Source organism: Parabacteroides acidifaciens, from assembly GCF_003363715.1.
GTDB lineage: Bacteria > Bacteroidota > Bacteroidia > Bacteroidales > Tannerellaceae > Parabacteroides > Parabacteroides acidifaciens.
Window position 1 is genome coordinate 1 of the sequence record NZ_QREV01000036.1, and the last position, 50158, is coordinate 50158.

At 47.2% G+C, this 50158-nt stretch carries 29 protein-coding genes; 18 read left to right on the forward strand and 11 right to left on the reverse strand.

Annotated elements, in window-relative coordinates; all coding sequences use genetic code 11:
* Window positions 1–462 precede the first annotated feature (462 nt).
* Entirely contained in the window at window positions 463–1686 is a 1224-nt protein-coding gene (locus tag DWU89_RS13940) for an ATP-binding protein (RefSeq protein ID WP_115500245.1), read from the reverse strand.
* 236 nt (window positions 1687–1922) lie between these two features.
* On the opposite strand from DWU89_RS13940, the gene DWU89_RS13945 reads away from it, so the two are divergent.
* The 8 genes from DWU89_RS13945 to DWU89_RS13980 all read left to right on the forward strand — a co-directional run bounded on the left by DWU89_RS13945 (window position 1923) and on the right by DWU89_RS13980 (window position 18867).
* Window positions 1923–3578 carry a helix-turn-helix domain-containing protein gene (locus tag DWU89_RS13945; RefSeq protein WP_115500270.1) on the forward strand — a complete coding sequence of 552 codons (1656 nt, stop codon included), beginning with the start codon at window positions 1923–1925 and terminating at the stop codon, window positions 3576–3578.
* Window positions 3579–3698: 120 nt separating this feature from the next.
* The gene (locus tag DWU89_RS13950; protein ID WP_115500246.1) at window positions 3699–6596 is read left to right on the forward strand and encodes a peptidase M26; all 2898 of its coding nucleotides are present in this window, start codon (window positions 3699–3701) and stop codon (window positions 6594–6596) included.
* Between the two features lie 12 nt (window positions 6597–6608).
* On the forward strand, window positions 6609–9617 hold the full coding sequence (locus DWU89_RS13955; RefSeq protein ID WP_115500247.1) for a M26 family metallopeptidase: 3009 nt from the start codon (window positions 6609–6611) through the stop codon (window positions 9615–9617).
* Between the two features lie 213 nt (window positions 9618–9830).
* Window positions 9831–12179 (forward strand): ABC transporter permease, encoded by a 2349-nt coding sequence (locus tag DWU89_RS13960; RefSeq protein ID WP_115500248.1) that lies wholly within the window; start codon window positions 9831–9833, stop codon window positions 12177–12179.
* A gap of 14 nt (window positions 12180–12193) precedes the next feature.
* Window positions 12194–14563 (forward strand): ABC transporter permease, encoded by a 2370-nt coding sequence (locus DWU89_RS13965; protein WP_115500249.1) that lies wholly within the window; start codon window positions 12194–12196, stop codon window positions 14561–14563.
* A 31-nt stretch (window positions 14564–14594) separates the two neighbouring features.
* A complete protein-coding gene (locus tag DWU89_RS13970) occupies window positions 14595–15275 on the forward strand; it encodes an ABC transporter ATP-binding protein (RefSeq protein WP_115500250.1) in 681 nt (226 codons plus the stop codon).
* 191 nt (window positions 15276–15466) lie between these two features.
* Entirely contained in the window at window positions 15467–17848 is a 2382-nt protein-coding gene (locus DWU89_RS13975) for an ABC transporter permease (RefSeq protein WP_115500251.1), read from the forward strand.
* A gap of 77 nt (window positions 17849–17925) precedes the next feature.
* Window positions 17926–18867, forward strand: coding sequence for a sugar phosphate isomerase/epimerase family protein (locus tag DWU89_RS13980; RefSeq protein WP_115500252.1), 942 nt, complete (start codon window positions 17926–17928; stop codon window positions 18865–18867).
* A 58-nt stretch (window positions 18868–18925) separates the two neighbouring features.
* Here the strand turns inward: DWU89_RS13980 and DWU89_RS13985 are convergent, their stop codons facing one another.
* Complete coding sequence (locus DWU89_RS13985) at window positions 18926–19354, reverse strand: HIT family protein (protein ID WP_115500253.1); 429 nt, start codon at window positions 19352–19354, stop codon at window positions 18926–18928.
* Window positions 19355–19646: 292 nt separating this feature from the next.
* On the opposite strand from DWU89_RS13985, the gene DWU89_RS13990 reads away from it, so the two are divergent.
* A complete protein-coding gene (locus DWU89_RS13990) occupies window positions 19647–19952 on the forward strand; it encodes a hypothetical protein (RefSeq protein WP_115500254.1) in 306 nt (101 codons plus the stop codon).
* Window positions 19953–20107: 155 nt separating this feature from the next.
* Entirely contained in the window at window positions 20108–21391 is a 1284-nt protein-coding gene (locus DWU89_RS13995; protein ID WP_115500255.1) for a hemolysin family protein, read from the forward strand.
* 63 nt (window positions 21392–21454) lie between these two features.
* Here the strand turns inward: DWU89_RS13995 and DWU89_RS14000 are convergent, their stop codons facing one another.
* On the reverse strand, window positions 21455–22141 hold the full coding sequence (locus DWU89_RS14000; protein ID WP_115500256.1) for a potassium channel family protein: 687 nt from the start codon (window positions 22139–22141) through the stop codon (window positions 21455–21457).
* Window positions 22142–22156: 15 nt separating this feature from the next.
* Window positions 22157–23977: a TrkH family potassium uptake protein gene (locus DWU89_RS14005; RefSeq protein WP_115500257.1), complete on the reverse strand. Its 1821-nt coding sequence runs from the start codon at window positions 23975–23977 to the stop codon at window positions 22157–22159.
* Between the two features lie 186 nt (window positions 23978–24163).
* On the opposite strand from DWU89_RS14005, the gene DWU89_RS14010 reads away from it, so the two are divergent.
* The 7 genes from DWU89_RS14010 (at window position 24164) to DWU89_RS14040 (ending at window position 31832) form a co-directional block, all read left to right on the forward strand.
* A complete protein-coding gene (locus tag DWU89_RS14010) occupies window positions 24164–24904 on the forward strand; it encodes an NUDIX hydrolase (RefSeq protein ID WP_187574939.1) in 741 nt (246 codons plus the stop codon).
* Window positions 24905–24913: 9 nt separating this feature from the next.
* Window positions 24914–26401 carry a xylulokinase gene (locus DWU89_RS14015; protein WP_115500258.1) on the forward strand — a complete coding sequence of 496 codons (1488 nt, stop codon included), beginning with the start codon at window positions 24914–24916 and terminating at the stop codon, window positions 26399–26401.
* Between the two features lie 52 nt (window positions 26402–26453).
* Window positions 26454–27782: a xylose isomerase gene (xylA, locus tag DWU89_RS14020; protein WP_115500259.1), complete on the forward strand. Its 1329-nt coding sequence runs from the start codon at window positions 26454–26456 to the stop codon at window positions 27780–27782.
* A gap of 76 nt (window positions 27783–27858) precedes the next feature.
* The gene (xylE, locus tag DWU89_RS14025; RefSeq protein ID WP_115500260.1) at window positions 27859–29400 is read left to right on the forward strand and encodes a D-xylose transporter XylE; all 1542 of its coding nucleotides are present in this window, start codon (window positions 27859–27861) and stop codon (window positions 29398–29400) included.
* A 41-nt stretch (window positions 29401–29441) separates the two neighbouring features.
* Window positions 29442–30227, forward strand: a complete 786-nt coding sequence (gene mtgA / locus DWU89_RS14030) for a monofunctional biosynthetic peptidoglycan transglycosylase (protein ID WP_115500261.1) — start codon at window positions 29442–29444, stop codon at window positions 30225–30227.
* 4 nt (window positions 30228–30231) lie between these two features.
* Window positions 30232–30897 carry a lipoyl(octanoyl) transferase LipB gene (gene lipB, locus DWU89_RS14035; protein ID WP_115500272.1) on the forward strand — a complete coding sequence of 222 codons (666 nt, stop codon included), beginning with the start codon at window positions 30232–30234 and terminating at the stop codon, window positions 30895–30897.
* On the forward strand, window positions 30897–31832 hold the full coding sequence (locus tag DWU89_RS14040; protein WP_115500262.1) for a tRNA-dihydrouridine synthase family protein: 936 nt from the start codon (window positions 30897–30899) through the stop codon (window positions 31830–31832). The genes lipB and DWU89_RS14040 overlap by 1 nt, the downstream gene beginning before the upstream one ends.
* Before the next feature lie 163 nt (window positions 31833–31995).
* On the opposite strand, the gene DWU89_RS14045 is transcribed toward DWU89_RS14040, so the two are convergent.
* The 6 genes from DWU89_RS14045 to DWU89_RS14070 form a co-directional block, all read right to left on the reverse strand.
* Complete coding sequence (locus DWU89_RS14045) at window positions 31996–32760, reverse strand: exodeoxyribonuclease III (RefSeq protein WP_115500263.1); 765 nt, start codon at window positions 32758–32760, stop codon at window positions 31996–31998.
* Between the two features lie 56 nt (window positions 32761–32816).
* Window positions 32817–36113: an SUMF1/EgtB/PvdO family nonheme iron enzyme gene (locus DWU89_RS14050; RefSeq protein ID WP_115500264.1), complete on the reverse strand. Its 3297-nt coding sequence runs from the start codon at window positions 36111–36113 to the stop codon at window positions 32817–32819.
* Window positions 36113–37279: a glycoside hydrolase family 88/105 protein gene (locus DWU89_RS14055; protein ID WP_370038835.1), complete on the reverse strand. Its 1167-nt coding sequence runs from the start codon at window positions 37277–37279 to the stop codon at window positions 36113–36115. The genes DWU89_RS14050 and DWU89_RS14055 overlap by 1 nt, the downstream gene beginning before the upstream one ends.
* A gap of 189 nt (window positions 37280–37468) precedes the next feature.
* Window positions 37469–39082, reverse strand: a complete 1614-nt coding sequence (locus DWU89_RS14060; RefSeq protein WP_115500266.1) for a RagB/SusD family nutrient uptake outer membrane protein — start codon at window positions 39080–39082, stop codon at window positions 37469–37471.
* A 22-nt stretch (window positions 39083–39104) separates the two neighbouring features.
* Window positions 39105–42188, reverse strand: a complete 3084-nt coding sequence (locus DWU89_RS14065; protein WP_115500273.1) for a SusC/RagA family TonB-linked outer membrane protein — start codon at window positions 42186–42188, stop codon at window positions 39105–39107.
* 151 nt (window positions 42189–42339) lie between these two features.
* Window positions 42340–46407: a hybrid sensor histidine kinase/response regulator transcription factor gene (locus tag DWU89_RS14070; RefSeq protein ID WP_115500267.1), complete on the reverse strand. Its 4068-nt coding sequence runs from the start codon at window positions 46405–46407 to the stop codon at window positions 42340–42342.
* Between the two features lie 168 nt (window positions 46408–46575).
* Here DWU89_RS14070 and DWU89_RS14075 point away from each other — a divergent pair, with 168 nt between their 5' ends.
* Window positions 46576–48693 (forward strand): glycoside hydrolase family 2 protein, encoded by a 2118-nt coding sequence (locus DWU89_RS14075; RefSeq protein ID WP_115500268.1) that lies wholly within the window; start codon window positions 46576–46578, stop codon window positions 48691–48693.
* Window positions 48694–48814: 121 nt separating this feature from the next.
* Here the strand turns inward: DWU89_RS14075 and DWU89_RS14080 are convergent, their stop codons facing one another.
* Entirely contained in the window at window positions 48815–49276 is a 462-nt protein-coding gene (locus tag DWU89_RS14080; protein WP_122343661.1) for a lipocalin-like domain-containing protein, read from the reverse strand.
* Window positions 49277–50158 lie beyond the last annotated feature (882 nt).

Here is a 50158-nt window from a genome sequence, read left to right on the forward strand (position 1 = left end):
AACCAAACAAATGTTAATCCACTTTTTTGACCTCAAAAAGGTACTTTTTCACCTTTTTAGAGCGTTTCCAACATTTATGACCGTCCTCTTTGCCATTATGACCGTGCTAATGTGTAGTGCACTCGGCACCTCGCGAAGATTAGGACGGTCGTAATGGCGATTTGAACGGTCGTAATGGGAAAGAGGACCGTTTTCATGGCAAAAAAGCCCCTGAATTTCCTTGGGATATTTGGAACGTCGTCCGTTTTGTTTTCAAATAATCGATTCTCCAGGAGTTAAGGTTTATCACTTTGCCGGCGTTTCCGTCTTTCGGTAATCAAATTGTACGCTTTTTGGGATAACCTCAGCACCTCATTCCGTTCGGTGTCAGCCGGAATGGTTAAAACCGTGAAAAGAGTCAATCCAAAATAGATCGAAATTTCAGACGAAATAGAAAAATAGCCCGGGAAGGGGGTTATTGTATTATCCCCACGTTGTATCTGTTAAGAAATCGGCGATATGTTTATGCCTTACGCCTTCGATGTTGTCCTGCCACGTTTCGTCCATGCTTACCACGAATTTCGGGTAATGGTCGTTGATCGAGAGCAGGGGAGCGAACTCCCTGTCGACGGTTGTTTCGGATGCTAACAGGTAGGTGACCTGGATGTAGATTTTTTCTTCTTTGCGTATTGCGACGAAATCGATTTCCTTATCGTCCTGTTTGCCGATGAAGACATCGTAGCCTCGCCTGACCAGTTCCCAATAAACGATATTTTCCAATGCTCCGGCTATCAGGCGGTCTTTGTAACCCATGACAGCATAGATGAGTGAGAGGTCGCTTACGAAATATTTTTCGTTGGTCTGCAGCTGCTCTTTCCCTTTGATGTCGTAGCGGGGGACGCGCCGGATGACGAAAGCCCCTTGCAGGGCATCCAGATAGTTGTACAGGGTATTGATGTCTACCTTGCGTTGCTGGCTTTTAAAGTAATCGGCAATGTTTTTGGCATTCAGCCGGTTGCCGATATTGTCGAACACGAATTTTACGACCCGGTCCAGCAACTCCACGTTGCGGATGCCATGGCGTTGTACCGTATCACGCAGGATAACGGATGAATAGATATCGTAAACCAGTTTGTAAATGTCTTCATATTCATAGTCGGCAGTATGGACTGCCGGGAATCCTCCCATACGTAGATATTTCCGGAATTCTTCCCGGAGTGTTGTTTGATCTGCCGGCTGGGGAATCTCGTGAAAGACCAGGTATTCGCGGAATGAGAGCGGCATGATATGGAAACTGATATAACGTCCCGCCAGGTAGGTGGCAAGTTCCGACGAGAGCATCCTCGAATTGGAGCCGGTCACATAGATATCCACATCCCAGTCTGCCATGAATGAATTGACCGCCTTTTCCCAGCCTTCCACTTCCTGTATTTCATCCAGGAGGATATATATCTTTCCGTCAGCTCTTTTTCTAACCTCTTTTATGTGATTGTATAAGGATTTGGCATCTGTGATGTCCATCCATTCGAAACTTTCGAAGTTCATATAGACGATCTGCTCTTTCCGAACACCTTTCCTCAGCAGTTCTTCCCTGATCAGTTGCAACACGACCGATTTTCCGCAACGGCGGATACCGGCTATCACCTTGATGAACGGGCGGTCCATGAAGGGGAGTATCTGGTTCATATATAGTTCTCTTTCGATCATTGTTCGGGGTTTTTATAGTTATACCCACAAAGATAGTGCTTTTTCTGAGAGTTTTTAGGGGTATAACCCTAAAAACTCTCTCTATAATAGAAGTTCTTGCCTGTTCCTTTTTTTTCAACCCAGAGGTCGCATGAAACTGATGTGTTTTTTCGTACTCTTTATGTTTTCTTGTTATATATGCCTTGGTATTTCGTAAAATGCGTATATTTGTTTGAATGATTTTAAACAAAGATGTGATGAGAAAAAAACTTTTCCTGTTTGTTTTCTTGCTTTGTGTATGTCTGTGCCGGGCTGATACTGCCACCGGAAGGAATAAATATATTTTTTTGATGCGTACCGCCATGTCAAGCAATGATATAGCCGATTGGAATGCGACAGTTGATGATGCGATCCTACGGTGTGATACCCCGGCAATTTGCCAATCGCGGTTGAACCGGATGCAGTGTCTTTTCAACTTCTATTCCGCTGATTCGGCGATTGCCGAGGCGCGGGAGTGCCTTCCTTTTATATTGGAGGCAAAGCAATACAGTTTTTATTTTTCCGCTTACAGTACTTATATATCCGGACTGTTTAAGCTAAGACGGTTTGACGAAGCCAAAGAAGAGGCTGTCGTTATGTACGAGACGGCTCAACGGATCAATCAGCCGGTAGGTATGGTTATGGCTTTGCAGGTGCAGGGAAGCATGTATTATAAATTAGGTCTATACGGACAGGCGCTCATGGTCCTTGAAAAGGGACTTGCGATATGTCCTTCTTACGAGAACGGCAAGAACCAAGTCCTCTATGTATCGGCTGTGCTATATGAATGGTTATTTATGACGGTTTTGAAAATGGATGATGTGGAGGGGATAATCCGCTATGCCGGAGATTATGCCACCCTTGTGAAGTGGAGGGAAGAACATGAGAAACCGGATCCTACCGGCCATTATCCCGTTACGGCCCGCGCCTTTTTGGCTTTGTCTCTTTTGAAGGACGGACAGGTGCAAGAGGCAAAACGTCTGTTGGATGAGGCTGCTTCTTTTATCTATCCCCAGATTCCGGCAAACGCTTATGAGCATTTTTACGAAGCCCGTTGTGCCTTGCGGCAAGCGGAAGGAGATTATCGGGGGGCGATTGAGGATATGGATATTTTGTTGGCGGCACATAAAGGCGACCTTTCTTTTTATATGGACGACCTGTTGAGGAAAGCTGAACTGTTGGCCTATTCCGACGAACCCCAGTCTTGTGCACCGTTCTACCAAACCTATATACAGATGAAAGACTCGGTAAACAGTTTGAATATCAACGCAAGGATAGATCAACTACATACGCTTTTCGAGGTAGACCGGCTGAACAGGGAGAAGCGAAATGCCCGGATCTGGATGATTTGCGCCTTTACCGGTTGTTTATTACTGGTTTTACTGCTATCCGGCTATATCGTCTATTCCCGGCGATTGAAAGCGAAAAACCGGATACTTTACCGTCGTATCCAGGAAAAGCTTCAACGGGAAAACAAAGCGGTCGAAACGATCCGGCAGATTCCGGAGGGTGATCTCTCCCGGGAATTACGCTTATTCATAAGCCTGAACGAATTGCTGGAAAATGAAAAACTTTTCACCTCTCCGTCCCTCAATAGGGATGAACTGGCGAAACGCTTGGGAACCAACCGTACCTATTTGATGGAGGCCGTACGTGCTTATGGCGGCAACATGACGGTCGGGGAGTTTCTCAATGATTTCCGCTTGAAACATGCCGCCGGCTTACTTACCCAACCCTCCGGCCTTTCAATCGACCGGATCTGTTATGATTCGGGATTTGCCTCCCGTTCGGTTTTTTATCGTCTTTTCAGGCAAAGCTATGGCATGTCGCCTACCGAATACAGAAAACTTTCGGAAGAAAATAAGGAAGGTTAAATATTTAAACATCAGTCTTTTGCTTTATACGGACAAAAGTTTTGCGCCACACGGACACCTGTTAAGGTAAATATTTACACATTTAGGACAAACTTAGTAAATCCTAATATTTGTATGTGTATGAAGACAAACTGCTTTTATCTGTTACTCTTTCTTTTTGTCCTGTCCGGTTGCTCGGATCGTGATGTTATAACACCCGAAACACCTCCGACTTCCAGGGACGTTTATGAGGGTCCGCAAGACCAGGTCACTTTCTCGAATGAGACGGAGGATTTCTCGTACGGCGAACTCACTTTTTATTTCAAGACACCCGACGGTAGCATCATCCATAGGAATGCCAAGCACCAGCGGTTTTCCGGTGTATCCCATTTTTCAATGGAAAGAGGTTTGAAAGAGGGTAAATATCTACTGCTGTATCTCGAATATACAGTAAAATCGGAATGCCCGGATATTAACGGGTTAAAACGGAAATTTGGCTTATGTTGTAAATTGAATGTGACGAAAGAAGGTATCCAGTTGGAAAGCACATACGCCGGCAATGCTAAATTATTCGGCAGTGGAACCCAGGACGATCCGTATCTGATCAGCAGCCCTGAGGATCTGACTAAAATCAGATATGCTATCCAGAATGGCGTGATTACTTCGTCTTCCTGCTTCTCTCAGGTACACGATATTTATATGGATGACTATAACAAACAGTGTGGTTGGGAAGGCAATTGGTACCAGATAGGACAGAGCAGTACTCATCCGTTTACCGGCTATTATTTCGGAAATGGATATAAAATCCTGAATCTAACCATGTCTGACCAGAATAAAGTCGGTGCCAGCTTGTTCGGATACATAGACAAGGCAGCTATCATGGACCTGGAGATATATCACGCCAATATCACCGGTCTTAGCGCCGTGTCGGCCATAGCCGGCGCGGTCGTTACATCGGGAAGTGGACGCGATGCCTCCTTTATAAAAGGATGTAAGGTGACTTCGTCAGTGATAGCAGGCCGCCAGAAAGATGGTCTGGCCGTTGGTGGAATTGTCGGTTGTGTGGATCCTGATGTGAAGCTGTGGATAGATTCCTGTAGCGTAGAAACGACCTACTTGTCCGGCGCTATCGCTGTAGGCGGTATCCTGGGAGGCGCCAACCTGAGGTCGGCCACGCAAATTACAAACTCGCACAACTCGAATGGCACTGTTGATGCTTTATATACAAATGCCGGTGGAATAGTCGGTTATGCAGACTCCTTGTATGTCTATCTTTGTACTAACAGTTCGAGTGTTACAGGTTATAAGGTAGAAAATGGTAAACCGGCTGGTGTTCCTTCTACCTCTCTTCTTAACCTCGGTACAGGAGGTATTGTGGGCGGAAGCGGGATCAGTACGATTATTACCTGCAGCAACGAAGGAAAGGTGTCTGGCTATAGAGGGGTCGGAGGAATCCTGGGCAGCACATTGGTGTCAGTCAATCCGGAGGCCAGCTATAACAATACGTTCGTCGGATATTGCTCTAACAAGGGAACAGTCAAAGGTGATAGCTATGTCGGAGGTCTGTGTGGCGAGGCACAATTGGCTGTGTATAAATCGTATAATGATGGAGCTGTCGAGGCTGCGAATGAATATGCCGGAGGTATAATAGGGATGACCCCGTTGTCTACGATTTCCAACTCGGTCAACTTTGCGCCCGTATCTGCATCCGGCTATGCCGGTGGAATGAGTGGCATGATGGTGACTGGTTCCCTGGCTTTGGATGTAAACATGGGACCGGTGTCTGTCAAGGGGAGCCATGTCGGAGGTATGATCGGTATCGGTGGAAGTTGTCTGGCTGTGAACTATTGTGCCAACTTTGCCAATCTCTCCGGAAATACGCGTCTCGGCGGCATCATCGGAGAAGTCGGAGATAAAAGGGTGTGGACTGCGAGGGATAAAATTTCTGCCATATTTGCATCTGCTGAGTTTTTAGTCTCGGTCGCAGGTGTTATACCTATTCCCGGTTTTGTCGGGAAAAGCGGAAAGGCTATTATCGAGGCAGTATTCACCACACACGATCTTGTGATGACAGCCGTCAATTATTTTACCCTGGAGCACGAATTTAAGCATCTGCTCGACCCCATAGAACGGAAAGTCTTTTCAAACACGCTAAGCGGGTTAATGGCTATGGGAATGGAGACGTTGGAGTCGGATATGGACCAATTGCTGGTCAGTAGACTCTCGGTCTCTTTTAAGGATAAAGATCTGCGGAGAGATGAGATGATCAACGCATTTATGAAGAACAGGGCCGATGTTGTAAAATGGTATGAAACAGGTTCCAACCACGAGATCTACCGTGATGCCATGAATTACAAAAGAGATGCGCGCTACGAACATCTCTTGAAGAGGAAACAGGTCGAATCGATTGCCCATTCCCTGGTGGATGGCGTATGTTTCTATGCCGGAACAGTTGCGATGGTGGTGGGGATGGTTGCCACGCCTGCAACCGGTGGGCTCAGTCTGGTGCTCTCGGCGGCGGGAGTTGTTATTAGCGGAGTCGGGTATGCCAATTCGATGATCGCCCTGGCAGATGATTTTGCCGAGAATGCAGTGGTGGTCACCCAATGTGTCAGCTTCGGAAACATGAACGTTACCAGTTCAGAAAAGTATAACGGCGGGCTTGTCGGAGAACTGGCGCAAAACTGTCTTGTCTCGGATTGTCTGAACGGCAGTGACGGCTATGCGGGCGGGGCGCTTGTCGGACATCCGGAGAGAGTTGCCGAACTGAAGAACTGTTTGAACATCGGTTATGGTTGGCCTAATATGGCCTATAATGACGCTCAGGGTAGCCGATATGTGAATCTTTATTACTGGAATGCCTTTCCCCCGAGTCATGAATATCCTGAATATCAAGGTTTGATATTAAATCAGCTGAATAGGAAGAGTAGTTATAGCGGTTGGGATTTCAGCGTACGTTGGTCGTTACCTGATACAAACATCGGCAGTTTCCCTGTTCCCTACCAGTCTGAGATGCAATATGAGAAACCTAAACAATAAAAACAATCGTATATGAGAACGACAAATAAGCCTGTATGGCATTTCTATTTATATTTGATAATCCTGTTGGTTGCCGGAGGTTGTTCCGATGATGATATCCAGCGTAACAGTTTCGGGTCCACACTGACGGAATCAGGCGATCATCTGATTAGTTCCTTTACTTTGCCCGAAGGTAAGACGGAGTTTGTTGATGACGACGGAATCATCTATTTCCAACTCCGGTCTTTGAGCGACAATAGTCATCTTGATTTTGAAGGGCGGTTGAAGCGTACCTCCGGTCTTCTTTCGTGCGACCTTTTTATCCCTCATGGCCAGGCTATTGTCGACGGAGACTATGTCGTCTGGATACGGAAAGAGGCCGATGGAGACATCTATCCGCAATGTTATCGCCTGACATTTCAAGACCACATGGTCTGCGGCGTACAAAGCTCCCTGCATCAATACGACCAATTGGTAGGAGAGGGTACCGATACGAATCCATACTTGATTTCCTCTACCGAAGATTTCGCCTATTTGATGCGACAGCTTCTCATGTATGACAGTGACTACGGTAAAGGACAATATTTTAAACAGATATGTAATATCGATGCGCCTGTTACCGAATGCCTTTACCAGGGAAACGGTTATAAAAGCGCACCGTTTGCCGGGATATACGATGGTGGCGAAAATAAGATAAGCCCCCTGCGGTACACCGGGACAAATAATAGTGAGAAAGATTCTTATGTCGGTCTCTTTTCTGCTCTTTATGACGGTGCAGTCATACGAAACCTGAGTATTGGGGACGCGCATATACAGAAGCCTGCCTCCAAATGCGGTTTGCTGGCAGGAGCAGCACAAGGAAATGTCCGCATTGAAAATGTAACAGTGAGCGGGGAAATAACTACAGGGGGAGAAATGATCGGAGGTCTGATCGGCTATGCCGAAGGAACTGGGAATACACCGGGTAATCTTACGATTCAAGACGTTAAGGTTGATGTCGGCTTTGTAGGATGCGGTCCTTATACGGGAGGCCTGATCGGCTGGGCGGAAAATGTCCACATGAACGTAAAAAACATTGGATCTAATTATCCGTTCGGTTCCCTTGAAGGTGGAGAGCATTCGGGTGGTTTAATCGGTAAATTATATGGTAGAATAGACGCGGATAGTATTCGGTTTGCGCATTCCACAGATGATAGGGATATGGTGATTGTCTCCGGAAAAAGCTTTACGGGCGGCCTGATCGGGGAACTTTTTATGACTGGCTCATGCTCTTTAAAAAATGTAACGATTAATTATCCGATCAGCGGAACTTCCGAAGTGGGTGGCCTGGCCGGGAAGGTTGTCTCTGATGGTGCAGCCCCCTATACGTTGGCGATAGACTCGTATCAGTTGCCTTTAGGGAGTCTTATGGTCAAAGGAAATGGTTACGTTGGCGGGCTAATCGGCTCTTTGAATCCTCCCGATGGCGGAGGCATCACCTTGCAATTTGCCGGGAACTCATTATTAACATCTAATATAGAGGTGGCAGGTGATTATGGCGGAGGCGTTTTAGGGCGTGTCTATAATACGAATATAGAGTTTCAAACTTCATCTACCCTGACAATAGACATAGGGCATATAAATGCGACGTCTCGGGGAGGCGGTTTTGCAGGTTATATGGAATCTTGCGGGACGGTCAATCTCGGTAATGTCCGAATGAGCGGCTACACGGAAGTTAATGCTTTGGAATACGCCGGTGGTTTCGCCGGATCCCTTCTGACTACAACTCTCCAGGGAACGTACAAGCCGGTGTTCAGCCGGACCGATGTGGTTGTCAATAACTCCGACAAGGCATTTTTTTCAGGGAAAGTGAATAGCGGAGCCCTGTATTCGGGAGCTAAATATGTCGGAGGCCTGGTCGGATGGGCTGAAAAATCCAGAATCAACGGCTTCTATGTCACCCCTACTGTCACCGGTGTGAACTATGTGGGAGGAATTGCCGGATATATCGTTGATACGCCTGTCGGGGATTGTGCAAGTAAGTGCGGGGTGTTCAATGGCACAGGTTCAGGCTCCGAGGCCTTGGGAGGGCTCATCGGGTATTTGTGCAGCGATTGGGCAGAATGTGGCTACGAGAATCTGATCAACTACTCTTCAGCTGTGATAAGCGGCGGAACGAATGTCGGCGGGATAATCGGCCACGTGGAAAGTAAGGGTACCGGTGTCGTGATAAAGTTGACGAATGCTGTGAATCTTGGAGATGTGTCGGTGAACATGACGGGCGGCGGTATTGTCGGATGGTGTTCAGGGAACGGTTCGTTTGAAATTTATAATGCTGCCAACTATGGGACCATTAAGGGAATACTCGGGGATAAATCTTCCGGATTGGGCGGTATTGCCGGTACGTGCGCCTATCGTACAACAGTCTATAACTCGGTGAATCATGGGACCGTTATGACCGGAAGCAATGCCGGATACATGGGCGTAGGCGGCCTGGTCGGCTATTTTAGTGGTGGAAACGGGATGCATATCCGGTATTGCTGCAACAGGGGGACAGTCGATTTTCCGAAGTCGAAGGAAGATTACGGTTGCGTGGGTGGTATTTTGGGTAAAGTGGAAGGTGCTAAAAAAGACGACGACAATCATATCCTGGATTGCTATAATGCCGGCGAAATTAAGGGCCAGCAAGGAGGGGCATCTACGACGAGTGGCGATCATCGAGGCGGCATTGCCGGCTCCCTGGGTTCAAACAGTCGTTGCTACCGGGCTGTCAATACGGGTAATGTCGAGAAAGGAAACGGAGCTGTCGGGACAACCGATCTCGTAACAAGGGATCTGACACACCTTTATATTCGCAACGGAAGTGGAAAAAATTGGGAGTCTTCGATTGTCAGCGATGCCGACAAAGGTAAGCAAGACCTATATTCGGGATTTGATTTTAAAGGAATAAACGGTCCGGACTATAAGCCGGTGTGGAGCTTGGATGATGCCTCTGTAAACAGTGGTTTTCCATATCTGCATCCGGATAGGTGTTACTTCCAGGTTGCGGAATATAAGGAATAGTAACAATGGTACGCGTTTAGCATGAGTACCTGACCATGAGGGATATGGTGGGATAACCAGCTTTGCATAAAGTGTCAAGAAAATAGACAGTGGTGTCAAATAATTAGACACTGCTGTCTATTCTGCTTTTATTTATCTGATTGATTATTTGATTGTTATGTTGTTTGGCATATTATTTGCTGCTTTTCATGAAATAACCAATCATATGAAGATATGAAGACTTTGTTACATAACTTTTCCGGCGTATTCCGTCGGTTTAGGTTACCGACAGCCTTGAACTTGATAGGTATGTCCGTAGCCTTTGCTGTGTTTTTGATTCTGATGATGCAGATGACGTATGAGTGGGGGTTCGACCGTTTTCATAAACATGCCGATTGCCTTTACAGACTTGAAATTACGCATGAGGATTATGGAGGGCAGGCTTGCCTGAACCGTCCGTTGATAGATGCTTTCGTGGCTTCTTCCCCGCATATAGTGAAGGGGGCGCTTTTGAATGGCTTTGTCGATAAACAGTATGTGATGGTTGAGCATGACGGAAACCGGGAGTCTTTCCTCGAGACCTTATATCCTGTCTCTGCGGACTATGCCGATGTGTTCGAGCTTACAATGGTCGAAGGAGACCGGTCGGCTCTGTCCGTTCCCGGCCAGGCGCTGATATCGCAGGGGATGGCTCAGAAGTTTTTCGGCTCATCTTCCGCATTGGGACAACAATTGGTGGGAGAGGGCTGGACGGTTGTCGTTGGCGGCGTCTATAAGGATCTTCCGGAAAATTCCATAGTGCGGAATGCTATTTACAGGAAAATATCCGATCGGGAAGGGGCAGGACAATGGGGTATGAATAATTACGAGTGTTACCTCCGCCTGGATGATCCGGCTTCCGCCGCCGGATTGGTTAGCAATTTCAAACGATATTTCCGGCATGACCAGTTGAACTGGGAAGAAATGGACTTGCGCCTTGTCTCCCTGCATGAGGTTTATTTTCAGACAGACAGCCATTTCGATACACAAAAACAGAAAGGCAGCTATACCTTGTTGCGCTTGCTGTTGGGCATCGCTTTCCTGATCGTCGTGATCGCTGCGATCAACTTTACCAACTTCAGCAATGCACAGGTCCCGATGCGGGTGAGAAGCATTAATACGCAAAAGGTATTGGGCGGTGGTGTCGGAATCATCCGCCTTTCTTTGGTCTTGGAGGCGGTAGGGATTTGCCTGGTTGCATACCTGCTGTCTTTGTTTTATATCTATGGCCTGTCGCGAAGTTCGTTTGCCGATATTGTGGTCGGCGGGCTTTCGTTGGAGGGTAGGTTGCCTTTGATCCTCTGTACGGGAGGATTTGTCGTTGTGATCGGGGTGTTGGCCAGTTATTGGCCTGCCCGGTACATCACATCTTTTCCGCCGGCATTGGTGTTGAAAGGTAATTACGGCCTGTCTCCGAAGGGAAAGAAGTTGAGGAACTGTCTGGTCTGTTTGCAGTATATCGTTTCTTTTGTCCTGATCATCGGAGCTTTGTTTGTAAACCTGCAAAACCGGTATATGCTCCATCTGCCGCTCGGATTTGACAAGGAGCAGGTGGTTGTCGTCGGAAACCTGACGAACGAATTGAAGAAGCAGCCGGAACTGATCAAGCAAAAATTAGGAGGAATGCCGGATATCGAGTCTGTCTCTATGGTCTCGCACCTGATTGGCGCAACGGATAACTATACGCGCATGGGACGCACTCGCAACGGCGAAGAGATACAGTTTTTGTTGGTTCAGGCAGATCCCTCGATCCTGGATGTTTTGGGAATCAAGCCGGTTGCCGGAAGGAATTTCCAGGCAGAGGATGCGTCGGGTGACGGCACGTATATCTTTAATGAGATGGCACGCAAGCAATTTGAACTCGAACCGGGGGATATCCTGTCTCTGGATTGGGGCGATTTTCATGCACGGGAACAGATAGCCGGATTTATGCCGGACCTGAAATATAATTCTTTCAAAAGCATAACGGAACCTTTTGGCTTTTTTGTCGGAAAGAATACTTATCTGTCCAAGGTGATGATCCGTACTCACACCGGTGTCGATTATACGGATTTGAAGACGGCTCTTACGGGCGTTTTACATGATATAGACCCGAATTACCTGCCGGAAATCAGCCTGTTCGATGAAGTTCAGGACTATCTCTATGAAAAAGAGCTGCGGGTAGGACGCCAGATCACCTTCTTCAGTCTGGTGACGGTGTTGATCTCGCTGATCGGAGTTTTCGGGGTTGTAATGCTTGAAAGTGAATATAAACGGAAAGAAGTTGGCATTCGGAAGGTTTTTGGTGCAACGATTGGCGAACTGTTACGTCTCTTTAATAAGACGTATTTGCAAATCGCGACAGCCTGTTTTGTGGTTGCCGTTCCGGTCGCCTATTATGCGATCATCCGTTGGCAGGAAAGTTTTATTTATAAAGTAAGTCTTTCATGGTGGATTTTCGTATTGGCTTTCTTGTCGGTAACGACCATTACTTTATTAACTGTCTCTATCCAGAACTGGCGCGTGGCAAATGCGAACCCGGTTGACAGTCTTAAAAGTGAATAAATAACAAATCGAGTATGAAAACGATCTTACGAAACTTCTTTAGCGTACTTCGCCGTTTTAAAGCGGCGACACTTCTCAATGTGTTGGGGTTGAGCATAGCCTTTGTAGCCTTTATGCTGATTATGATGCAGGTGAATTATGATTACACCTTCGACTGCAGTCACCGGAATGCGCCGTCTATATTCCGTTTGGATCTTGTGCGAGAAAAAGGTTCCCAGGCAATTATCTGTCGACCTTTTGCACGGGCGTTTACCGAATCGTCTCCTCATATTGAGGGAGGAGGGATTATGGAAGGTTGGACAAGCAGCTATTTCTTTTATGTGGAGCAAAACGGACAGCGGACCAGCTATAAGGAAAACACCGTAAATGTAACTCCTGAGATACTGAAAGTCTTTCATTTCGACTGGTTAGAAGGAACTGCACAGGCATTGGACGAACCGAACAGTATTATCCTTCCGGAAAGTATGGCGGAAAAACTTTTTGGGGGTGGATCGGCAATGAACAAGCAATTGATCTCTTCCAATCCGAAGGAGGATGCAAAAATCGTGAAAGGTGTCTATAAGGATTTTCCTCTTAATTCGTCCTTGCAGAACGTGATATACACTTCCATGAACCCGAAAGATAATTATAATAGTTGGGGTAACTGGAACTATCTATTTTTTGTCCGCCTGGACGATCCGGTCAATAAAGATGTTGTGTTGGATACTTTTAAAAAGAATTTTAATGCAAAAGAAGCTTTTGGCGATGATTTCGATTGGGAGAAGGAGGGCATGGATCTTCGTTTGACCTCCCTTCCCGATGTCCATTTCCTGAATAATGTCGATTTCGACTCGATGCCGAAGGCAAGCCGGCAGACGATACTTGTGCTTTTCTCCATTGCTTTTGTTATCCTTATTATTGCCGGCATTAATTTTACGAATTTCAGTACGGCGTTGACTCCGATGCGTATCAAGAGTATCAATACGCAGAAAGTGTTGGGGAGCTCCGACCGTATGTTGCGGGGCTGTCTGTTGATGGAATCGGTTTGTGTCAGTATTTTTGCTTATCTGCTTTCGCTCCTGCTTTTATATCTCGCACAGAAAACGCCGATTGCTTCGCTGGTGGATGCTGATATGTCGTTCGGTGCACAGCCGGGGATTATCGGTGGCACGGCCTTGATCGCTGTGATTGTCGGAATGTTGGCCGGCCTTTATCCTTCCTATTACATCACTTCTTTCCCGCCGGCATTGGTGCTTAAAGGAAGTTTCGGGCTTTCGCTTGCCGGACGCCGGATGAGGAGCTTCTTGGTGAGTATTCAGTTTGTGGCTTCCTTTATCCTGATTATCGGCTCTTTATTTATGTATTTACAGAACCATTATATGCAGAATGCGCCGCTGGGATATGATAAGGAGGAAATGATTACGATTCAATTGAATAATAAGATCAACCAGAATCGGGATGCTTTCACGAACCAGTTGAAGACGTTTGCCGGAGTTGAAGACGTGACTTATTCCCAGTTCCTGTTGGCCAGCCAAGATCAGTATATGGGTTGGGGGCGTGATTATAATGGAGAACAGATTAGTTTCCAGTGTCTTCCTGTCTCTTCTTCTTTCCTGAAAGTGATGGGAATCGAAGTGAAGGAAGGACGTAATTTCCGGTCGGAAGATGACCTGAAAGAGGATGGCTGTTACATTTTTAATGAAAAAGCAAAAGCGTTATACGACTTGAAGTTGAATGAAAAGATAGATGGTGACGAAATTATCGGTTTCATCCCGAACATCAAGTTCGCTTCTTTTCGTCAGGAGGTTTCCCCGATGGCCTTTTATTTATGGGGAAAATATCAATGGGGGCAGGAAGGTAATTATTATAATACAGGCTATGTGAAGTTTAAAGCCGGAAGCGATCTTCGCGCCGGGATGAAACATGTGCGCGAGTCGTTGTCCAAGTTTGATTCGGAGTACCCTTTTGTGGTTCGTTTCTATGATGAGGTGATGCAACGGACGTATGAAAAAGAATTGAAGATCGGTTCGCTGATAACATTGTTCAGTCTTATCGCTATCTTTATCTCGATTGTGGGCGTGTTCGGACTGGTTGTGTTCGAGAGCGAATACAGGCGGAAAGAAATTGCCGTACGCAAAGTGCTGGGATCTACGACAGGCCAGATCTTGTATATGTTCAATGTGAACTATTTCTGGATTCTGTTGATCTGTTTTATCCTGGGTGCTCCGGTTGCCTGGTATGGTGTTTACCGGTGGTTGGAAAACTTTGCTTACCGTACGCCGATGTATTGGTGGGTATTACCGTTTGCATTCCTGGTTGTGGGTGTGATTACGGTGGTAACGGTGACATTCCAGAATTGGCATGTGGCAAATGAGAATCCGGTAAATAATATAAAATCAGAATAACAAATTACAAATCATAAATAAAAGAACGGTTATGATTAAGATCGAAGGTTTGAGTAAGTTTTTCCGTACGGAAGAAGTGGAGACGATCGCGTTGAACAATGTCTCCCTGGAAGTGAAAGACGGCGAGTTTGTGGCTGTCATGGGCCCTTCCGGTTGTGGCAAGTCTACCTTGCTGAATATCCTGGGTTTGCTGGACAACCCGACATCGGGCGACTATTATCTGGCGGACAAAGAGGTCGGACATCTCAAAGAGAAAGAACGTACGCAGGTTCGTAAAGGGAATATCGGTTTCGTATTTCAGAGCTTTAACCTGATTGACGAATTGAATGTGTTCGAAAATGTGGAACTGCCGCTTACCTACCTGAAGGTGAAAGCTGCCGAGCGTAAGCAGATGGTGAACGACATCCTGAAACGGATGAATATCAGCCATCGTGCCAACCACTTCCCGCAGCAGCTCTCCGGAGGTCAGCAGCAGCGTGTGGCCATTGCCCGTGCCGTCGTTTCGAATCCAAAGATCATCCTCGCCGATGAGCCGACCGGTAACCTGGATTCCAAGAATGGTGCGGAAGTGATGCAACTCCTTACCGAACTGAACCGGGAGGGAACGACGATCGTGATGGTAACCCACTCCAAACATGACGCAAGTTTCGCTCACCGTATCATTAATCTGTTCGACGGTAGCATTGTTTCGTCGGTAAACGAATTTATATAAGATTGTAATTGTAAAGAAAATGGACAGGTGTGTCAAATAATTTGACACTATGATAAAGATGCTGGTTGAGTATATTGTTGATAGTTAATAATATATGGGTTTTGGCACACTATTTGGATAGAATATATCAGTAGTCCTTGTAGACCAAGTCACGGCTACGGCAGAAAGAATAAAAATAATGACAATCTGATATGAAAACGATTCTAAGAAATTTTCTAAGTGTGTTGAGAAGGTTCCGGCTGGCTACTGCGTTAAACGTGGTGGGCTTGTCGGTGTCCTTTGCTGCTTTTATCATTATTATGATGCAGGTCCGCTATGAACGGACGTTCGACAGTTGTCATCCGAACGTTTCCCGTATCTACCGGGTGGAAGTGGACATGAAAGAATATAAGGGTTCGACTATTCTGGCCCGCCCGTTTGTGGATGCAGTTATCCAGTCGTCGCCTTTGATCGACGCCGGGACTTTGTTCAATCCGTTTACCGGCGAATACTATTTTACGGTTTTGCAGGGACAGGATAAAGTGGGCTTTAAAGAACCGTTTATCACTTGTTATCCGGAGATAACGAAGATGTACCATTTCGATATGGTGGAGGGCAATGCCGATTGCTTGAATGATGTGGAGAAGGCGTTGATACCGGAAAGCATGGCGCGCAAGTTTTTTGGCGAAGGTTCGGCTGTCGGCCAGCGCCTGAATATGGAAGAAAGTATCTGGAGCAAGAATACGGATGGCTTTCTGGTTGTAGGAGGGGTGTATAAAGATTTCCCTGGCAATACGCAGTTGAACAATGTGATTTATACGGCTATCTATGACGATCGTACGAAGGACGCTTGGGTCAGTAATAACTATTTCTGCTATCTCATGCTGACTCCCGATGCATCACCGGAAACCGTAGCCGACAATTTTAACCGTACGTTCGATTTCAGTAAATGCTATAAAGGAGAAGAGGATGTACACATCAGGCTTCGTCCCTTCAGTGAAATTTATTATCTGAACGAATCGCAGGATGGCCGCCTGGTCAAGAGCGGTAATCCGGAGACGACAAAGTTGTTGCTGATGATTGCTTTCCTGATTATTATCGTGGCGGCTATTAACTTTACCAACTTCAGTACGGCATTGACGCCTTTGCGCATCAAGAGCATTAATACGCAGAAAGTATTGGGAAGTTCGGAGTCTGTTTTACGTTTGTCTCTTTTGGTGGAAGCGATGGGAATTGCTTTTCTTTCGTTCTTGATTTCTTTGTTCTTGATTTATGTGTTGAACCGTCCGGAGATACTGTCTTTTGTAAAGGCAGATTTGGCATTGAGTCACAACATCGGCTTGTTGGTTGCGGTCGGTGGCTTGTCATTGTTGGTCGGATTGGCGGCGGGCTTGTATCCGGCCTGGTATATCACTTCGTTTCCGCCGGCGCTGGTGCTGAAAGGTTCGTTCGGGCTTTCGCCTGCCGGCCGCAAGCTGCGCACTTGCCTGATGGGATTCCAGTTTGTGGTGTCGCTTGTCCTGATTATCGGGGCACTCTTCATTTACCTGCAGAATCGTTATATGCAACATTTTCCGCTTGGATTCGATAAAGACCGTATCGCGGTAGTGGAACTGAACGGCAGGATGGCGACTAAGAATAAGGATGCGTATGTCAATAAGCTGAAAGAATATCCGGGGATAGAAGACGTTGCCTTTGCACAGGAAAAGTTGGGAGCGCAGGACAGCTATATGACTTGGAGCGGAGTGTATAAGGAGCAGAATGTGGGTATCAATGCTCTGCCTGTTTCCTGGAATTTTATCGATGTGATGGGGATTCAGCGGGCCGGCGGACGCCAGTTGACCGAGGCGGATGAAAAGGGTAAAAAGCTTGTCTTCGTCTTATTCGATGCCATGCGCAAACAATATGATATGAAAGATGGTGATTCTTTTATGATACCTTGGTTGGAGGCGGATGATCCGATCGAAATAGCGGGTTTTGTAGAAGATGTTCATTTTACCTCTCTGCGCAGCAAGCTGGAAAATACCGCCTTGATTATAAATTATTGGGGACAGTTACCAGTGTCTTATATCCGGATCAAGGCGGGTACGAATCTGCCCGAAGCGGTAGATCATATCCGGAAAGTCGTGGCCGATATTGATCCGGCCTATCCGGTGGATGTGCAGTTCTACGATACGATATTCGACAGTCTGTACCGCCAGGAAGAGAACCTGAGTATGATGGTGTTCCTGTTTAGTCTGTTGGCGATAATTATTTCTCTGGTAGGTGTGTTCGGTCTGGTCGTGTTCGAGTCGCAGTACCGGAAGAAAGAGATCGGTATCCGCAAGGTGCACGGTTCGACAGTCGGAGGCATTTTGGGGATGTTGAGTAAGCGGTATGTCGCAATCGTGCTGATATGCTTTGTCCTGGCAACTCCGCTTGCGTATTACGGCGTAACGAAATGGCTGGAGAACTTCACATACAAAACCCCTATTCATGTGTGGGTGTTTGCTGCAGCTTTGGTCGTGGTAATGCTTATAACGCTGGCTACGGTTGTTTTCCAAAGCTGGAAAGCGGCTACGGCAAATCCGGTGGAAAGCATTAAAAATGAATGATAATAACCTTTTCCGGTAAATATCTGAAAAGTTTCAGAATAAAAGTATATCTTTGGAGAATCTAAATTTAATAGACCATGATCAATAGAAGAAATTTTTTGAAAAATGCGTCCCTGTTTACGTTAGGTGGCTTGATGGCCGGTAAAGTAGGGAATGCCGTTGCAGCCCAGCCTGCAACACCTGCTGTATCGGAAGCGATGGCAGCAAAGAATATCGGTTTACAAATCTATTCTTTAGGCAAGGAGTTATACACGGATGTTCCGGGTGGAATGAAGAAACTGAAAGGGATGGGATACGAAACCTTGGAGCTTGCCGGCTATGGTAATGGCAAGATCAATGGTGTCGACATGATGGAATTTAAGAAGATGGCGAATGATGCCGGTCTTAAGATCATCAGTTCCCACGTGAATCCTCCTGTTCGCGAGTACACGAAAGACAACTTGGCGCAAATTAAGGAATACTGGAAAAAGACGGCTGACGACCATGCCAAGATCGGTGTGAAATATTTGGTTCAGCCCGGCCAGCCCAGCACCCGTAGTGTGGAAGAAACAAAATATGTATGCGAAGTCTTCAACGAAGCCGGAAAGATTGTAAAAGCTGCCGGTATCCCGTTCGGATATCATAATCATGATATGGAGTTTGCAAAAGTAGTTCCCGGCGGTAAAGAATTGAAGTTCGGGCGTCACAATAAGGGCGAAAAGGTTTACGACATTTTCCTGGCAAACACAGATCCTTCCCTCGTATTCTTCGAAATGGATGTTTACTGGGCTGTTATGGGCCAGCAGGATCCTGTCGAATATATGAAGAAATATGCGGATCGTATCAAAGTATTGCATATTAAGGATCGTGCTGTTTTAGGAGAATCCGGAATGATGAATTTCGAATCGATCTTCAAACAGTTCTATGCAAATGGCTATAAAGATTATTTCGTTGAGCTGGAAGGTATTGGCGAAGGCAAGCAATTCGACGGAGTGAAAGGTTGCGCCAATTATCTGAAGAAAGCATCATTTGTGAAGTAAATACATTAATAATATAATGGTTGCATCGTAGGGGCAGGTTCCAAACCTGCCCTTTTTATTACAACACCTCTTTTATCTTTTCAATCATTTCCTGATATTCCGCATCCGATAAATAAACCTTCTGCGGGTTCATGGCGAATGTTCCGCCGAAATCCGGTCCGCCTTCATATTTGGGAGCCAGGTGGAAATGAAGATGCGACAGTTTATCGGAATAAGCACCGTAATTTATCTTTTGCGGATTGAATACTTTCTGCATCGCGCGGGTTACCCGTACGACATCTGCCATAAATGCATTCCGCTCTTCGTCACTGAGCATATTCAAATCGTGTACATGGTCTTTGTAGGCTACCAGGCAGCGGCCTCGATAGGTCTGTTCCTTAAACAGGAACAACCGGGATACGGACAAGGGGGCAATTTCGATCATCAGATCGTGTAAAGTCTGATTGTTCTGGCAATACAGACAATCTTTGGGATCACTTAAATTCATATTTTATTAGATTTCATTAATGATGTGGCTAAATTAACAATTAAAATGGAGATTGGCGGGAGATTGGGGTGTTTATTGTAGAAAAAATACTCGCGTTCTACATCTTGTTCTACAGGTTTTGTCTGGCATCCGGATATGGCATTGCTGCTTTATGCTTTGTTTTTCAATTATTGCGTGCTTTGTGTGTCCGGCCGGCATCGTTCATGGTATAATCCTTGTACTAATCTTTTCAGATTGTATTTAAAGTTTAGGTTTTAATTATTGGGTATAAACTTATTAAATTAGTAAAGTCATGAAAAAGATTGTTTTAATGGTAGCAGTAGTAGCATGTGTTGCATTTGCATCACAAAGTGCACAAGCAGTAACGGTACAGGCATCAGTTGAAAACGTTATGCAGGATGATTTCGTGAAGATCGAAGTGAAAGATCTTCCCCAGGCTGTACAGGATGCAATTGCCAAGTCTTATGAAGGAAGTACAGTGAAAGAAGCATACGTCGCAGGTGCCGATGGTGCCAAGAAGTATAAAGTCGTACTTGCAGACAAAGATCAGAAGGAACAAACGGTTGTTCTGAATGAAAAAGGTGAAGTAGTTGAATAGTACGTATCTATCTATTAATATACAAGGCCGTCCTGTCTGAGAAGATAGGATGGCTTTTTTTATATATTAATTGGAAATATTTTCATCTTGTTAGATATTGTGGTTCGAATAATTCATATCTTCGCCTCCATAATCAATCGCTGTGTACATAACAAATGGAAATTGTCATTATTATTGGTCTTATCTTATTGAACGGACTTCTCTCCATGTCGGAAATTGCTTTGGTGTCGGCGCGTAAGGCGCGTCTCGAACTGGAAGCAAAACGAGGTAACAAATCTGCTCAAACAGCTCTAAAATTAGCAAACGAACCGGACAGATTTCTTTCTACTATCCAAATCGGAATTACGTTGATCGGTATTTTAACAGGTTTATATTCTGGTGAGGCTTTCGCTTACGACTTGGCGGAGCATGTGCGCCATGTTCCTTTCCTGGAACCTTATGCATTGGGAATTTCTAAAACTACAATTGTCGTTGTCGTTACTTATCTGACGCTGATCGTCGGCGAGTTGGTGCCCAAGCGTATCGGTATGGGCTATGCGGAAAAGGTTTCGATGTTGGTTGCCAAACCGATGAATCTGCTGTCGATGGTTGCTTCTCCTTTCGTGTGGTTACTGTCCAAGAGCACGGCGTTGACCGTAAAACTGATCGGGACGGATAGCGCTGAAGAGAATAAAGTGACGGAAGAAGAAATCAAGGCGATCGTAAAAGAAGGCTTTGACGGGGGAGAGGTGCAGGAAGTGGAACAGGATATCGTGGAACGTGTCTTTAATTTGGGAGACCGTAAAGTCGGTTCTATCATGACGCACCGCAGCGAGCTTGTATGGTTGGACTTGACAGACAGCATTGAGCAGATACGCGAAAAGGTGCAGGAAAATCTTTTCAATATCTATCCTGTCGCTTCCGGAAAGTTTGACGAGATCAAAGGTGTTGTCTACCTGAAAGACCTTTTTGGCCGCATCGACGAACCCGGTTTTTCTTTGGAGCAGGTGATCCGTCCTGCCGAATTTATGCCGGAGAACCAGAGCGTGTATAATGCTTTGGAACAGTTTAAGCAGGCGCGTGCGAAATATGGTATCGTAACGGATGAGTTCGGTGGCATACAAGGTATCGTTACCCTGAAAGATATCATGGAAGGATTGATCGGACAGGTGCCGGAAGTTGGAGAAGAAGCCGAGATCGTCCAACGTGCCGACGGCTCCTGGTTGGTGGACGGGCAGTATAGTTTCTATGACTTCCTCGAATATTTCGACTTGGAAGACCTGTATGCCGAACATGACTATAACACGTTAAGTGGTCTGATCCTTGAAATCCTGGAACGGGTTCCGAAGACAGGCGAAAGGTTGACATGGTTGAATTTCGAGTTCGAGATAGTCGATATGGACGGCGCCCGCATCGATAAGGTTTTGGTGAAGAAATTACCGGAAGACGAGGTATCGTAATTATTCCATGCCCATCCGTCCGAAATTCCATGCCCATGGAAAACGGATTGCATGGGCATGGAATTATATTTCGGCCAGTTTATGCAGGACCTCCATCTTGCCGAACAGGATCAGCAGGTCGCCTTCTTCTATTGTCAGGTCGCCGGTGATTTTGCTGATCACGGAATATTGGATTTGTTTCAGTCCGATCAGGTTGCGTTCTTCTTTGGGGCGTTCGATGCCGACAAGGCGCACGCCGAAATTTTCTTCCAGGTCTATCGTCTGTAAAGTCTGCCCGACGAAGGTGGCGGGCGCTTTTATTTTATACAGATGATGGGTGTCTGTCACTCTGTACCATTGTTTGAACCGTTTCCCAAATAAAGATTGGGAGGCGTACATACCTGCAAAATCATCTTCCGGCGTAATAATCTCGGTCACGCCGATCGAGCGGATCACCGCTTCATGGATAGGAGAGATTCCCCGTACGACCAGCTTGTTTGCATCCAGATTTTTAAGCATCGCAACCGTTTGGATGGAGGTTCCGAAATCTTTACCGAAGGTGACGAAGATCGCATCCATTTCGTTTAGCGGCAAGGTGTTCAGTGCGTCCTTGTCTGTCGTGTCGAGACTGATCGCTCCCGAGATCGTATGCTTTACGGCTTCGATCTTATGCTGGTCGACGTCGACGCCGATCACTTCATTACCGATGCGTGTCAGGCTTTCAGCGATGGCACGTCCCAGGTTCCCTAATCCGATTACTAAATATTTCATACTGTATAGCTTATGTTACATTAATATATTCTCTTGCGGATATGTGTAGTTCTTCTTTTTATATTCTTTGCTGAAACTGATGAAGAAGGTCAGTATGCCGATACGGCCGACCAGCATGGTAAAGATGATGATCAGCTTTCCCGGCAGGCTTAGCATCGGGCTGAAATTCAGGCTTAGCCCGACTGTACTGAGTGCAGACACCGTTTCGAATGTCAGTGTAAATACCGATGCGCCTTTTTCCGTGACGGACAAGAGCCATACTGCCAGGCCCAACCAGCAGAAATAGAAAACAATCGTTGCGAAAGCCCTGCGTATGGTATCCCGGGAGATTTCACGTTTACGGATTTCCACATTCTCTTTCCCCCGGGCGGCATTGCGGGCTGTCAGTAAGGCGACACATACGGTTGTCACTTTCAGGCCTCCGCCGGTCGACATGGGAGCTGCTCCTATGATCATCAGGATCAACGTCAACATCAGTGTGCCGGAGGTCAGCGAACTCATGTCCGCCACACAAAAACCTGCCGTACGGGGCGTCGTGGCTCCCAGGAACGCATTGGCAAGCTGTCCTCTGAACGGCAATCCGGCCAGTGTGTTATTCATTTCCAGCAGGTAATAGAAAACTGTTCCGCCTGCCAGCAATGCCAGTGTGCTGATCATTACGATATATGTGTTGATATTGATGATACGTGGTGTATGGATGTAATGTTTCTGCTGTCCGATAAGGATTTTGAAGCTGTTGACAAGTAAATGCCGCAATAGTTTCAGATAGTTGAAAACGATCGGGAATCCCAAGCCTCCGAATATGATCAGCAGGGAGATCCAGACATGCAGATTGTATTTGTGAATCACCAGCGGGTCGTACATATTTCCGCTCAGGGTCGATATTCCCGCATTACAGAATGCCGAGACTGCATGGAACACGGCATAGAATACCTCTTCCTGCATCCCTCCCGGCAGAGAACCTTTCACATCCATATAGATCAGGTACGCGCCGACTCCTTCGATGAAAAGGGTCACGAACAGGATGTTGAGGATTACCCTGAAAAGCCCGTTTATCCGGTCTTCGTTGAGCATATCTTTCAGGACGAGCTTGCTGCTGAAAGAAGAATGTCCCATAAAAGACAAAGCAAAAAAGCTGGTAAAGGTCATGACTCCGATCCCGCCTATCTGAATCAGGAACATAATGATGATATGTCCTGTCTGGGTAAAAGTCGTGGCCACATCAACCGTTGTCAGTCCGGTGACGCAAACGGAAGTCGTCGATATAAACAAGGCGTCGATGAAGTGGATGCCGTGAACCGTGGCGTTAGGCAGCATCAGCAGTCCCGAACCGACCAGAATGACAAATACGAAACTTAGCAGGAACAGGAAAGACGGCTTTATATGGCTTTGCAGCAAGGTGAAAGTCTGCCGCGACAGGTGGATGACGCTCAACAGCAACAGCAGGAAATAAATAAACAGCGGCTCTGTCAGAAAGCTCAGGTAGGGCAGCGATTGATGGATCGCCTCCTTGAAAAAAACCTTCCCCGACAGAACGGCGAACAGGAAAAAATAGATTCCTATATCCAGATAGAGCAACTTCTCCTGTATGATCTCTTTGAACTTCAAAATGTACCGGAGCGAAATCCCTGTGAAAAATGCCAGCAACAGATAAATCCGGCTTGTTTCCAGCATATGGGTGACGTGAACCGAATATTTGAATCCGAACTGGTAGACCAGCGTAAAGAGGGTGGCGATCGAGGCGATAAGTATAATCCCTTCTGCAATCATATTCAGCAAACCCTTCATGTTTGCCCAATACATACGGAGAGAGAATTGTAGATGCTTGAAATCCATGTCTTGTCTTTTTAAAAGAACAAATGTATTAAATAAATGTTAGAAGCATGAGCCCTTTTTTTTCGTGCGTGGTAATGTATGTTAAATATCCGGGTTTAAATCATCCTTGATACATATTGTTATAAATACATTATGTCTGATATTATTTTAAAGTTTATATTTGCGATAAATCTTTATTACGATATTATGGAAACACAGAAAAATAAGAAAGAAATGTTTTACCCGCATGTTTCGGTAGATTGCGTATTATTAGGGACAAACGAAGATAAATTATGTGTGTTGCTTGTCGAAAGGCAGGTGGCCGGCAGTGATGAAAAACATTATAAACTGCCGGGAAGCTTGATTTACGAAAGTGAAGACTTGGACACGGCTGCCTATCGTGTGCTGAACGAAGCGACCGGTTTGAAGCGCGTTGCCCTGAAACAGTTCCGGAGTTTCGGCTCTCCCGCCCGGACAAAAAATAAAGAAGACGTACAATGGTTGGAAAATGCTTCCAAAATGAAGATTTCAAGGATCGTGACAGTTGCTTACCTGGCGTTGTGCAAGATCGGGAAAAAGACGACGATGGATGAGAAGTCCGATACCCTGATCTGGGCTCCGGTTAACGAACTGCCTCATTTGCCCTTCGACCATAAAGAGATCATAGAAGCAGCCAGGCAAGAGATACGGGATTGGGTGGATCGCGAACCGGGTATTGTCTTCGACTACCTTCCTCCGAAGTTTACCGCTTATCAGTTGCGGCGTATTTTTGAAATCGTTTACGATAAGGAGGTCGATGTCCGTAATTTCCGTAAGAAAATGTCTACGATGGAGTATATCGTGCAGACAGATGAAACGGAAACAGGTGTAAACCACCGGGCAGCCCGCTATTTCCGGTTCGACAGGATAAAGTATAATAAGTTACATTCGAATTTTAACAAGATATAAAATAATAATATGTGTTTATTAGGTTGTGATATCGGAAGCTCTTCGGTGAAGGCTTCAATTGTCGATAAGGATACGGGGTTGACGATTGCTTCCGATTTTTATCCGAAAGAAGAGGCGGTGATCAATGCCGTACGTCCCGGATGGGCAGAGCAGAATCCGGATGATTGGTGGATATTTCTGAAAGAGGCGATAAAAGGGGCGATCTCGAAAGCCGGGATCAAAGGAACTGAGATCGAGGCGATCGGTATCTCTTACCAGATGCACGGGCTTGTGTTGGTGGATAAGAAGATGCAGGTTTTGCGTCCGTCTATTATCTGGTGTGACAGCCGTGCAGTGTCTTACGGCGAGCGTGCTTTCAAGTCGATTGGCGAGAAACAGTGTTTGACGCACCTGCTGAATTCCCCCGGAAACTTCACTGCTTCCAAATTGGCATGGGTCAAGGAGTTTGAACCGCACATATTCGAACAGGTGTATAAATTCATGTTGCCCGGCGACTTTATTGCTATGCGTATGACGGGCGATATCGTGACGACTGTTTCCGGCCTGTCGGAAGGTATCTTCTGGGATTTCCGGAATAACAGGGTGTCGGAAGAGTTGATGCGTTATTTCGGCTTCAGTAAAGACCTGATTCCGGATATCCGTCCGACTTTCGGTCTGCAGGGCGAATTACTCGGCTCCGTCGCTTCGGAACTGGGGCTGAAGAAAGGGACGCCTGTTACCTATCGTGCAGGCGACCAGCCGAATAATGCTTTATCATTGAATGTGCTGAATCCGGGCGAGATCGCTGCTACGGGCGGGACGTCGGGCGTCGTATATGGTGTGAACGGCAAGGTGAATTATGATACTTTGTCACGTGTGAATACATTTGCGCATGTCAACCATTCGGATGAACAGACCCGCCTGGGCGTGCTGTTGTGCATTAACGGAACGGGTATCCTGAATTCATGGATCAAGCGTAATGTGGCTCCCGAAGGAATCAACTATCCGGAACTGAATGAATTGGCGGCAACCGTGCCGATCGGTTCGGAAGGCCTGTCGATCCTGCCTTTCGGGAACGGTGTGGAACGTATGTTACAGAACAAGCCGGTGGATTGCTCTATGTATGGGCTGAATTTCAATATTCATAACAAAGCCCATATCGCTCGTGCCGCCCAGGAAGGCATCGTCTTCTCCTTCAAATACGGTATGGATATCATGAATGAAATGGGAATCGATATCGAAGTAATCCGTGCCGGAAATGCGAATCTCTTCCTGAGCCCGATTTTCCGGGATGCGCTGGCCGGTGTGACCGGAACGGTGATCGAACTTTATGACACGAACGGAGCTGCCGGGGCAGCTAAAGGAGCCGGTATCGGTGCGGGTGTCTATACCTCGGCGGAAGAAGCGTTCGCTTCCTTGAAAAAGATCAGTGTGATAGAACCCGACGGTCTGAAAGCGGATAAATATTGCGGTGCTTTTGAGATATGGAAGGAAAGGCTGGAGAAAGCGTTGGAGTAGCTCCATATTTGTAAATGTAGAATTGTTTAATTGATTAAATATAACGAGTATCATGAATTATTTTAAAGGTGAAAAAGAGTTTTTCCCTGGAATCGGGAAAATAGAGTTTGAAGGACGTGAGTCGAAGAATCCGATGGCTTTTCATTATTATGATGAAAACAAGGTCGTAATGGGCAAGACCTTGAAAGATCACCTCCGCTTTGCAATGGCTTACTGGCATACGTTGTGCGCGGAAGGCGCAGACCAGTTTGGCGGTGGCACAAAATCATTTCCCTGGAATACCGCAGCGGATCGTATTTCCCGCGCTAAATATAAAATGGATGCTGCTTTCGAGTTTATGACCAAGTGCAGTATCCCATACTATTGTTTCCATGATGTGGATGTGGTGGACGAAGCTCCGACACTGGCCGAATTTGAAAAGGACCTGCATACGATGGTGGGATTCGCCAAACAGCACCAGGAAGCAACCGGAAAGAAACTGTTGTGGTCTACAGCCAATGTATTCGGGCATAAACGTTATATGAACGGAGCGGCTACCAATCCTTATTTCCCGGCTGTCGCTTGTGCCGGTACGCAGATCAAGAATGCAATCGACGCCTGTATCGAGCTGGGTGGCGAGAACTATGTATTCTGGGGCGGACGCGAAGGCTACATGAGCCTGCTGAACACCAATATGAAACGTGAAAAGGATCATTTGGCCATGATGCTGACAATGGCACGCGATTATGCCCGCAAGAATGGTTTCAAGGGTACTTTCCTGGTGGAACCTAAGCCGATGGAACCGACCAAACATCAGTATGACGCAGATACGGAAACCGTGATCGGCTTCCTGCGCCACTATGGCCTCGACAAGGATTTCGCTATCAACATCGAAGTGAACCATGCTACATTGGCCGGCCATACATTCGAACACGAACTTCAGGCTGCTGCCGATGCCGGTATGCTGTGCAGCATCGATGCAAACAGAGGCGACTATCAGAATGGTTGGGATACGGACCAGTTCCCCGTAGACATTTACGAACTGACACAGGCCTGGCTGGTTATCCTGGAAGCGGGCGGACTGACAACCGGAGGTACGAACTTCGATGCCAAGACCCGTCGTAACTCGACTGACCTCGACGATATCTTCCTGGCCCATATCGGCGGTATGGATTCGTTTGCACGTGCTTTGATGGCGGCTGCCGATATCCTGGAACATTCCGATTACAAGAAGATGCGTGCCGAACGTTACGCCAGCTTCGACCAGGGCGACGGCAAGAAGTTCGAAGACGGCAAACTCCTTCTCGAAGACTTGCGCACAATTGCCCTTGCCGGCGACGAACCGAAGCAGATCAGCGGCAAGCAGGAGTTGTATGAGATGATTATCAATCAATATATTTAATAAATTATAATTTGTCGGTGCGTAGAGATGCACGGCCGTGCATCTTTACAACACGCCGATAATTAGAATCTATATCGTGAAAAATAACAACTACATCTTTGGTATCACCCTGGTAGCCACACTGGGTGGATTACTATTCGGATATGATACGGCAGTGATATCCGGGACGGTCGAATCGCTGCGTAAATTCTTTATTGAACCTTTCGGGTTACCTTTAGACCAGGCAAATGCGTTGGAAGGTTTTGTTGTGAGCAGTGCCCTGATCGGTTGCATCCTGGGTGCATCCTTTGCCGGCTGGATCAGCCAGCGCTATGGACGGAGGCCGACGCTTATTCTGGCTGCCGTGCTGTTCCTGTTATCGGCTGTCGGTTCGGCATGGCCGGAACTCTTCGTCGGGATGCCGGGGAGCGGAGATCATACTTTTATGTATCTTTTTGTGTGTTATCGTATTCTCGGGGGCATTGGTGTCGGCCTGGCATCCATGGTCTCTCCGATGTATATCGCCGAGATGGCACCTGCCGACAGGCGGGGGAACCTGGTGTCGTGGAACCAGTTTGCCATTATCTTCGGTATGCTTGTTGTCTACTTTGTGAACTACAGTATTGCCTTGCAGGGAGATGCTGCATGGCTCAATTCGATAGGCTGGCGTTGGATGTTTGCGTCCGAGATTATCCCGGCCTTGCTTTTCTTTGTCCTGCTGATGTTTGTGCCGGAGACTCCCCGCTATCTGGTGATGCGCGGGAAGACGGAGAAGGCCTTGTCTGTCCTGAACCGTTTGATGGGGAAGGAGAGTGCCGGACCCGAACTGGAAGAGATCAAGGAAAGTTTCAAGAGACAGGAACCTTCCATGCGCCCTTATTTCCTGTTTATGGGGATGTGGCTGGTGTTGTTCCTGCTTTCATACGGGGCATTGGAACTGGCCGGTAATACAAGTGCGCTGGAGATTGCCCTGATCGGCAGTTTCTTCGTCTCGTTGGTGTTCCCGATCCGTTCTTTCGGGATGCTGATTATTCTTGTCGGCGTGTTGCTGTCCGGTTTCCAGCAGTTTGTCGGGATCAATGTCGTGCTTTATTATGCGCCGGAAATCTTTAAGACGATGGGGGCTGCTACCGATGCCGCCCTGTTGCAGCAGATCGTGGTGGGAGCTGTGAACCTGTCCTTTACCGTGTTGGCTATCTTTACGGTCGACAAGTTCGGACGCCGCCCGCTGATGATTATCGGGGCTTTGATTATGGCTGTCTCGATGATGGTTCTGGGGACGACATTCTATACGCATTCCGTCGGTGTCGGTTCGCTGGTTTGCATGTTGGTCTATACGGCTGGTTTTGCCATGTCGTGGGGACCAGTCTGCTGGGTGTTGCTGGCAGAGATTTTCCCGAATACGATCCGTTCGACGGTGATGAGCATTGCCGTTGCCGGGCAGTGGATCGCCAATTTCCTCGTTTCCTGGACCTTCCCGATGTTGGACAAGAACCAGTATCTGATGGAAACGTTCAATCATGGCATGGCCTACTGGATTTACGGCATCATGGGAATCCTGGCCGCCTTGTTTATCTGGAAGTTTGTGCCCGAAACGAAAGGAAAGACATTAGAACAGATGGAACAGTATTGGAAATAATTCAGTAAGTTTGCCGGCAGAATAGAGTCGGATAAATATAAATGCACATACTGAAGAAAATATTAATATGGAGCCGGAACCTGCTGTTGTTCCTGTTTATATCCAGTTTGCTGGCTGTCGTGGCTTATAAGTTTGTTCCTGTCTATTATACTCCGCTGATGTTTATCCGGATGTATGAGCAGTTTCAGGACGGCAAGCCCTTTAAGCTGGAGCATAAGTGGGTTCCGATGAAAAAGATCGCCCAGCCTTTGGCGCAGGCGGTTGTCGCTTCGGAAGACAACCTCTTTCTCGATCATCACGGGTTCGATATGACACAAATCCAGAAAGCCCGTGCCGATGCCGAGAAAGGCAAACGTGTACGCGGCGCCAGCACAATCTCGCAGCAGACAGCCAAGAATGTATTCCTCTGGCCCGGAAAGACCTATCTGCGCAAGGGGATAGAAGCCTACTTCACCGTCCTGATCGAATGGATATGGGGAAAGGAGCGCATCATGGAAGTCTATCTGAACTCGATCGAAATGGGCGACGGTATTTATGGCGCCGAAGCAGTCGCGCAGGCGCATTTCAAGAAGCCAGCCTATAAACTGACGAAAGCGGAAGCGGCTCTGATTGCCGCCACACTGCCCAATCCCCGCCGGTTCAATTCGGCAAAACCGTCTCCCTATATGCTGAAGCGGCAGGCGAAGATCATGTCGCTCATGGGCAAGTTGCTCAAGATCGAAATGGGGCATGACAGTGGTGATCCCGATCCCGAATCCGGTAGTAAGAAAGTGCGTAAACGGAAGAAGCTGCGGGCAGATGCAAAAGTATTTACACAAGAATGGTAATCATATGAATCACTTTGTATATCACGACCTCGGACGCATCGAGTATGAGAATGCGCTGGAACGCCAGACGGCCGCTTTCAATGCCTTGCTGGAAGCGAAGGCACAAAACAGTTCCGCCGAAAACCATCTGTTCTTTTGTGAACACCTGCCGGTGTTGACAATCGGCAAAAGCGGGAAAGATGCCAATCTGCTCATCCCGGAAGAGCTGCTTGCCGACCGTGGCATCTCTTTCTATCATATCAACCGCGGAGGAGATATCACTTATCACGGCCCCGGACAGATCACCGGCTATCCGGTCTTCGACCTCGATTGCTGGAAGTTGGGATTGAAGCAATATATCGACATATTGGAAGAGACGATTATCCGTTTCCTCGCTCTTTACGGCATCAAAGGCGAACGGTTGCCGGGTGCGACAGGCGTCTGGATCGATCCCGATGTGCCGGGGAAAGCGCGTAAGATATGTGCGATCGGCGTGAAAAGCAGCCGTTTCGTGACGATGCACGGCTTTGCATTGAACATCAATACCGATCTGAGCTATTTCTCTCTGATCAACCCCTGCGGCTTTAAAGACAAAGGCGTCACCTCCCTGGAAAAGGAGTTGGGCGCAGCGCAGGATTTCGAGTTGGCGAAAGCCCGTCTTCATTCACTCTTCTTAGACATGTTTCCCTGATGCCTTATACAATCCATTTTGCCCCTTTGCAGGGATATACCGATTCGGCGTATCGAGAAGCTCATGCACAAGTCTTCGGTGGAGTCGAAGCCTATTATACCCCTTTCGTCCGTCTGGAAAGGGAGGGTTTCCGGAATAAGGAGCTTCGCGATATCGCCCCCGAAGGGAATCTGTCGGCTCCGGTCGTCCCTCAGTTGATAGCCTCTTCACCCGAAGAGTTTCGTCGGATTGCCACCTTGTTTAGGGAGTGCGGCTACCGGCGTGCCGATATAAACATGGGGTGTCCTTTCCCCATGCAGGCGCGGCTGCACCGGGGAGCCGGGATATTGCCTTATCCTGATGAGGCGAAGAAGATGCTGGAAACAATCTGTGAATTTCCGGATATCCGGTTTTCCGTCAAGCTGCGCTTAGGGTGGGATTCGGCAGATGAGGCGCAGGCTCTTTTACCTTTCCTGAACGAATTGCCGCTCACGCACCTGACGCTCCATCCGAGGATTGGCACGCAGCAGTATAAAGGCGCTACGGACGAAGATGCTTTCTCCCGCTTCTACGCCCAATGTACCCATCCGTTGTTTTATAACGGCGATATCCATACACTTGCGGATATTCATTCGATAACCGCCCGCTTCCCCCGTCTGAAAGGCGTGATGTTAGGACGCGGCTTGCTCGCTTTCCCCTGGTTAGCAGCCGAGTATTCGTCCGGCGTCTCTCTATCCGTTCAGGAAAAGAAGGATAAACTGCATGCTTTTCATGCGTTGTTGTTGGAAAGCTACAGTTCCCGTCTGGAAGGTGGAGAGCATCAGGTACTGGATAAAATCAAAACCGTTTGGGATTATCTACTACCTGATGCCGAAAAGAAATTAAGAAAGAAAGTCCTCAAAAGTACCCGTCTGGCTGCATACATGGAAGCCGTAAAGGCGATGATAGAAGGTTGAAAAGCACAGGTGCCTTATTGCTTACCACCACAGGCACCCTATTGCTTAGAACCAATACGGTTGATTGCTTAGAACCACAGGTATCCTATTGCTTACCACCAATACGGCTGATTGGTTGGAACCACAGGTACCCTATTGCTTAGAACCAATACGCCTGATTAGTTCAATCCTTAACTTCTATCACTGCCGGGCAATGATCCGAATGGACCGCCTCGTTCAGGATATAGGCGGCATCAACCTGTGGTTTCAGCGGTTCGCTGACCATGCAATAATCGATGCGCCATCCCTTGTTTTTAGCGCGGGCGCTGAACCGGTAGCTCCACCATGTATATTCTTGTTTGTCCGGATGGAGCAGGCGGAACGTATCGACGTAGCCGGCATTCAGGAAACGGGTCATCCATTCGCGCTCTTCCGGAAGGAAACCGCTGTTCGTGGCATTGCGCACCGGATCGTGGATGTCGATCGCTTCGTGGCAGATATTGTAGTCGCCGCAGAGAATCAGCTTCGGACGTGATTTTTGCAGTTCCACCACATAGTTTTGGAAATCTTCCAGCCACTCCATCTTGAAGCTCTGCCGCTCGTCGCCGCTCGTTCCCGAAGGATGGTAGACGCTGACAACCGACAACTCTCCGAAGTCCGCCCGGATAAAACGCCCTTCATTGTCGTACTTCTCGATTTCCATTCCATACTCCACATGATCCGGCTCCCGGCGGCTCAGGATTGCGACACCGCTGTATCCTTTTTTCTGTGCACTGTAGAGCCAGGCCTTATAACCAAGCGCCTCGAACGGTTCGGCAGGGAATTGATCCGGTTGCAACTTGGTTTCCTGCAGGCAAAGCACATCGGGAAGTTCCCGGGCGAGCCATTCGGGAAGTCCTTTTCCGACGGCGGCACGCAGTCCGTTTACGTTGTATGTGATAATCTTCATATTTCAATTGTTATAATGATGAGACAAATGTAATTAAAATGAATCACTATCCATAATTACAAGTCCGCATCCTCTACAATAATCCTGAACCCGACATTCATCGGCCGTTGCCAGGGCAGATACGCCTTGCGGACAGCCGAAGTGGAGTATTGGGGACGTTCGCGCCAGGAACCGCCGCGCACAACCCTCTTTTCTGCTTCCGGGTAGTTCCCCTTTTCCTTCAAGGGATAAGAGACGTAGCCGGATGCCGTCCATTCCGCCACATTTCCGTTCATATCATATAATCCCCAGGGATTGGGACGGTAAGAGGCAACCGGGCAGCTGATCAGTTGATGGTCGTTCACGTTCAACACCTTCGGCAGGAAGTCCCAGAACCGGCGCATCGGATCGGTCGGGCGCATCGGTTTGGGGTCTACGCCTGTTACGGCGAGGTCTACGGTTGTACTGTCCGCCAGGTTTTCGTAGCTGCCGAAATCGCTGTTGACAGAGCCGAACCAGAAATCATCTGCGCTTCCGGCCCGTGCCGCCCATTCCCACTGTGTTTCCGTAGGGAGCGAAGCTGTGCAATCTGACATCTCGCTGATCTTGCGGCAGAAAGCGTTCGCTTCTTCCCAGCTGACACGTACGACGGGCTGATCCGGGCGGTTGGCCGGATAGCCGGGCGTTGTATGATCCTTCCAGGTCTGTCCGATGTAACGGCTGTCGTGTTCCGGGAAGAGCGAGCAGAATTGCTTGTTTGTGATCTCGGTCGTACTCATCCAAAAGCCTTTCTTCACATCTGCTTTGAAAGCGGGGGAAGCTGCCGGTGTCCGGTTGTTGCCCATCACGAAGCTGCCGGCCGGAATCCAGACCAGGTCGATGTGCACGTTGGGGGCGATAGTCAGGCGGCGGGTCGCACCAGCCTTGTCCCCGCGCTTGACGCGGGGCCGCATGGAAGCGAGCTTGGAAGAAGATACGGTGTCTTTGCGATCCTGCGTCGAGCGCGGGAACGGGTCTGTCTTGTTTTCTTTCAGCCAATCGGCATAGTCGGCAATCTCTTTTTGCCAGTCTACCCGTACGCCGCTGTATTTCTCCGCCAGTTCCATCCGCCGCTCTACCTGATTCTTGGGCGACTCCGGTTTCAGGTCGATCTGTGTGAACGCTCCGGAGTAGGGGGCGTTCAGGTCGATCCAGGTGTAGAGCGTGCGCATATCTTCGTCCGGGACCTGCACGCCGTGATGTCCGGCTTGGAGGATGCGGATCAGTTCACTGTTGCTGACGTGGAACTCCGCCGGTTTCAGGACGTAGATGTCCGACTCCGGCCCCTGCCGGTAAACGTATGGATGCAGGTTCAGATAGCTCTGGTCGAACTGCTTGTTGATCTTCGTCAGTATTCCCCGTTTATAGGTGACCATCCGGTCTTTACGGAAATCGGGTTCGGCGGTTGTCCCATCGTGGCAGGAGACACAGTTTCGGTCCAGTACCGGTTGTACTTCGAGACGGAACGTGAAAGGACGGACGCCGCCTTCCGGTGTTTCCAGCCGGCGCGCCTGTTTGGCCGAAGCAATTGTACGCTTGGGAATAGGCATGGTGTTCTGGTCCTCATGGCAGCCGATGCAGGAAACGATCTCGCCCGGCATGCCCGTCAACCAACTGCGCATCCATTGTACTGCCGCCCCGTCTTTGTCCAACGGTTGAATGGAGACAGGGGTATTGGCAGGGATGGTGAAAAGCGCTGAACCATCTTCCTCTACCGGAACTGTGCCTAACACACGCTTGATGTCCCATCCGCTCTGTATGCCCTGTGCGTCGTGGTCGGACGGAGCCAGGATATAGGCGTACTCGTAAGCGAAGATGCGGAGCGATTTGATTGTCCCGCGCGGGATGCCCTGTGTGCCTTCCCCTTCATAGATGTCCTGTATGAAAACGGTCGCTTCCTTACTGTCCGGCTTGATCTTCGACGGGATGACGGGAGGCGTTTCGCGTTTTGCCAATGGGATAGGGGCGGTCAGTCCTTCGCCTTCCTGTTCGGCAATCAAAGTCAGGTTGTCGAACACATCGACCAGATAGATTCCCCATAGTGCATCTTCCGCCGGCTTACAGGCAACCAGGAAATATTTCTCGTTCAGCGGGAACGGTTTCATAAACTGCGGCCAGACGCCTTTGACCAGTTCGTCTTTGATAAGCGGAACGATCGGACGGTCTTTGAACGGGAGTTCCTGTATCATCCCTTTTTCCTCTTTACGGCTTTTGGCAGGGTCGAAGATGACGAGCCGCCCCGAACGTGCTGTGCCGTGATGTCCGGAGATGATGCCGACGAAGCGGCTGCTGTGCTTGGATAGCGGTTTCATGTCGAACGTGCTGTTCGGAAAGTAGGAACCGCTGCCGTAAAGCGCCTTGTTCTCCGTTCCGTCAGGATTCATGTGCATCACGATACGGGAGAAATAGTGTGTCAGGTCGGTGTATTCCCAACGGGTGTACATGATGCGGCCGTTCGGGATCACGATTGGTGACCAGTTGCCATCCTGGTCGAATGTTAGGCGGCGCAAGTCATGTGTCTCGGGATCGTAAGAGACCAGGTTGGCAACCACATCGTCGCCATGTACGCAAGGCACGCCGTTATAGCCGATATTGGTCGTGGCAACCACCTTTCCGTCCGGCAGGTAGTTTGCATCGCAAAATTCCAGATCCGGCTCATCGACTGTAATCTTTTGGTGAAGGCCTGTCCCGTCGGTCTTTATTTCGTATATCTGCCATTTCCGGTTCGCATCGAGGGAGGAGAACAGCAGGCGGTCGGCGTCCCAATGCAGTTGTATGTCGGAGACGGGCACGTCGGCTTCCGGCTTGTAGATGCGTTCGCTCTTGACCTCGCCCCGCAGGTCGGACAGGATGTCGATCTCGGCATCATATCCTTTGCGTGAATTGGAAAAAAGCGAGTTGTAGTTTGCCGTCGAAGTTCCCATCGACGGTCCCATAGCCTTACGGGACTTATGGCCCAGGCGGTAGCGGGCGGCTACTATACGATCTACGTCCAACAACGGGTTGGCAAGCATGATCTCCCGTTTCAGCGCCAGCAGTTTCCGGGCATTGCCGATCGCCTCGTCGGAGGCTGTGGCGGAAAGCGCTTGCCGTACTTCCGGCAGGAGTGCTTCCAGTTCGGAAAGTTTTTGGTAAAGCGTGGGGGCTTTATCGCCTAACGACTGTTTCGTATCGTCCAGATAGGCACGCATGGCAGACGGGTTTACCCACCCGATCTGTGTCTTCAGGTCGTTGATCTGTATCTGGCGTAACGAATCCACTCCGTCCGCAGTGGAGAATGCAGGCAGGGAACAGGAGAGGAGCGCCAAGAGCAAATATACTTTGTACCGGAGCATTATTTGTCTGCTAATTTGTAAATTTCACATGCTGCCATCAGGAATGCGCCCGGGCCATATAATTCCGTCATCTCGCGTGTCACCTTCTTCGGATCGGCTCCTACAGGTTGTACCCAACCTAACTTGCCGTCTGCTTCGACAGCGGCCACCAATGCTTCCCAACCTTTTTTGACGATAGGCAGATATTGGTCTGCCGGCAGATAGCCCTGGTTGATTCCGTAGGCCAGGCCATACACGACAAATCCTGTCGCGCTTGTTTCGGGTGAAGGATAGCTGTCCGGGTCCAGCAGACTGGCATGCCAGTAACCGTCCTTACCCTGCAATCCGGCGAGGCGTTCGCTCATTTCTTTGAAGAGGCTGAGGTAGAAGGGGCGATATTCGGTATCGCTGGCCGGAAGCGTTTTCAATATCTCGGCCAGGCCGCCGATCACCCAACCGTTACCGCGTCCCCAGAATACTTTTTTACCATTGGCTTCCCGCTGGTCGAAATAGCGGCTGTCGCGGTAGAACAGATGTTCGTCTTTGTCGTACAGGTAATTATAAGTCGCACGGAATTCGCCGTCTGCGAAGTGCATATATTTACGGTTGCCGGTCAGCGTGTAGAGGCGTGTATAGACGCCCGGTGCCATGAAGAGCGCGTCGCACCAGGTCCAGCGTTCGATCGTGCTGCCCTTGCTATAGTCCAGGTCCATGCTTCCGTTAGAAGGGTTGTTTACGACCCAATCCGCACGGGCAATGGTCGGCTTCAGCATGTTCTCATTCTTTTCCTTGTTATAGAAATCGATATAGGTTTGTGCGATACAGACATCGTCGGCATGGTACATCCTGTTGGCGACCTGCCAGCTCTGGCGGTTGAATATTTTCCGCAGCCAGTCGTAATAGGTATTGTCGTTGCTGAGCTCCGCCCAGTCGTACATTCCCATGTAGAGTGCGCCGGGCACCCAGCCGCGCGGTTCGCTCTTGGCGTATTGATTATCGGGATAATCTTTGATCTGCCAGTCGGCAACCTTGCGGGCAACGTCCATTACGCTTTGCCGGTTCCAGTTGCCGGTAGTGACAGTAACGGCCGGGCTGGAGGTTTCTGCTTTCGTTGGCATATTATTTACTAAACAGGTGCAGGCACAAATAGATAAGCCTGCCGATAGATACTTGATTGTTTTCATGATACTGTAATCTTGGTGTTAATCATTTTAATTCTGCATCAAAAATAAGAAAGATAAGGCTCCTGGTATAATAATATCATCTCAAAATGATTCAAAAACGTACCAAACCCCTTCCGCCTATAAAAAGAAAGGGAGCTATACCCTGCGGCATAGCTCCTTTCAATATAAGTGTGTAGGTATTGGAATCCTATATTAATACCCAGGGTTCTGCGGGAATTCAGCGCCTGTGTTAGAATCGATGATTGTCTGCGGAATCGGCCACAAAGTGTTGTGCTCATCCATCGTGCTGCTATACGGATTGTATTTCTTTACGCGTTCAACGAGCTTGCCTGTGCGGACTAAAGTGAAGCGGCGCAGTTCTTCTCCGACCAGCTCACGGATACGTTCATCCAGCAGGAAGTCGATTGTTGCTTGGCTTGCCGTAATCTCAGGGGCATTTGCACGTTTGCGGATCACGTTGATTGCTTCTGCTGCACCTTGTGCATTGTTTTGCATCAAACGAGCTTCTGCTAACAGCAGGTATGTTTCAGCTAAACGGAATTTCATACGGTCTTTGTTGTTACCACCATAGCTCAGGTTATCTGCTTTTCCGTAGAAGAACTTGGTTACAGCCGGGAATAAGGTAAGTTTCGACCAGGTATCATCTGTAAAATCAGCCTTCTTTCCATATTTATCAGAGGTGACATCGTTGTAATACCAGTTTCTCTTGATGTTATATTCAGAGTTACGGATATCAGTTGCAGCAAAGAAATCACTGCTTTCGATCCACCATTTGAACGGAACGATCTGTGCCAGGCCGCGGCCTCCTAAAGTATCAGCCAATACGAAACCGTCTTCATTGTAGTATTTGGGAACCCAGGCGCGTTTTGTCCAGTCTTCATATTCTCCACCACCACCGGTTGTATTATATTCAAGCTGCATAACCCAGATACTTTCCTTGTTTCCGGAAGTACGGTTCTGGTTATACTCTTTGAACATATCGGAGAACGGATCTCCCTGCTGATCTTTATCGGCACCGAAGCGTGAAGTCATCAGATTGAAGTAACCACAGTCGATAACTGCTTTGGCTGCAGCTTCTGCTTCAGCATATTTACCTGCCATAAGATAAACTTCCGACAGCATGTGTTGGGCGGCCCATTTTGTCAGCTGGCCGACTTCCACTTTGTCCGGATCTTCCGGAAGATTTGCGATTGCAAATTGCAAGTCTTCGATCATCTTGCCTAATACTTCAGTTTTAGGAGTACGGGTGAAGTCTATGCGGAAGTTTTTCTCGATTTTGTCTACATAAGGAACATCTCCGTACAGATATACCAGGTATCGGTATGCATAAGCGCGGAAGAAACGGGCGACAGCCTGGTAGTAGGCTTTGTCTGTCGGTTTATCCCAGCTTACATCTCCTTCCGAATATTCAAGGATTTCATTTGAGGAAGCGATCAAGCCATATCCCCAGTTCCAGTAAGACGTAACAAATGTAGTGGACGGTGTGTAGGATAAGTTTTCAAAAGGAACTAACGAACCGTCACCATGACCGGCATAAACGATATCTGTTCCAACCTGGAATGATTCGTACGGACAAGCCTGTCCTTGGCTTGTTGTACCACTTCCTGTAGTACCGCCTCCCCAAGTGTTAAACTCGGAGCGTGCCCAACCGTATAGGCCGGTTACACCGACTTCAAAGCCATAGCTGCTCGTATAGGTATTGTCCGGAGCCAGTGAACTTTTCAGATCTTCATCCAGGAAGCCGGAGCAGCCGGTGGATGTTACTAATAAAAATGTTGCAGCAGCTGCCGCTAATATATTTTTCATAATTTATTTCTCTTTAATAAGTTTAGAATGTAAGATTTAATCCGAACATATAAGAACGGGCAGTAGGATAGGTTACAAGGATATTCCTGTTAACATCGTTATCATCCAGATTCAGGAAATTGTCGATATTACTGAATGTATAGAGGTTATTGACACTGACATTAACAGACAAGGCACTGATTCCGATCGCATTTAAAGTTGTTTTCGGGAAAGTATAGCCTAATGTGATATTCTTGACATTTACATAATTTGCCTTTTTATAGAATGAATGTTTGTCATAAGGAACATATGACGGCGATGTCATTTTATTAGTCGGGTTTTCCGGTGTCCAGTAATCCATTCCACTGATATAGTTGAATGTCGGCATCCAACGGTCGAAGTTGTAATCGTGCAACTCTTTTGTTTGTCCGAATACACCGTTCAGGAGGAATGAGAAATAGATATTCTTGTAATCGAAACGGTTACCCATTGACAACAGGAAGCTCGGCAGTTTGGAACCGATAATTTTCTTGTCGTCGGCAGTGATTGAACCGTTTCCGTCTTTATCTTCCAGTTTGGCAGAACCCGGAACAGCGCCTTTCTGATATTCTTTACCTTCTTCATTCAGATATTTTCCGCTTGCGGCATCCCATTTGATTGTATGTCCGTTTTCAACATAAGTTTCATTTTCCTGCCATGTACCGATAACGTCGTAGTCATAGAACACGCGTAAAGGTTCTCCTATAAACCATTTGTTCGTGATATCATCTTTTCCGTCGCCACGCAGTTCGATAATCTTGTCGCGGTTCAGGGAGAAGTTCACGTTTGTGCTCCAGCTGAATTCCTGATTTTGGATATTGATCGAATTTAAAGCGATTTCAACACCCTTGTTACGGGTTTTACCGACGTTGTCCATGATTGATTTGTAACCGTTCATATAAGGTACGGTACGGCTCATCAATAAATCTTTCGTATTTACCACATACATATCGATATTACCGGAAAGGCGGCCGTTGAAGAAACTGAAGTCGATACCGGCATTGATTGTACGTGAAGTTTCCCATTTCAGGTTCGGGTTACCGACACCGTTCGTAGGCAGGAAAGCACCGTTTACGACTGTTCCGTTGTCACCCCAGATGTAGTTGGTCAGTGTCAGGCGGTCGAGTGTCTGATAAGCATTGATAGCCTGGTTACCGTTGGAACCCCATGATAAACGGACTTTCAACATATCCATATAGTTTGACTGGCTTTCCATGAAATCTTCGGAAGAAATGTTCCATGCTGCAGCCACAGAGGGGAAGAATGCATATTTGTTATTCGCACCGAATGCAGAGTAACCGTCCGAACGGCCTGTCAACGTCAGTAAATACTTGTTGGCATACGAATAGTTCAAACGTAACATATAAGATAACATGGCTGTTTCCGTCAGTTTGGATGTGATTTCCTTATTCTTTTCGGCACCGGCCATATTGTGGTATTCGGAATCATCGTTTACAAAGCTCTCGCCTGATTCTTTAGCTTCCTTCTTAGTTGTTTCCTGCATACTGAACAAAGCTGTTGCATCGATTTTATGCAAGCCGAATGTCTTGTTATATTTCAGGAGGTTTTCCCATGTATAATCATAATAATGGATGTTCTCGATAGAGGCAGACCCATTCACCTTCTTACCGGAAAGCGTATTTCTTCCGTAGTAGGATCCGACAAAGTTGTTACGGTAGTTGTAACCGAAGTTTGTACGGAATGACAAGCCGTCGATAGGGAACTGGATTTCTGCGAAAGTGGAAATAAAGACGTTACGGTTTGTTTTGTCGCTTGTTGCGTCGATGTTAGCCATTGGATTGTAGAACAAAGTCTGGTCCATCGGATAGTCGACGTAACGGTCGTTTTCATCTTTGTAAATACCGTAAGGACTCATTTTCAGTCCGGCTTCCAAGTAAGGCTGTTCTCCGCCGAATTCTTTTTGAATGGCTTGTGTTCCCATTCCGACGGTTAACCACTTGTTTAATACCTGTGTGATGTTCAATGCGATGTTGGTACGTTTTAATCCGGTGTTCTCCATTACACCGTCTTCTCTCAGGTGAGAGATCGATGCCATGTAAGTTGTTGCATCCGTACCACCGGAAATACTAATCTGGTGGCTGGTTGTCAGCGCATTGCGGAACATGATGTCCTGCCAGTCCAGTTCAGACCCATTCTGGTAGTTAGTACGTTCGCTCGGGTTGAGCAGCGTCAGCGGGTCGAGCTGATCTCCGGAATAACCGTATTTCATGCGGTTGTAGTCCTGCGTATATTTTACATATTCATCGCCTTTCATCATGTCGATGCGGCGCTGTGCCTGTTGCATACCGACTTGTCCTTTGTATGTTACGGTCGGTGCGCCTTTTTTACCTTTCTTTGTCTGGATCAGGATTACACCGTTGGCACCACGTGAACCGTAGATGGCAGCAGAAGATGCATCTTTCAATACGGACATGTTCTCGATGATATCCGGATCGATATCTCCCAAAGAACCGCTGTAAGGAATACCGTCCATAACGATCAGCGGAGAGTTGTCTGCACTCAGTGAGTTTTCACCACGTACACGCAGAGACTGGTCTTCACCCGGCTTTGCATTGCCGGTTGTTACGTTCATACCCGGAATCTGGCCGGCCAGCTTGTCCATCAGGTTGTTTGTTGAAACCATTTTCAGCTTGTCTTCGCCCACAGCGACGATGCCGCCTGTCAAGTCTGATTTACGCTGAGAACCGTAACCGATTACCACAACGTCATCCAAGCCGATGGCATTGTCTTTTAAAACAATGTTCAGCGTTTTGGCTCCTGCGATTTTGATTTCCTGCGATTCACATCCGATGTATGAAACAACGATTGTGGAGTTTTGGGGTACGTCAAGGGAGAAGTTTCCGTCTGCATCGGTAACAGTACCGATAGTCGAACCTTTTACCAGAATGTTGGCTCCGATAATCGGAAACTTGTCGGCTTCAGCAATTACCGTACCGGTGATTTTTACTTCTTGCGCATATACCTGTACGGATATAAACGCCATAAAGATTAGTAGCAAAGAAAGAAACCTGTTCTTTCCGTTAGCCTTTTCATTGGGAGGCAAATTCCCTCGTAGTTGTCTGTTCATGCCTTTCATAATTTATTAGCACATTAAACAATTAATACTTAACCTGTCGGTCCTATTTGTTTTTTGTGTCAAAAGAATGAAAGATGCAAGGCAAGAACGAGTAATTTCATTCCAAAAGGGGATAAAAATATACCAACGTGCTAAAAAACATTTATTTTGATGAATTTTGAGACTCTGTTTCCTGATATTCTGTCGGCGACATTCCGTAGACGGCCTTAAAACTGCGGGCAAAATAAGAACGGCTACTGAAACCGACATGTTGCGCGATCTCGGAAATATTCATGTCCGACTCTTTTAACAGTTTAGCTCCTGCCTCAAGACGAATATTCTTTATCAGTTCGATAGGAGATAAACCGGTTACGGCTTTTACTTTTCTGTAGAAATTAGTCCGGCTCATGTTTAATGCTTCATAGATGACGGATACATCGAGTTCCGGATTGGAAATGTTGGCCTTTACAATATCGATGTACTGTTTGAGAAAATCATTGTTTTCCTTCGGCTCTTCCACTCCGAGTTGCTTGAGCGAGAGCGATTCCCCGTAGATCGTCTTCATCTTCTCGCGCAGGGAAAGTATGTTCCGGATACGCGCTTTCAACAGGGATACCTGGAACGGCTTCACGATATAATCGTCGGCACCGGCTTCCAACCCTTCTTCTATCTGGGATACCATAGACTTGGCGGTAAGCAGTATAACCGGGATATGGCAGTAATTCTGGTTTTCTTTGATACGCTTACACAGTTCCAGCCCGTTCATTTCAGGCATCATGACATCACTGACTACGATATGCGGGAATGATTCTTCGATTACAGTTAATGCCTCTTTCCCGTTGAATGCTTTCAGTATGATGTAATCGAGGCTGAGTTGTTGCTCCAGGTATTGGAGCACTTCCTGGTTGTCGTCCACCAGCAGAATTGTTTGCTTGTTCTTGTTTTCTGTCTCTTCGACCAGCAGATTGAATTTCTTGCTGATTTCTGCGGACTTCGACAGGACAGGTTCCTCTGATATCGTGACTTCCTGTTCCTCTGTATCGGGAAGGATAAACATGAAATGTGTCCCCTTCTCTTCCGAGCTGACTGTCCAGATACAGCCGTTGTGTTGCAGGATAATGGAACGGGTCAGGCTTAAACCTATACCGGTACCGGATATCTGCCGGTGTATATCTTCCTGCGAACGATAGAAAGGCTCGAATATTTTTTCCGCTTCCTGATCGCTGATACCTTTTCCTGTATCGATAACCTCGATAAACAGATATTTACCTTCTACCAAAATCGAATTGTATTGGGATGGGAAATTCGGGAGCAGTTCGCATTCAGCCTGCAAGACAGTGCTGACGCGAAGGGTGATATGTCCCTCCGAAGGTGTAAATTTGAATGCATTGGAAAGCAAGTTGAAGAATATCTTTTCGATTTCGGCTTCGTCGAAGCATACCCGGTAAGAATCCGGCAATTCATTTTCCAAAGTGAAAGTAATCTCCCGGTTGTTGGCGACGCTTTCGAATGAATGATACATCTCTTGTATGAAAGCAGAGAAGTTGAAACATGTTTTTTGCAAGACCGTTTTACCGGCTTCGTATTTCTGAATGTCCATTAAGTTGTTGACCAGAAGTAACATGCGGCCGGTATTCTTTTTAATCAGTTGCAGGGCCTTTTTGACTTCCGGGGAGAAGGATGCATATTGCATCAGGTCGTTCAACGGATTGATAATAAGCGTTAAAGGCGTACGTAACTCATGCGAGAAATTGGTGAACATACGCATTCGTTCTTTGTGCAATTCGTTGACCTTATCCTGTTCCATCTGTTTATAATGCATTTCCCGCTCCCGCTCATGTTTGTTGTGCTGGTAACGGATAACACGGATGATGATGAAAGAGATAAGGCTGATGTACAGTAGATAAGCCCACCATGTCTTATAGAACGGCGGGTTTATGGTGATGTGCAGTATGGCTTCTTCCGGATTCCATACAGCATCGTTGTTGGATGCCTTAACCCGGAAAGTGTAAGTTCCGGGTGCCAGGTTGCTGTAGTAGGCTTCCCGGCGATTGCCGACCGTGTGCCAGGTTGGGTCGGCTCCCTCCAGTTTATAGGCATATTGATTCCTTTCGGAATGAATGAAATTCAAAGCGGTGTATTTGAATGTGATATTATTCTGGTTGGCCCCGAGCGTGATCGACTGATTCCCGGTCTTACCGATAACCTCTTCCTTGTTATTTAAGATCATTGAAGTAAGATGGACTTCCGGGATATTGGGGTTGAACATTATTTTGTCCGGATCGAAAAATAGGATTCCTTTATCTCCGGGAAAATAGATGTTACCGTCGGAAGAGACACTGTTACCCGAGAATAGAGTAAACTCCTGGGGCGGTATATCTGCAATTTGCAATTCACTGAAAGTATCTGTCTCGCGGTTTAGTTTATATAAAGATCTTCCGGTTGCGACCCATAGATTCCGGTTCTTATCTATAGTCAACGAACTGATCTGGCTAACGGACAGGCCGTCCTCCTTCTGATAATGTTTGAGGAGTTTCAGATTAGTATCCAGACGGTATAAGCCGTTCTTACCGGTAGAAATCCAGATATAACCATTGGGATCTTGCAGGATGGCCGTAATATTCCCCAATCTCTCCAGTTGAGGGTCGGATTGCAGTTCGGGAGTAAGGTTACGGACAGTTTCTCTTTTCATATCATACAGATAGAGGCTGTCGGAGAGTGATCCGAACAGGAAAAGATCAGGCTGGACTTCGTTGATCATCGTTATCCGCTTAAAGGAACGGATCGTCCCGTTTGCTGCAAACGAATTGATTTGCTTGCCTTTGTCTATCATGACGAGATCTTCGTCGCTGTTAGTCGGAATCCAGAGTCGCTTGTTGCTGTCTATATATAAGGAATAGATGTCATTATGCCGGAAGTTATACAACATTTTGTATTGTTTGTCCCGGATAGAGAACAGGTAGACCGAACCGAAGTGGGTGGAACACAAGATTGAATCACCCTGTATCAGGATCGATTTAATTATATTGGTTTCATAATTCCCTTCCTGAATCGGTTTGATCGGATAGAGCTGTTTCTTTCCGTTCTGCGGGTTATAGCAGAATAATCCGGCTCCTTCCGTTGCGAACCACATATTTCCGTATTTGTCTTCTTGTCCTTTACCGATGATCCCGGCATATTCGTTTGTCGTGATATAAGAGACCGGCCGGTAAAAAGGACTATGGTAATTGATCCCGGCGGAATAGGTCCCGATCCAGAGTGTTTGATCCCTGTCGATCAGCATGCTGTGGATCGAATAGTGGCTGAGTCCGCCTTTGCCGGATATATCGATGCCGGCTGGCGTTACGGTCAGATTCTTTTTATTCAGGATACTTAGCCCTCCGAAGGTACCGGCTAAAATGGAATCATTGTTATAAAAGACAAGCGTACGTATGCTGTTGTTGTTCAGGCCTGAATTATCTTTATGCAGGTGGGTCAGGGTTTGTGTTCGGGTATTGAAAAGGCAGATCCCGTTTTCATCCAGGCCGATCCATATATTCCCGTCCTTATCCGGCAATATGGCCATGATCGTGCCGGCAGGCAGTTTGTTGTTTTCCCCATTATTGCCGGAGAGAACGTGATGTTTTAATTTCCAGTCGGCGGAATAAATATATAATCCTGTGTTTTCGGTCCCGACATAGATATCTCCCCGTCTATCTTGGGCAACAGAGTAAACCGGCGATGCGATTGCCTCGTCTGCAGATATAGCCTCGACTGTCTGGTCTGTTTTACATTTAAATATATAGCGGCTGCAAAAAGCATAGACATTCCCGTCCGAGTGTCTCAGTAACTTGTTGATGACATTGGAAGTACAATCCTTATTAATGCTACGGGGATAGAAACGGGTTATATTCTTTGTTTTATAATCGATACAGTTGACGCCGTTTGAGGTCCCTATCCAGATGTTTTTCCGGCTGTCTTCGGCAAATCCCCGGATATAGTTGTCGCTTAATGTCGCGGTGTTGTTTACTTCGTTCTGGTAGATAATGAATTCGTAGCCGTCATAGCGGTTGGCTCCATTGCGTGTTCCGAACCAGATATATCCGTCCGAGTCTTGAAAAATATCCAGAACTGAAACTTGCGACAGGCCGTTTTCTACTCCCAGGTGGGAGAAGAAAAAATCGATGCTATATGCCGGGTTTGCATATAGCATCGCCAGTATTATATAGAGAATATAGAGTCTGTTTATCATTTGTAGTTTTCAATTAAGTTAGACCTGGTAAAAGTAGAGACGCACGGCCGTACGTCTCTATTCTGCAAAGATAACGATTTGGAGACGATTTTTAACAGGATTGAGATGATTTTACACGGTATGAAAGGGTTATAATCTTATTTTTGCACTTCAATCAATAAAAACATCATGAATAAACGAGTATTGAGTTTAACCTTATTGCTGGCCTGCGTATGTTTTGCCTTGCAGGCTGAAGGCCGGATTGTGGAATCGTTTAATTCCGGCTGGGTATTTAAGAAAGCGCCGGCGGGTAAAGAGTTAGCGGTGAATGCGCCGAAATGGGAGAGTGGATGGACGGAAGTGGAGATTCCTCATACCTGGAATGCGAAAGACATGCAGATGCAGTTCAATAATTTCTACGAAGGAGCTGCCTATTACAAAAAACAATATTTCTTTCCGGCTGAAATGAAAGGGAAACGCGTGTTCCTCCGTTTCGAAGGTGTGGGAGCTACGGCTGAAGTGTATGTGAACGGTTCGCTTGCCGCCACGCATAAGGGAGCTTACTCGGCTTTTTCCTGCGAGATCGGGACGCTGCTGAAAGCGGGGGAGAATAATGAGATTATCGTGAAAGCCGACAATGCGTCGCGCCCGGATGTGATTCCTGTCAACCATGTGCTCTTCGGTGTGTATGGCGGCATGTATCGTCCGGTGTGGCTGATCGTGACCGAACCTTATAACATATGTGTCACCGATTGCGCCTCTTCAGGTGTTTATATTACCCAGAAGAATGTATCCCGGAAACAAGCCGATGTAAAGATTAAAGTGAAGCTGGATAACGGGACTTTGCAGCCTGCTCCGCTCACGTTGCAAAACACGGTTTATGACCGCGAGGGCAAACAGGTTGCCTCAGATAGCCGGTCGTTCGACCTGACCGCACAGGGCGTCCAGACATTCGAGGCGGATTTCAAAATCAAGAACCCGACCTTGTGGCAGGGACGCAAGAATCCTTACCTGTATAAAGTCGTAAGCCGCCTCGTTCAGGACGGGAAAGTGATCGACGAAGTTGTCCAGCCATTGGGTTTGCGTAAGTATGAGATCGTGGCCGGTAAAGGTTTCTACCTGAACGGTGAGAAATATCCGATGTATGGCGTCACCCGCCATCAGGACTGGTGGGGATTGGGCAGCGCCTTGAAGAATGAAAACCACGACTTCGACCTGGCTACCATTATGGATATCGGGGCGACAACCGTCCGTTTTGCCCATTACCAGCAATCGGACTACCTGTATTCCCGTTGCGACAGCCTGGGACTGATCATTTGGGCGGAGATTCCTTTTGTCAACCGTGTGACGGGACAGGAGGCCGAGAATGCCCGCAACCAGCTTCGCGAACTGATCCGCCAGAGTTTCAACCACCCTTCGATCTATGTCTGGGGATTGCATAACGAAGTCTATCACCCGCATGAATACACGAAGGAACTGACCAAGTCGCTGCACGATCTGGCGAAGACGGAAGACCCGGACCGCTACACGGTTTCGGTGAATGGCTACGGACACATGGAGCATCCGGTCAACTTGAATGCCGATATCCAGGGAATGAACCGCTATTTCGGCTGGTACGAAAAGAAGTTGCAGGACATCGAGCCTTGGGTGGAAGGCCTGGAAAAAGAGTATCCGGATCAGAAACTGATGCTGACGGAATATGGAGCGGACGCCAACTTAGCTCATCAGACGGAATACCTCGACAATTCGCTCAACTGGACAAAACCGTTCTATCCGGAAACGTTCCAGACGAAGACGCACGAATACCAGTGGAGTGTGATTGCCAAACATCCGTATATTGTTGCCTCTTACCTGTGGAATACGTTCGATTTCGCGACACCCCTGGCAAACCGCGGCGACCTTCCGGCCCGCAATATGAAAGGTCTGGTGACGTTCGACCGCAAGACGAAGAAAGATTCTTATTTCTGGTATAAGGCAAACTGGAGCGAAGACCCTGTCCTCTATTTGACGCAACGCCGCAATGTGGACCGCGAGAAAAAAGTGACTTCCATCACCGTCTATTCCAATATCGGTGAACCGAAAGTCTTCCTGAACGGTAAAGAACTGTCTGGCATCCATAAGGGCTATACGGACGTACATTATATAATAGACAATGTTACGCTGGCAGATGGAAAGAATATTGTGAAGACAGTCGTTAATAAAGATGGCAAACCCTATGAAGATTCTATCGAATGGATATATACAGGAGAGAAGAAACGTGAAGCCGACTCTTTCTCCATCAAGGGGGAGCATGCAGGATTCGAATAGATAAAATAAGTTTTTGATGTAGGGACAAGTTGTCCCCAGGTAATACGAGGTTGCCCGCTGCCCGGTTATAAAGCCGGGTGATGCGGAGCAACCTCTTTGTTATGGAAAGTTTCCATGTTTTTTATTTAGCTTGATACTTTAAATAACTATCTTTACCAAAATACAGATATAAACCGTCATCAGATTGGGAATAGGAATATACCTTCTTAAATAGATAATCAAGATACATCTCTTCAAAATCGCCATAGAGGATATCTAAGACCTGAGTTAGCATTTCAAGTTTAAGTTCGATTTTTCCTGTCTCCTTATTAAAAGCATACGAACCGTTTATCTCGTTTGCAGTCATGCGTCCATCAAAAGTACCATCCTCCTTAAATTGGATAACACATGCTATCTCAGACTTTAGCAGTTCTTCCGGTATTTTTATTTCGTCCCCAGCTTCTACAAGTTTAGCCAACTTCCAATTGAGATTTGCTTCAATTGCTTCTGTCGGTTGGTTGGGCCTTTGTTCTGTTTGCTCTATTTGTTCTTCGCTATCAGAATTGCTGTCGCAACCAAAACATACAGCTAAACATAAGAACATACAGACTCTTTTTATAAACTTAAAACTACTATTTACCATCATTCTTAAATTAATCGGTTAAAATTATTCAACACACTTTTCTTGTCAAAAGCAAGCTGCCAGAATACAAATACAACAACATTACCATCTCACTCTCTGTATTTGTTGGGAACAGAGCAAATGTTCTAAAGCTAACAATGTTTCAAATGTAAATACTTATTTGTGATAAAACAATAAATTTACAAAATATATTTCCATGCCCATCCATTCTGCCTTCCATGCCCATGCAATTCGATTTTCATGGGCATGGAAGCGAATATACAATAACCCCCTGTTTCGACTGTTTTTCTATTTCGTCCGAAATCTTGATCGATTTTGAATTGACTCTTTTCACGGTTTTAACCTGTTTGACTGACAACAGATGAAATGAGGTGCGCAGCCCATTTCAAAAAGTGTGCAATTTGATTGTCGAAAGACGGAAACACCGACAAAGTGATAAACCTTAACTCCCGGAGAATCGAATATTTGCGGACGAAGACGGGCTGCGTTCCAAATATCCCAAGGAAATTTTGGAGGCTTGTTGCTGTGAGGTGCGCAGAAAATTCCCTTGAAGTAACGCTTCGTCGCTCTGAAGGTTGATTTCGTGCTATATGAAGTCCGACTTCAAGGCAACAAAGTTCCGGATCAGAGCAATAAAGTCCCTCTTCATGGCGATAAGGTGCCGGATCATAGGAAAAAGCCCCTTTTTGGCAGCTGAAAAGTGGGTTGATATTTGTTCGGTTTCGGATGTCTTTCGGGCCTGAAAAATACGTTTTTTACAATAAGTCCCCCTGCCGCAGGCTCTCTTTTGCCGTTTCGTTTCAACGAACGGTTTTAGAGCTTAGGGATGTGTCAAAACTGCCC

Bases quoted from the DNA above. Each gene is read 5' to 3' on its own strand.
- DWU89_RS13940 (WP_115500245.1), bottom strand. From the start codon at position 1,686: ATGATCGAAAGAGAACTATATATGAACCAGATACTCCCCTTCATGGAC.
- DWU89_RS13945 (WP_115500270.1), top strand. From the start codon at position 1,923: ATGAGAAAAAAACTTTTCCTGTTTGTTTTCTTGCTTTGTGTATGTCTG.
- DWU89_RS13950 (WP_115500246.1), top strand. From the start codon at position 3,699: ATGAAGACAAACTGCTTTTATCTGTTACTCTTTCTTTTTGTCCTGTCC.
- DWU89_RS13955 (WP_115500247.1), top strand. From the start codon at position 6,609: ATGAGAACGACAAATAAGCCTGTATGGCATTTCTATTTATATTTGATA.
- DWU89_RS13960 (WP_115500248.1), top strand. From the start codon at position 9,831: ATGAAGACTTTGTTACATAACTTTTCCGGCGTATTCCGTCGGTTTAGG.
- DWU89_RS13965 (WP_115500249.1), top strand. From the start codon at position 12,194: ATGAAAACGATCTTACGAAACTTCTTTAGCGTACTTCGCCGTTTTAAA.
- DWU89_RS13970 (WP_115500250.1), top strand. From the start codon at position 14,595: ATGATTAAGATCGAAGGTTTGAGTAAGTTTTTCCGTACGGAAGAAGTG.
- DWU89_RS13975 (WP_115500251.1), top strand. From the start codon at position 15,467: ATGAAAACGATTCTAAGAAATTTTCTAAGTGTGTTGAGAAGGTTCCGG.
- DWU89_RS13980 (WP_115500252.1), top strand. From the start codon at position 17,926: ATGATCAATAGAAGAAATTTTTTGAAAAATGCGTCCCTGTTTACGTTA.
- DWU89_RS13985 (WP_115500253.1), bottom strand. From the start codon at position 19,354: ATGAATTTAAGTGATCCCAAAGATTGTCTGTATTGCCAGAACAATCAG.
- DWU89_RS13990 (WP_115500254.1), top strand. From the start codon at position 19,647: ATGAAAAAGATTGTTTTAATGGTAGCAGTAGTAGCATGTGTTGCATTT.
- DWU89_RS13995 (WP_115500255.1), top strand. From the start codon at position 20,108: ATGGAAATTGTCATTATTATTGGTCTTATCTTATTGAACGGACTTCTC.
- DWU89_RS14000 (WP_115500256.1), bottom strand. From the start codon at position 22,141: ATGAAATATTTAGTAATCGGATTAGGGAACCTGGGACGTGCCATCGCT.
- DWU89_RS14005 (WP_115500257.1), bottom strand. From the start codon at position 23,977: ATGGATTTCAAGCATCTACAATTCTCTCTCCGTATGTATTGGGCAAAC.
- DWU89_RS14010 (WP_187574939.1), top strand. From the start codon at position 24,164: ATGGAAACACAGAAAAATAAGAAAGAAATGTTTTACCCGCATGTTTCG.
- DWU89_RS14015 (WP_115500258.1), top strand. From the start codon at position 24,914: ATGTGTTTATTAGGTTGTGATATCGGAAGCTCTTCGGTGAAGGCTTCA.
- xylA (WP_115500259.1), top strand. From the start codon at position 26,454: ATGAATTATTTTAAAGGTGAAAAAGAGTTTTTCCCTGGAATCGGGAAA.
- mtgA (WP_115500261.1), top strand. From the start codon at position 29,442: ATGCACATACTGAAGAAAATATTAATATGGAGCCGGAACCTGCTGTTG.
- lipB (WP_115500272.1), top strand. From the start codon at position 30,232: ATGAATCACTTTGTATATCACGACCTCGGACGCATCGAGTATGAGAAT.
- DWU89_RS14040 (WP_115500262.1), top strand. From the start codon at position 30,897: ATGCCTTATACAATCCATTTTGCCCCTTTGCAGGGATATACCGATTCG.
- DWU89_RS14045 (WP_115500263.1), bottom strand. From the start codon at position 32,760: ATGAAGATTATCACATACAACGTAAACGGACTGCGTGCCGCCGTCGGA.
- DWU89_RS14050 (WP_115500264.1), bottom strand. From the start codon at position 36,113: ATGCTCCGGTACAAAGTATATTTGCTCTTGGCGCTCCTCTCCTGTTCC.
- DWU89_RS14060 (WP_115500266.1), bottom strand. From the start codon at position 39,082: ATGAAAAATATATTAGCGGCAGCTGCTGCAACATTTTTATTAGTAACA.
- DWU89_RS14065 (WP_115500273.1), bottom strand. From the start codon at position 42,188: ATGAACAGACAACTACGAGGGAATTTGCCTCCCAATGAAAAGGCTAAC.
- DWU89_RS14070 (WP_115500267.1), bottom strand. From the start codon at position 46,407: ATGATAAACAGACTCTATATTCTCTATATAATACTGGCGATGCTATAT.
- DWU89_RS14075 (WP_115500268.1), top strand. From the start codon at position 46,576: ATGAATAAACGAGTATTGAGTTTAACCTTATTGCTGGCCTGCGTATGT.
- DWU89_RS14080 (WP_122343661.1), bottom strand. From the start codon at position 49,276: ATGTTCTTATGTTTAGCTGTATGTTTTGGTTGCGACAGCAATTCTGAT.